Here is a 57,671-nt window from a genome sequence, read left to right as displayed (position 1 = left end):
AAGCAGGATTTCAAAATGTACAATCGATAGATCGTATTTCGAGTATTGATGGCATTAGCTTAACTAGAACAAACGGAAAACATGGCATTGGCGAAATTGGAAAGATGATGGGAGAGGTTTCAGGAGTTGTCTTTAACCATCCGGATGAAAAAACACTATATCTTGCAGGAGATACAATATGGTGCAATGATGTCGAGGATAGCATTAGACTGCATCATCCCGAAGTAATCATTGTAAATGGGGGCGCTGCACAATTTCTTCAAGGTGATCCTATCATTATGACGAAAGAAGACATCTATCAAACCTATTTGGAAGCCCCGCAATCGACGATTATCGTTTCCCATATGGAGGCTCTCAACCACTGCTTATTAACTAGAAGTGAACTAAAAACATTCCTTGATGAAAAAGAACTATCAAAACATATTTTAGTACCCAATGATGGTGAATCTATCACTTTTTAAATAGAAAAACACGTCTTAATTACGTGATAAGGCTGTCGAGAGACTCTCGACAGCCTTCATTATGTCTAATTTGTTTAATAAAATACCATCGAGGACATGTTCCAAAGGTTCACTCTGAAGCTAATTATTTTGTTCCATAACCTTGTAGACACAGTTTCTTCCGCCCGCCAAAATATGTTCCACTCGTTCGATATGAACACTACTCCCAAGAACGGTTTGAAAGAGACTTAACTCATTTTTACATAACCCGGCACAGGCAGCTGCAGCTTCGCAGATCGGACAATGCTTTTCAATAAACAATAAGCCCCCATCCCCTTGATCCTTGATCTCAGCCATATAGCCTTCTTTTGTGCGAATATCAGCTAGTTTCTCCAGTTTGCTGCTTAAGCTAGGTTCCCCGCCGAGTTGCTGAAGATATTGCTCTTGCATATTTTTATTCCGAACAGCCAGCAGCTTGTCCAGCCCCTCAGTTCCGAAAGCCTCTTTCATTGAACGAAGCAGACTAACTGACAATTCCGAATACCCGCTTGGAAAGAACCGATCCGCTTCAGGCGTTAATCTCCACAGCTTTGCTGGCCGGCCCATAGGACGGGCTTCCTCTTCATAAGTCACTAATCCTTCTTCTTTCAGAGCATTTAAATGCTGACGAATAGCCATTCCAGATAGCAAAAACTCAGAGGATAGTGCCATAACATCCATACCTCCCTGCTGCTTTAGCATATCAATGATTCCTCTTCGCGTCTTTGTTGAGGAATCCTTGTTCGTTTGACTTCCGCTCATTTTAGGGCCCTCCTTTTAAAGCAACCGACTCTATATCACTCTCTACATTTTAAACATAAATATTGACAAAGTCAAAACTTAACTGTAGCCTGAACTTTATAAAGAAATATGTTTACTAAGTATCCGGATATGGTGTATACATAAAAAATTTTCTTGGAGGTTCTATGTTATGTCTAATCATCAAAGCATTTTCAGTCCGCGTTATTTTGCACTATCGATAGGAATTATTTTGTCAGTAATGGCAGTAGGATTCGAAGGCTTAGCAGTAACAACGATCGCCCCTTCCATCGCAGGTGATTTGAATGGTATTCAGCTGTTTGGTTGGATATTTAGCACTTATCTGCTTGCCCAAATTGTTGGCACCTTGGTTGTTGGTCGTATTATTGATAAAAAAGGACCTGCAGCACCGTTTACTCTTGCACTTGTTTTGTTTATCGTGGGGCTGATCGCAGCCGCGACTGCCAGCGACATGTACGTCATGATATTGGCACGAGCGATGCAAGGCCTTGGTGCTGGTGCTATGATGACTTGCGTATATACCGCTATATCCTTAAGCTATCCTGATGAATTACGTGCCAAAATACTCGGTGCATTCGGTACAGCCTATGTTCTTCCGTCCATGCTTGGTCCATACATTGCCGGTTTGATTGCAGAACAGTGGTCTTGGCGGTTTGTATTCTGGGGCATATTACCGATTTTAGTTCTGTCTGCACTGCTTAGCCTGCCAGCCTTTAGGAAGTTAAAGGTAAAAGGCACAAAAGAGGGGAATGGAGCCACTGCAACGTGGATGGCCTTATTTTTAACGATAGGTACAGGGATTTTCTTAGTTGGTCTTGGCATGCTGCCAAAAATTATAGGGGCTGTTTTAAGTATTGTCGGATTAGCATTAATGTCATATCCACTGCGCAAGCTGCTGCCTAAGGGAACCCTTATATTCCGAAGAGGGATGCCCTCTATTCTAGCGACACGTGGACTATTCTTCGCTGCATATGTCAGCACACAAAACTTTTTAGTATTAGCTCTAATCGATATAAAAGGCATTAATCCAGCTCATGCCGGATTAATTGTAGCCAGCGCAGCACTAAGTTGGTGTCTCTTTGCTTATCTGCAAGGTCGCTGGGATACGGCAGACCAAGGTCGTGGGCGTAACAGAAGAATTATTCTGGGTGTGCTGCTGCTTACACTAGGATTTGCATTTGTATTTTGGATTCCAACCGTAACCGTTGCTTTAGCCGTTATTGGGCAAATTATTGCGGGGATCGGGATGGGATTATCACATCCAACGAGCGGTGCAGTGGCATTTGCTCATACTGATGAAGAAGGAGCTGGCGAGACCTCCGCTAATCTGCAATTTGCGGATTCTTTTACACCGGGTGTGGTCATCGGTATAGGCGGTGCGATCCTAGTCGTTAGTCAGGCTGCAGGAATGACGATGCAAGCCGGATTAATTGTAACGATGGGATTTAATCTTGTGCTAATATTAATGAGTTTATTCGCGAGTATTCGCATCAAGTCTGAAATGCCAATTAGTAAGCTAAGCGGTATGAAGTGATCTATCACCAAATCTCTGCAGCTCCCTATACCTTCCGGTTCGAATGGAAAGAAAAGAGAGCGGATACCACTCCGCTCTCCCCGTTCGTTATTCCATTATTTCAAAACCGTTTCCGCTCTTTTTTGTGCATCGTCGAGAATTGCTTTAATATCGCCTTTGGTCATAATCGACTTCGTAACAGCATCACCCCAGATTTGCCACGCTTTCGAGTTATCCTTGGCGAATGTCGGTAAGCCTTGTACGTTTCCGCTCATCGCTAGATAATGGGTGTAGAGCTCCGGATGATCTTTTTGATAGGCCTCCGACTCCGCGATCTCCTTCAAGATTGGGGAACGAACATTGGAGTCAGCAACGAGCTGCTGAATATCCCTGCTGAACATGGCACGGATATATTCAAAGGCGGCTTCCTTGTTTTTGGAGTCCTTCGGAACAGAATGGAATGCGGCTCCGATCGTAATATTGCCTGCTTTGCCATTCGGCGAAAGTGGAATTGGAGCCATTCCGACATCAATTTTGTTATTTCTCGCCTGCTGAGACTGCCACGGTCCATCGATAAGATAAGCAAGCTGTCCCTTGGACCAAGCGTCAAAGTAAGATCCTTCGTTCGTATTTACCATAAGTCCCGGAGCATGGCTGGCATTCAACTCCCGAAGCAGAGAAACCGTTTCGATATTTGCATCGCTGTTAAAGGTAGCCTTTCCGTCTGTTGCAAATGCTCCACCGTTGATCATCATCAGAGCGCCGTAGCGCAAGTAACCGCCGAAGTTAGCCCCCGCATAAACACCGCCGCCATAAAATTTTCCTTTGCCGGCTTCCGTAACTTTCTTCGAGTTTTCAACTAGTTCCTCCCAGGTGGTCGGAGCCTTTTCTGGATCAAGTCCAGCCTGCCTTACCAAATCCTTGTTCCAGAACAAACTACTTACGCCCGGTTGAGCGGCGAGGCCATAAATATCGCCGTTATACTCCATCGGTTTCCAAGCAGCATCCGCTACGTTTGCCCGGATCTCATCGGCCAGGCTGTCTGGGAAAGGCTCCAGCAGCCCTTGCTGAGCAAATCCGTTCATTTGTGTTTCTCCGACAATGATATCTGGCATATTTTTGGCGAGAAATCCTGCCGTTTGCTTCTGGATCAGAGCCTCTCCCCAGCCCCAGTCCTCCGTAACGGCTTCGATATTTTTATCCTTCAGCATGTTGTAAATGATCGTCTGATAATGCAAATTGAACGTATCCGCCTCGAACGCCTTGCCAGGCGTATAGCTAGTATCAAGTTCTTTCCCCTTCAGTTCCGCTTCCTTTGGAGCTAACAGCTCCCCAAGTTTACCGCTACCGATACCTGTTGCTCCTTCATTCAGCACCTTAATCGTCGCCGTTTGCGTAGACACTGTTGTGTCCTTAGACTCCGGATTCGCTGTCGGACTCACGGTTACGTTGTTTCCTCCATCAGAACATCCTGCCAGAGCCGTGACGAGAAGAGCGGAAACCGCCCATTTGGTTACCGTTTCTTTTTTCATGTTAACCCCTCCATCGCAATATGTAATGAGTTGATTGTTTTTCGTAAATAAATCATATCATCATTTTAAATATATTCAATATGATTTATATAGATTACTCAAAATTTTTTACCCTTTGATGCCGGTGTTGGCCAAACCTTGAACAATATACTTCTGGAAGAAGAAGAAGATCAGCAAAGCAGGAATCGTCGTACCCAGCCCAAGCGTAATGATCATTGGATAGTTAGGAATACCAACAGGACCTATGGCCGCTGATGATAATCGCGTAATGGCGGAAGGGAGCGTCTGCAGAGTGTCGCTGCTAGTATAAAAGAACGGTGTCGCAAAGTCATTCCAGGTACCGAGTGCCGTCGTGATCGCGATAAAAGCCATAATTGGCAGCTGGAGAGGCAATAGAATTTGAAAAATAATCCGCAGCGCCCCTGCGCCGTCCATCTTCGCCGCTTCATCCAATTCATATGGAACCTTCTCAAGCGACTGCTTGACGAGAAACATTCCCATAATGTTAATCGCCGGTCCACCAAGAAGGTAAACCCACCACGTATCCAAAATCCCTGTCCCTCCGGTAAATATATCGTTTCCTCCTGCGAACGGCCAACGAGCGAGCTGAAGATAAGTTGGAATAAGGGCAATGGTTCCCGGAATCATCTGAGTCGCAAGCAGCGTAAGAAACAACCCTTCTTTTCCTTTAAATTTCAACCGTGCAAAAGCATACCCGGCCAAAAAAGCGGTAAGCATAGCAAAAAATGTGCTGTACAAAGTACGATAAAGGGAGTTCATAAAGTAAAGTCTTGTTGAAGTTTCCGATGAACCTTTAAACAAAATCAAGTAATTTTCAAAAGTAGCCTGCTTGGGAATCGGAAAAAAACCGAGTATGCTGGTCGTAAATTCCTCTTTCGTAAAAAAGCCGGACAAAATCATGAAGATCAGAGGATAAAAAAGAAGAAATCCCACTCCGCCCAGAACAAGATGCGCAAAGACGGAGCTTACTTTCAGCTTGCGTCCCGGTTTCGCGTGTATAGGTGCAGAAGCCACAATTTATTTCCCCCTCTTTAAAGGTATCGTGTTGCCGCGATCTCCCTTGATGGACCATCGATAATAAAAGACGGTGGCCGTGAACACGATAACCGCCATTACCAGGGATGAAGCGCCTGCCATGCCGAGGTTGAAATCCCAGAATGCGTCGCGGTAGATCCGGAAGACGAGCACTTCAGTCTGACCATAAGGACCGCCGCCGGTAATAAACATAACTTGTTCATAAATCTGGATAGCACCGATCAGACTGGTAATAACAATGAAAGTGGCAATCGGCTTCAATCCGGGAATGGTTACATATAGCAGCTTCTGAAAGCGGCTTGCGCCATCAATTTCTGCCGCTTCATACAAAGTTACATCCACGGATTGCAGACCGGCCAGCCAGATCAAAGCCGCTCCTCCAACCCCTTTCCAGACCGAGTAAACAACAATCCAAAAAACACTCCAAGGTACAGAAAATTGCCAGATAACCGGTTCCTTCCCAATTGATCTGAGAAAGTTGTTGATGACCCCATTATTGGGATCAAGAAAGATATTAAAAATCTGTGTTGTGGCTACAGTAGATGTTACAGCCGGAATATACCAAATCGACCTGTATATTCCTTTTCCGAAAAGCGGCATGTTCATCAGGAGGGAGGCGCCGAAGCCAGCTAGAAGCGTTACACCTGAAACAAGAGCCCCCATCCATACGGATCTCAACAATGCATTGTAGTATAGAGGGTCCTGGAAAAAACGAACATAATTATCAAACCAAATAAATTTAGGTTGACCCTGTATACCGATCCATTCAAAAAAACCGAGAGCAAAACCAAATAGCGTCGGAAACCCAGATACGACCAACCACCAGAAAATCATTGGCCCAAGAATAGCAGCAGCCATCAGGCTATCCCGATGCCGAACTAGAAAGCGCTTACGTTTCGTTTCTTTCAACGGAACCGTTCGTTTCAACGGAACAGTTTGTTCCATCCCTTCTCCCCCTATCATTCATAATCATATTTAATATATACAATATTATTTATATAGTCAATATGTTTTAGACAAACAAAAAAGACTCTGATTTTTAGTTCAGAGTCTTTCTCAATGAGTAACTATATTACACTCAAGCTTCTAACTGACCCGTCGAGGATCTCACGACCAGTTCCGGTTTCTTGATCATTTTGTTGTACTTATTGCCTTGCTCCTTGCCCTCCAGCAGCTTGACCAAAATCTCGGCTGCCTCTCTCCCCATCATTAACTCCGATTGGGAGATATGCGTGAAAGAGCCAAATTCGTCAAAGCCTGAAGATGGATCGTCAAACGTGACAATAGAGATGTCTTCCGGCACCCTCAGACCAATCTGCCTGGCTACATAGGAAATATAAATCCCGAGTCTGGCATTGAGAGTGATGTAAGCTGTCGCCATCCGACTGCGAATGAAACGATAGAGGGGATGCTCTTCCCTGATATCCGAGTAATCCACCTGAAAGTCCGTCAGGATCATCGCTGGATTAATCATGACTCCTTTTAGCTTCAAAGCCTCCAAGTAACCAGCAATCCGGTCGTTGACGGTAATTGTCGGAAGCGGCGTATCCGAGCAGATTGCAATATCCCGGTGCCCGAGCTCCCAAAGATGATTTAGCGCGAGCTTTGCCCCTTCCATGCTATCTGTACAAACAAAATTCGTTTCCACGCCAGCAAAACATCGGTCAATGAGCACAAAAGGATAATTCCGAAGTTTTAACGCAAGAATTTCCTCGTTGTATGTCTGCGCATCGCAGGGAAATATGATTAATCCGGAGGTTCCTCCTGAAACATTTTCCAAAATCAGACTCTTCTCGGTTTCTATGCAGTTGTTGCTGAGAGCCACATACAAATAATATCCTTGCTCCATCAACACATCGTTTATACCCGATATCAGGCGGATAGCGAAAAAATCTTGCAACGTCGGGATGATCAGGGTGATCTTCTTCTCCTTCTCCCTCCCAACAGCCTGCTCCGAATTCACCAATTCTTCGCCGACAACCTCCTTAACGAAGCTTCCCCGACCAGGAATCCGGTAGATCCACCCCTCCTTAGCCAACTGAACAAGTGCGGTCGCAATCGTAATTCGACTGACCTCAAATTGTTCCATCAATTCCTTATCCGAAGGAATTTTATCATCGTTCTTCAACTGCCCAGTTCTTATTTGTTCCTGAAAATATTCCTGAATTTGCCTATACAGTGGTTGGCGATCATTTTTCATTTTTATCTCCCCAAAAATCTTTTTATGTATGTTTAGTATATCATTTATAGCTAGATTTCGGCCAAATAAGTAAAATGAAACATCCGTTGGAGGTCGAAGACCCCAGCAAGTACAAGATGAAGGTGACAAAACCGTTACCACCATCATACAGTACCTATAAAACTAGGCCAACCAGACGTTTCTGGCTGACCTAATGATACGAAGAATCTTTCACTTAACACACCTTCACACTATTGCGCCAACGGATCAATCGGCAAATTTTTGCTCTCACGAATCAATTGAAAGTACGTATCAGGCCGAACAAAAACGATGTCCTTGTTTTCCTTGAACATATTATAAGCATTCACAAAGTTTTGATAACGAACTTCCCATGGATTAGCCTGAATGCTTACAAAGAGAGGCGATTTCCGATCCCATTTTTCAATCGCTTTCTGAATGGGGAAAATCAAGTCCCCTTCCGAGGAACCATAGACGACATCCAGCTCTTGACCAGGCATAGAGTTTTGGTAGGTCTCAATAGTGCCGGTGCCACCCTGCGAAGTAAAACCGAGAAGCGATGGAGCCTTCTCCGCTATGCTGTTTCCAACATTCGGATTCGTTACTCCTTTGACCGTATTCCAGACGGTAAGCACACGCAATCCTCCTCGCTTCATATAATCATCCGTGCGGGAGAAAAAGCGGTCTAACCCCTTTTGATCGTGCCAGAAATTCGGGTAGGTATATCCGAGACCCGTCGGACCGGAAATAAGAGCATCGTTTTCTGTTGCCGTTTTGTGAAGATAATTCAAAATCCCCGGCATTGCGTCTAGCATCAGAGGTGATACTGTCCAGCCGATCGGAACTTCCCCCCGGTTCGGCAATGCCCACAGTTTACTGAAATAGTGCTCCATATACTGAAGGTTATCCCCGTCACTCATAACATAAGACACATATACTTTATTTTCCAGTGGCGGTTTATCCGGAATTTTCGCCGGTGTGATCGTTCTGGAAGTACCGCTGAGAACAGAAAGATTGGAAGAGAAATCCGCTGCCACGGTAGCCAAACCGAACTCTGAGGTTTTTGATACCCCTTTCCCTTCATCCGGCCACCACCCAAGATAAAGACCGCTTCCATATGGCATATTCTTCATGAATTTGTTTAGTAGAGCCTCTTCCTCCGGAACATTAGGGTTGAGCCATACGATGGCTGCCTCCATTCCCATCGCATAGTCCCGCAAATGTATCTTGATGTCAGGCGTCAGCCCAACGAGAACCCGATGGGTAGTTTCGGGCCAATACTTATCATAAAGAAATTCATACACCTCAATATTGGTTTTGAATTTACCCCGCAGATCTTCCAGAACCGGTAGTTTATAAGGATCACCGGTAAGCTTCTCCACCAGCGAAGGCGGAACGACGATCGCGCTTTTCAAACCAGCAATGGTCGTCGCTAAGTTATAAGTATCCTTAACTTCTGGATCATAAATGACTATACCGCTTATTTCAGAGCGGTATTTGGTCAGTAACTCCCAATTATTTCTAATTTTATTGTAGCCCAGTCCGAGCGCCGTCAACCATGATGTTCCTTCGTCGCTGCGGCTATCGTCATAAATGCGCGGTTTTGTTTTATTAACCACGCCCTTAAGAGTTTCGAACATCCCAACTTCCTCTTCCCTCATCGGAGAAGTGATCTGAACATCATACAGCTTTATCGTCGACTTCCCCGTCCAGACAACGCTGAATTCAAGCGCCTGACCAAGGCCGGGAGAGGTGAAAGGAACCTCAAAATCTTGTGATGCGTTTTCGTTTCGGAAATCCCAGTTTGTAACTTCCAATGACCCCAGAACTGTACCCGTCGCCTGATCGCGGATTTCAAGCTCGGCCACATTTCCATTCTCATCTGCAAATCGATCCACACTCATATAAAACACCGCTTTGTTGTCGCCTTCGGGTACATCCGTTATCGTTTTGGAGTTAAATAGCACCCCCGATTTATCTGTACCCGCTGTCGCGATCCAACCATCCCCATCCACTTTTCCGATCTCATGACCATATTCCGCGTCCTCTGCCTCATAGATCAACTTGTTGTAGAGGCTGATAAGGTCAAGAGTTGGTGCTGGTTCTGGAAAGGATGGCAGAGCCTGGTCTTCCGGCCAATGAACACCCCCTTTCTTCTCCGGCCATATCGAATAGACCATAAATGCAATTGCTATTGCGAGTACAATTGAAATAATGCCAATGGCTTTCCTAGGCAACTCGTCTCCCCCTTTATAAACCATTTTCATAAATGTAGTCTCCAAAAGAAAAACATCGGTCTAGCTCGAATTCTAGTTATACAGGCGGGCTTCTGACCAAATTCAAAACCTCCTTGCCGATTCTTCGACATTCACCGATTGACACTGTATAAAAAGACACTTTGATCACCATCAGTATAACGATGGAATTAAATATATTCAATATAATTTTATAGATGAAAATTAAATTTGTCACAGCAGTATACTCCTTGTAAATTGTAAATATAGGTTGTTTCAACGATTTTAGTGCTATCAGGTGAGAATTAGCATGATTTCCTTTCCCATTTCAGACCATATCAAAGATACGAAACTATATTTCATTAGAAGCTTTTGTTAAACCCTTAAAATGAACACAAATAAATATATTCAATATAATTTAATGAAAGTATCATTACCCACTTATTGCAATGCATCCAACGAGGAGGTGAATCCCCCTGGACATTCCATCCTATTAAAACAAAAAACCACGTCTGAGGACGTGGTTTAATTGAAGAGCATTGACTTCTTGTTTTGCGATGATTCCCATATTCACTGAGCTCGTACTTTTGTTAAAACTCGAGAAGAACAATGAATGGATTGCCCCTCCTAGCCTATTCATTCAGGGTCATCAAAAAATCGTAGTTTTTTTCTAGACAATGCGAGGAAAGTGAGCTACACTTTGTTAGAATTTGGCAAGATCATGAGCAGATTGGAGCAAAGTGTAGATGCGTATTGCTGCAGATATGAAACGTTTCTTGCAGGTCGATGGTGCAGGAAAAATGCTTTTTACGCTATTTTGCTATGGCATCGGCATGGGAATTCTAGCTCCGATGAACGCCATTTATTTAAGTGAGAGCATCGGACTGTCAAAAAGTGAAGTCGTATCCATCTTCGTTGTATCGCTGCTGCTCAATATGGGAACTACGATCACAGTCGGACTGTTTAGCGATAAGCTGCGCAGCAGAAAAAAACTGGTAATTGCCGCAGCTTCACTATGTCTTATCGGTTTGTTAATTTACATGCGTGCTGAAGGATATGTTCAGGCACTGATCGGAATGTGTGTTGTGAGCGCTCCGTCCGGACTAATTATGGGGCAATTGTTCGCTATGTCTCGGAATCATTTTGCCAGGCTGGCCGGGGATATTGTAGAGATGGCTCAAATTTGGCTGCGCGCGGGCTACAGTGTTGGATTTTTTTGCGGTTTGCTGGCAGGAGCGAATTTGTATTTGATCGCTACGTTTCAAGGTGTGTTATGGGGTAATTTTGCAGGTTACGCAATGCTCGTTATCCTGCTAATGTTCTATCGGGAACGCTCTGAAGAGAAAAAACAAACCAGTCTGGGGGCGAGCGAACCCCTTTCCGTCATCATGCTGATCGCGCTGCTGCTTCTTGCATGTGCGGATGCGATTCGCGGATTGTACCTGCCGCTTGTCGTTAAATCGTTGTTTGGCAAGCCGGAGTACATGTCTTATATTTGGAGCTCCCAAGCCGTATTCGAGCTGTTGTTCATGACCATTGCCGGTTATTGGGCGGCGAGATACGGGAGCAAATTAATTATATTACTTGGTGGCTTTGGGGCGCTTATTACCTATTCAATTTATGCCTTGCACTCGCCATTGATCGTTTTTTTCCTCATCCAGCCGATTTATTCTTTTTTTGTATCCATCCTGTATGGAGTGGCGATGGGGTATGTTCAGCGCATGTTCGCAGGTCGGACCGGATTCGGCGCGAGTTTGTATGTCTTCATTTCACTAACGGCATCATTGATCGGATATTTATTACCACTTTTTATCGAAGGGTATGATTCATCCATATTTGTCATTCCGATTGTGCTCGTATTTATTTCACTAACAATTATTTCTATTGTGCTAATTCGGGAACGCCGTACGTCAAAGCCTCTTCAATCGCTACAATAACGAAACAAGCCTCGAGCCCATTCGGGTTCGAGACTTGTTTTAGGCTCGCGTGCCTCATTTAAAGGACTTCACTTTTGAGTCTCCGTTAAAGCCTGTATACCTAGAGCTACCGCACCGCACAAACCTGCATTATCACCAAGCAATGGCGCAACAATGAAATCTTCGATATGATTCACTATTTCGCTGGCATTCACATATCCATTTAAGTTCTTCTGTACGTTAGAGCGGATCAGTGGAAATAGATGCTGTTGTTTCATTACACCTCCTCCAAGAATGATCCTTTTTGGAGACAACATTAGAATAGCAGCTGTTACACCTTGAGCGATATAGAATGCTTCGATCTGCCACGCTTTATGATCTTGTGCGAGCTGTTCGCTCTTCCTATTCCATCTCATTTCGAGCGCTGGCCCTGATGCCATTCCCTCTAAACAATCGTCATGATAGGGACAAAGACCGTCAAAACTATCTTCCGGATGTCTTCTCGTTAAGATATGTCCACCTTCCGGGTGCACTAGTCCATGTATCAACTTCCCTTCCGTGTAGACGCCCATCCCAATACCTGTTCCCACGGTATAATAGACACAGCTGTTAAGTCCCTTAGCGGCACCCCAAGTCGCCTCTCCGAAAGCAGCCGCATTGACATCCGTATCCCATCCGTAAGGCACCTTAAACTCACTTTCTAGTTTTTTCAAGAAAGGATATCCTGACCAACCCTTCTTCGGAGTCGTGGTGACATAACCATAATAGGGGCTTGTACGATCAATGTTAATGGGGCCAAAACTTCCAATTCCTATGGCATCCACATGACGATCACGAAAGTATTCAATGACGTTGGCTAGCGTTTGTTCCGGTTGCTCAGTGGGAAAGCTTACCCTTTCCTCAATCTGTCCCTCTTTATCTCCGATTCCGCAAACGAATTTAGTACCGCCAGCCTCAATCGCTCCAATGCGCATGCAGCTTCCTCCTAGTGAATGATGTGGGAGTGATCGTCAGACTATTATTCACAATAATCTATTTTTTATCTGGCTATACAAGAAGCAAGCGGTTCGCCACGCGAACCGCTTGCGCATTCTTCACCTGATAGACCTATAAGTAGTTAAGCTGTTTTAATAGAAGCTAACCTAACTTAAATATTTCGAACCGCCGGAGCTGAATACGATCCCCAGAAGCATATAACCCCAATCCGTTTGCTTCTGGCTCAGGAAATATTAAATCGGTTATGACCGCTATCCCATCATTTACAAACACTTCTATCGAGGAGCGATCCACAAAGATATGCAGCTTAATCGACTCATTCTCTGTCACGAGCTTCACCGCATGGGTCCCGGCAAAATCCTCTTGAAAATCAATGATTCCAGACAATGTACGGTCTACAAATATTTCATTTCGAGTGGCCTCATAGCCAATCACCGTTTGCTGAGAATCAGATGTTCGAACCCTTATTTCGAAAGCATCCGTTATGCCAGGCATGAATTCCGCAATCATTTCAAAGCTGTCCAGCTCCAAACCTGATAGGCTTAACTGAGCTTCTTCGAGTGATGACTCTTTGAGCGATAGGATAGGAGTTCTGATTTTCTCCAATTCCTGAATAGGCTTTTGGATCAGCCTGATTTGATCATGTCGGGATTCCAGTGCCAAAATCCTTGGAATGGTCATCGCACTTCTCCATCCCTCCGTCGGTGTTACATTGGCATATTTCCCATTACTCATCCAAGCTAGGTATATACGGCGTCCATCTTCATCAGGGATATCAGACCAACTGACCCCAGCGTAATTGTCTCTGCCGTGATCCAGCCAAAGTATGGTGTCAGATGGGTTATCGTTTACAAATGAATGGCCATCGAAATCCCCGATAAAATATTGTGTCCGGGATCCTTCAATATGCTCAGGTCCAGATCCAACACTGACGAGCATAACCCACTTCGTGCGGGAAGGATCATCATCAACGGAAAGTGGAAATAAATCAGGACATTCCCATACCCCATCGTGCGAACCGTTGCCTTGACCAAATTCACTAGCAAAAGTCCATTCCTTCAGATTGCTAGAGTGGTACAGACATACCGTTTGGCCTGATGCCAGTATCATTACCCATCGCTTCGCGTCAGGATGCCAGAATACTTTGGGATCCCGAAAATCAACGAATCGATCGTTTTCAAGAACAGGATTATCACTATACTTGATCCAGCTTTTCCCGGAATCAACACTGTACGCCAAGCTCTGGCGCTGCCTTACGAGGTCAGTCCCTGGCACTGTGTCATGGTGTGTAAATATCGCTACTAATCCAGGCTCACCCTCAAAGAAACCCGACGTGTCCTCCCAGTCTACAACTGCACTTCCTGAGAAGATCGTCCCATTCTCATCCGGATATAAGGCTATAGGACGATGTTCAAAGTTTACCATATCAGAACTGATTGCATGACCCCAATGCATTGGCCCCCACGTTGTGCCATTCGGATGATGCTGATAGAACAGATGGTATTCTCCATTAAAGAACACCATCCCATTCGGGTCATTCATCCAATTCTGTTCAGGTGTGAAATGATATTTCGGTCTAAATTTATCCATACTGTTACCTCCTATTCGTATACTATTTTTACTTCTGGTTTGCTTGGTAACGATCATAGGCTACTTGCACATAACCGATAAACTCGGAGAGCCCTGCCTTCTCAAGCTCTTTTTTATAGGAATCCCACTCCTTATCAATGCCACCATCAGTAATCCACTTTTTACGATTAGTGTCGATAAGACCATAAATCTGAGGTGACAGAAGTGCCATCTTATCCGCCGTTTCTGCATCATAGAACAGTGTATGAGGAATATACGGATCGTTAAAATGCTTATCTAGATATCCAACCGTTTTCATATCATTCAGAATATCTTGTGCATCCTGTGGATACTCAACCACCGAATCATAGTAATCAGTCAAGATGGCTACTGGAGAGTTACCTTGAATGGTATTTCTCGCACGCATATCGTTATAGGTATCGAGTCCGTCCTTCAATGTATCAAATACCATTACACCTTTCTCGTTCTTTTTGTACTGATAATCAAGTGGTCCCCAGTTCGTCTGAACAGACCACTCTGGATCGTACATTTTATCGACCCAAGCCAGTACCGCCTTAGGATTCTTGTTCTTCGTTGTCAATACAAAGGCGAGAGGATTGTGCATCTCAACCAAGTTCTCCCGACCGCCATACTCCCCTCCAGGTCCCTTCATATATGGGATCGGCACATAGTCCTTAGCTACCTTCTCACCTGCCACATCCAGGACCGAGAAATGTACGACGGACCCCACTGTCACTACCTCGTCCCTGAGCTTAGCCTGAAGTTTAGGTCCGTCAGTGATTGTGAACTCAGGATCAATGAGCCCCTCCTTATACATTTCATGGAGATAATTAATGCCTGTTTTATAGGCTTCTGTTGAAGCTGTGTTGAAAATTTTCCCATTGCTATCAAGGAACATGCTATCTCCACGATCGACTTGACCCCATAATCCGAAAAACTGACCGAAATCGGCATTGTTTCTCCATGATCCAATACCAGAATTCGCTCCTTTGTTAGCTAGAGATAACCCAATCTCATCTTTAATACCATTTCCATTCATATCATTCTCAACAAACTTCTTTAAGGTATCGCGATACTCATCGATTGTAGTTGGAACAGGTAGATTAAGTTTATCCAACCAAGGCTTATAGATGGAAAGAATCCCTTGGTTCGTTATAAGACCAAACATTTCTTCAATATAGGGCAGCCCATAGATATGTCCATCCGGCGCTGTGATAAGAGCCCGATATTCTGGTCGTTGATCTAGTACTTTAGAGAAGTAAGGCATCTCGTCTATATAGTCCTCAATCGGGAGGAATATACCTGAATTGACGTTTTTCATCACTTTTCCGATACTCATTGTACCTAGAAATGCTTCTGGCAAGTTGTTGCCAGCGAGCATCAGATTAATCTTTTCATCGGCTGATTCAGACGGTACTTCTTCCCACTTTATCTTTACATTCGAGGGAGCTACCTCACTATATTTCTTATACCAAATCATTTCATCTACCGGTAAATTACGAGGATCCTTAGCGCGTACAATGGTAATGCTTGTATTCGCATCAGGATCTGCCGGTTCAGAAGTATTATTACTTCCTGTATTGCTTTTCACGTTATCTGTGTTGTTCGAAGCGCATCCTGCGACTAAGCTTACTGATAAACTCGCAATCAATAATCCTTTAATCCATTTTGCTTGGTTCATTGTCTCTTGACCTTCCCTTCGAATAATAGAATTTTTATACTATCCTCATGGCGTTCTGAGCTTAAGTAACAGGATCACCCCCTTAGCAGACCCAACTAATTACCCTGCTGCATCATCCCTTAATTGATCCAATCATTACACCCTGTGTAAAATATTTCTGTACGAACGGGTAAACGATTAGCAACGGCAAGCACGACACAACGATAACTCCATACTTCAATTGCTCCGCGATACGCTGCTTCGCTGCTAATGACATAGGGTCGATGACCATTCGAGATCCTGTTTCATTCATAATCAACAAATTTCGTAGAATAACTTGCAGCGGAAACTTCTCTGTACTGCTCAGATAGAGCAGAGGCTCAAAGAAAGAATTCCAATGGCCAATCCCATAAAATAGCGCCATGACTGCAATGATCACTTTGGATAAAGGCAATGCGATGGAGAAAAAGAATCTGAAGTCCGAACATCCATCCATAACCGATGCTTCTAACAATTCATCCGGAATGTTGCTCTGGAAATAAGTGCGAGTAATGATGATATTCCAGACTGATGCGGCGACTGGCAGCGTTATGGCCCATATGGTATCCAGCATGCCAAGCTTGGAAATAAGCAGATAGGTTGGAATAAGTCCTCCACTAAAAAACATGGTAAAAGCAAATAACATCATAATCGGAGCTTTTCCTGCAAGTCCTTTTCGAGACAGCGCATACGCACAAGGAATTGTCACTGCTAGATTAATAAAGGTTCCGATTAATGTGTACACTATGGAATTGATATAACCATCCCATAACGGCTTATACTCGAAAATTTTCTTAAATCCGTCTAAATAAAAAGATTTGGGGAAAATCAGTAGGCCGCCCCTATTAACCTGATCAGGATCCATAAAGGATGCTAGTAATACAAAATAAAGCGGATACAAAATAGCAATGGCAATCATACCCATGAACACATAATTAAACAGGTTAAATATTCTGTCGCCCATTGATTGGCTTTTCACCGCATTCACTCCTTACCAGAGACTATTTTGCGTCATTTTTTTGGATAATTGATTTGTTAGTATTAGCAGTGAGAAATTGATTACAGAATTAAATAGTCCTATTGCAGTAGCCAAACTATACTGTGCGTTTAGCAGTCCCACCTTGTACACATAAGTCGAGATAATCTCTGAAGCCGGTAAATTCATCCCTTGCTGCATGAGAAAGGCTTTTTCCCATCCGACGGCCATTACGCTTCCAACGCCAAGAATTAGCAGAATCATAATGGTAGGCATGATAGATGGCAGATCGATATGCCAGATCCTTCTAATTGTAGTAGCGCCATCCACGGTGGCCACCTCATGTAATTCAGGGTTAACTCCACTGAGCGCAGCCAGATAGATGATGGCGCTAAAACCCATAGTCTGCCAAATTCCTGAGGCGATATATATCGTTCGGAACCACTCGGCGCGCGCCATGAAATTAACAGCATCACCGCCGATCATCGTAATTAGGTTGTTTACAAAGCCAGTACTTGGAGCTAGAAATACATTAAGCATGGATACAAGAACAACCGTTGAAATAAAATAGGGTGCGTATGTCACGGTTTGAACAAATCGTTTAAAAACTTGTTTGCGCACCTGATTGAGCAACAAAGCGAATATTATTGGGATTGGGAAGCCGATCAATAATGAAAAAACACTAAGCTTCAACGTGTTGATCAAAACATTCGTAAACACATAGGAGTTAAAAAAGGTTTCAAAGTGCTTGAAGCCCTCCCACGGGCTGCCTAGTATTCCATGAACAGGATTGAAATTTTTGAAAGCGATGATTATTCCGTACATTGGAGCATATTGAAACAGTATGAGATAGATCAAGGCTGGCATTAAAAGAACATACAATTGCCAGCTCTTGATTACATTTCTAATCGCAATTTTATCCATCATAGCTGTTGGCCTCCAGTTCCCCTATCATTCCAATTCACGATATGTAATATTGTGAAATTCCGCCGTCCCAAATTGTGAATAGAATCGGAGATAATTATATTGCTTTCCAGATCTGCTTATCATCGTCCTTACGCCATTCACGCAAAGATCTATATACTCTTTAGTCACAACGGCTTCCACAATAACCTCTTGATCCAAATCATTGATATTATAGAGGGATGTGGCTTCATCTTGCGAGAAGCTACTGCTATTTATCTGATGTATTCCCAATTTTCGTCCCGCAGGATCGAACCTGACTTCATTGCCATGATCGAATTTATCTGAATGAGCTAGAGTGAAGCCATAGTACATATTCGGGTATGCTGGAATGACTTTAAATTTAAGATAATAATCGTTCTCTATTCGCAAATGGCCGCCTGCAGCATAACCTTCCAAATTGTCCAGAGTGAACGACTCTATTGTTTGCATCATGTTCTTGGAATCAGTGTAATCATGTAGTTCCTCTACGAAATTTGTACCTAGAGAACCATCCGAGTGCTGTATTAGCTCACGAATGACGAGTTCACCGCCATATCTTCCTGGTTCAGACAAGAAACCAACAACTAATCTTCTCCCGTCTTTGTAGGCAGCTGACTTAGGTACACGTAACTGAACACCATCAATAATATCTACGGCCGGTCTAATCCAAGGACCAAATTTATTACGGGAATAGCGATATCTTGCAGTACCATCATTACTAAATATGAGATAGTACCAACCGTTCCATTCAAAATAGTCAGAGCATTCCGGTTGGTCATGGTAACCGGGAACAATAAACGGCGTGTGTTCCACCCACGTCCTGAGGTCAGTAGAAGTCATATGTGCTAGACAGCCCTGTGCAATGTCACCGTCCATGATGCTCGTCGTGATCAACATGTGATAGGTACCGTTATCTTCTCTAAACACATGTGGATCCCTCACCGAACTGAGATGATATCGGCCCGATAGTGGGATATAAACACCTGACTTCTCGAAATCAACCCCATCAACGCTCGTAGCAAAGGTTAAGCGGGCTGGTGAGCCATCAACAGCACGAACCGCGTAGTATGCATAATAATGAGTATTATCCTGAATAATGGACCCCGTACAGATTGATCCTTCCCATTGTTCGGTTATAGCCACAGAAAGGGGAAAGTGCTGCCAGTCCCTGAGATTATCCGAAGACATGTGTGCCCATTGATGAGCCCCTAACCCCCATTTACTTCCATGACCCCGGCGATCAAATAAGTAGAAAATATGAAATGTACGACCATCGAAATAGGGCATACAGTCACCAACGCCAGTGTTGAAGCCGCGCGGGCGCCAATATTGAACGGAAGTGGATTCCTCGCCCAATAGCTCATTGGCCTTCTGTTCCACCTGCTTCTCGTCACCGAAAAGCTCGAACATCTCTTGCTGGCTGATTTCATAATTAAGCAATCTTCCCTGTTTGATTTTTGCCCAATCGATAGTCACCTCTCGGAGATTAATGGACCCCATTGGCCATTCCTCATCAATCAGTACACCATCCATATGCAGAGCGAGATGAAATCCGTTATACCGGATCATCACCTTAAGCTGCTCAGCCTTTTGAAGAACCTCCATGGGTGCGAACAGCTTTAGCGGTGTTTCCTTTGCATCGGTATAGATCTCCGCCACAAAAGTAAGCGCTTTCGATTCAGGCAGAAATACCAGTTCAAGCCGGATTATATCTTGCATATCCTCTGTATAAACTCGCAATACCTGTCCCTCTGTTATTTCGGAGAGCGATAATAGAATCGTTGTCGCTTCTACTAAACCCCAGTCAATAGTTGCAACAGTTCCACCCTCATTCAAAATAACTTCACTCGGTACAAACTCAGTATTCTTGTTCATGTTTCTTGCCCCTTTCATCATTTAGGAGAATATTAGTAAGCAAATAATTCTCTATTTTTCTGGTAAAGCTCTTTGTATAGACCGTATTGATGATCATAGAGACTCTTATTTATTGCATTAGGGACTACTGGCTCTTCGTTCATCTTAACGATTACCGAGCATGCCTCCTCAAAGCTATCATATAAGCCGACCCCAACGGCAGCTGTGATTGCCGCCCCAACACAAGCATGTTCTGTCATGGAGCTGGTATACACCTCTTGCCCGAACACATCCGCCAGAATTTGTTTCCACAAGGCGCTTCTGGCCCCCCCACCTGAGACGATTACCCGATTTATTTGGACATCCAACGATTTAAATATTTCCAGTCCATCTCTCTGAGAGTAAGCTACTCCCTCCAAAACTGACCTCACCATATGATCACTACGATGATTGAGGTGGAGTCCGAAAAACATCCCTTTAGCGTTAGGATCCATATACGGCGTTCGATCACCAATCAAATAAGGTAGAAAGAGAAGACCCTCGCTGCCTGCGTTAATGTGACTAGCACTTTCATCCAGAAGGCCGTAATCCAGCTTATTAAGGATATTGTGAGCCAACCATTTCAAGGATAAACCAGCACTCATCGTTGCTCCGAGCAGATACCATCTGTCAGGTACCGAGTGTACGTAGGTATGTACCCTTAGCTTTGGATCATAAGTCGGCTGTAATATGGGGGCTAGCAATTGGCCTCCTGTTCCGAGCGTACATGAGACAACTCCCGGATTAATAATGCCGTTGCCAACAGCTTGCATCGGCTGGTCGGCTCCTCCAAACACGACCGGAATATCCGCACAGAGTAAGCTCTGAATAGATGCTTCCCGTGTAACTACACCGCTGACTTCCCAGGAATACCGAACAGAAGGGAACAGATCCGGGTCGATGCCAACTCGCTCCAATAACTCAAATGACCATTCATGTCCAGCCACACTAAAAGCCGCAGTTCCTGAGGCATCCGACATCTCTGAAGCAATCTCACCCGTTAGCCGATAACGGATATAATCCTTTGTCGTTAGAACCTTATGTATTCTCCTATAGTTGTCCGGCTCGTGTTCCTGCATCCAGAGCAGCGAAAGCAACTGAAATCCAGTAGCCACCGGATTCTGGATAAGCTCACCTAACTCTTCTTTTGAAAAAAGCGCCTCTACCTTATCCTTTTGTGAAATCGCCCTTTGATCACACCATATAATGGCAGGTCGTATAATGTCAGCGTTTGCATCTAAAGCGACAAGACCGTGCATTTGACCTGAAAGACCAACAGCTTTAATCTCACTCCCGTTCTTAGACGATTGACTGATTGCATTAGAGCAGGTGCTGCAAACGATCTCCCACCATACCTCCGGATCTTGCTCTGCATACCCTTCGGTCGGAATATCAATGGAATACTCTTTTTGAGCGATACCGAGAATATTACCACTGAGATCCATAACCATCGATTTCACACTTGAGGTACCGATATCAATACCAAGTATCATGGATGCGCCCCCTTACTTTTGTACTTTCAATATTTGGTATTAATTAAGATGATTATAGATCAATCAATTCATTCAATCAATACATTTTTTTAAAAAATATATGCACCTTAAAAACTATGTTTTAAGCTGATTTTCGCGCACAAAAAAAGAGCGCCTTTTTTGAAAAGGGCACTCTCTTGAAGGTGACACTATGCTAAGCCTTAGGCCATAAATGAACGGATGGTTGATTCAACAGATTATCAATAGCTATTGTAGCTGCACCAATTAACATGAAATCCTTATCTGCTGGTGCAAGCTTAATTTCCAAACGATTCCATACATCCGTCAAAACATTTTGTTGTATGACCTGTGATACGGTATTTAGTAATCGATCTCCCACCGCCGCAAACTCGTCTCCCAATACGATCTGGCTAGGGTTATATACATTGACGACATTTACCAGACCAAAACCAAGAAACCATGCCGCTCTCTGTACGGCTTCTTCAACGATTGGATTACCAGCTTCTAGAGCTTGGCAAACGGCTTGGATTGAAGTGTATTCATCTCCAAGCACACGTAGAAGTGAGGAAGTCGAACAGTAAAGCTCGAGGCAACCATTATGACCGCATTCACATTTGGGACCGTTGTAATCGATACTCATATGACCAATCTCGCCAGCCATACCCAGGGAGCCGCGATATACTGTACCATCGACAACGATACCAGCCCCAACCCCTTGTCCAGCGGTTACAAAGATGAGGACACCGTGATCTTGATGATCACCAAACCACCAATGCGCCATCCCGCCTGCTTTGGCGTCATGCTCTAAATAAACAGGGATTTCATATTCACGTGTCAATTCTTCCTGTATATTTATTTTTTCCCAGCCAGGGAAGTTGGACATCAAGGCAATTCGACCTTCATTGCGGAATAATGGACCTGGAGTAGCCATTCCGATTGCATATATTTTACCAACCGTATTCGTTGAAATGGCTTCGGTAATTAAATCCTTCATTTTCTTAAATGCAATGGCGGAACCTTCACCAGGATTGATCGATAACTTCTGGAGTCCATATTCAGTGCCGTTCAAATCATACAAACCAACCGAAATGGATGTGCGTGTAAGTCTAATTCCTATGATTTTATAATATTCACTATTTAATTTAATTCCGATTGAGCGGCGCCCTTTTTTCCCTTCGATCATGCCAGTTTCGACAATTAAACCCCAATTAATCATCTCATTGATAATATTAGTAATGGTCGATTGTTTTAACCCAGAGGCTTGGGCTATTTCAGCTCGGGAGCAAATTTGATTTTTCCTTACCAATCGCATGACTAAAGATCGATTCATTTCCTGTACGTCTTCTAGGTTAGTACCAGATAATGTTCTTAGCGTGGTCGAGCTCAAGAAAATCCCTCACATCCATATAGAAGCCTGATTAATACATCTATTCAACATATTCATTATCATTTCATTCCTTAATACTTAATCCTAAAGAATTAAGGTGAAAAATACAACTTCAATTTTCATTTGCAGGCTAAGGATCAGCCTAACACCCATTATACTACGGAATGAAAATGTAAATACATACAATAATACCTGATGAACGAATTCGGCCCGCCTGCGGCAGACAGAATAGAAGAATAGCCCTTCAGGCTGCCTGAAGGGCTTCTCTCATTTTATAAGTATAAGTCCGATAGCTTCGTAGCGCGTATTAGGAAAGCTCGGCGTTCAACCGCTCTATCAACTCTACCAGTTCAAGCGGTTCGCGCACCGTATAGGTCGGTCGCTCCGACTCATCGGCTGGCGCGTGCGGGTAGCGTGGCGTCCAGCTTTGGAAGATACTCGTAATGCCCAAAGCATTGGCGCCCTTCATATCACGGCTCAAATTGTTGCCAATCATGACGATGCGAGGGAAATCCGCCTCGGACAGATCCAAAGCGCCTACGGCAGCCTTGAACATACGTGGACTCGGTTTGCTTGCTTTCACGGTTTCAGAATAGATCATGGTTGTAAAATAATCGTAAAGCCCGTGCTGCTTGAATACGTTCTTGAACGATTGCGCGTCGCCATCAGCGACCAGCGCAAGCGTATACCCTTTGTCGAACAACGTTTTGACCATGACGTCTGCGCCCGGAATCAGCTCTGCGCGCAGCACGATTCCCTCATCATCCCTTACTTCCGTTGACTCATCGATAATCGTGTCGCCACTATCCAGAAATACGATTAATCTTTTCTCCATATGCCAAACAGCCTTCCCCCCTATTAATTTGCCGGCGAGCTTGTCGATTCCCTGACGATCAGCTCGGGCTGCATGACGATCCTTTGCTTAATCTCGTTCGCGTTCTCCACGCTGCGGATCAGCAAGTCAAATGCCAGCTTGACCATTTGGTCCATCGGCTGTGCGATCGTCGTAAGCGCCGGATTCGTCACGGTAGACAGAATCGTATCGTCAAAGCCGATAATCGACAACTGCTCCGGTACCCGTACTCCTGCTTCCTTGGCGGCTTGCAATGCACCGATCGCAAGCAAATCATTGCAGCAAAATATCGCCGACGGACGGTTTTCCCCGCGGATGAGAGCCTCTGCCGCCCGTTTGCCATCTCTAATACTGGACTCGCACGAGATAATGTTAGCTTCGTCAAGGGTAATTCCCGCCTCAAACAACGCGAATCTAAACCCTCTTACCCGCTCGAGGCTGCTGGTTACTTTGAAATTTTCAGACAACACCGCAATTCGGTGATGGCCTCTGCCAAGCAAATGCTCGGCGGCAAGCCCCCCGCCCTTGAAGTCGTCTGTCAGCACGCTATGAACTGGCATCGCGGCGGCTTCCCTTGCGATCATGACGATAGACAGCGATTTTTCCGCCAGCTGCCTCAAAATATCTGCATTTTCCACACCGGTCCCGATCAAAATGCCGTCTACGCTTTTTTGCTCCAGCAGCCGAATATATTTCTCTACCCGGTCATCTTTGTTGTCCGTACTGCAGACGATGACGCTATACCCTTCGGAATGAGCTAAATCCTCTACAGAACGGGCAATCTCTGAGAAAAAGGGGTTGGATACATCAGGAATCAGAAGCCCGATTGTGTATGTTTTCTTGCCCATCAATGCCGAAGCGATTACGCTTGGCTGGTACTGGAGTCGCTCCATTACCTTGAAAATTTCATCACGTTTTTTGCTGCTTACTTTTCCTTTGCCATTTATCGCATTGGAGACGGTCGCGATGGAGACGCCCGCCTCCTTGGCAACATCATATATCGTGGTCGCTTTCATGCCCAACCTCATTATCGTCGGATGTTAAGGACAGGCAATAAGCCTCCTTACCCGGATATTATCCGATTTATCCGCTCGATTTGCAAACGATTTGCAAACGTTACGGAGATTACGGCTGCTGCCTTGTTGCAATCCATGCGTGATCGGGGTCGTTATGGAACTTCCAGATGCGGGTCGGACCCGCCATAACGTTGAGATAGTAGACCTGGTAGCCCGGAGGCGCCGAAACGGGATGATACCCTTGCGGAACAAGCACAGCTTCGCCGTCTTTGACCGCCAAAGTCTCATCCAACGAGCGGTCATCCGTATAGACGCGTTGGATGGCGAAGCCTTGCTCAGGCTTCACATGATAATAGTAGGTTTCCTCCAGCAGCGACTCCTCGGGAAGCGCGTCGCGATCATGCTTGTGGGGCGGATAGCTGGACCAATGTCCTTCCGGCGTAAACACTTCCACGACAAGTAGGCTGTCGGCAGGCTTTTGCTCGGGCAAAATATTGTGAATGAACCGCTGCGTCGTTCCCGTTCCCCTGACCTCGACGCCAACGTCTTCCGGTGCGATAAGGCGCGCGGGATGATTGCCTTTGCCGGGTGCTTCACAGACGGCCAGCTCCACTTTCGTTAGCGCCACAAGCTCGTACAGGTCATCGTTCGGAACATAGACAGAATAAGGCGGCGTCTGCTCGAATACGCTCATTCTTTGACCGATATTCATCCAAGAGGATTTCGTCGTCGTCACGTTGGCCAATCCGCCGAGCAGTACCAGGCATACTTCGTTCTCCCCGGTTGTCCGGCTTAACTTTTCCCCCGGATTCAATTGGTAAACTTCGAAACCGACATAGCTCCAGTCTGCCGATTCCGGCGTAATCGAAAGTACGGGAGTAAGTCCCGAAGCTTGACGATCCGGGCTTACGATCAGTTTGCTCATGCGTTCACACCCTCTCTTTCCATTCCTTAAGCTCCGAGAGCTTGACACTACGGTTGTCGCGCAGCGAAAGCTTCGCGGCGAGCGCGATTCTCTCAGCCTGGCAGGCATCCGCTCCGCTGACCGAAACGTCGCCGCCTTGCAGCAAAACATTGATAAACTGTTCGGTTTCTTCGATATAAGCCGTATTGTAACGCTCCAGGAAGAAGTGAAGCGGCTTCTCGCTGATGATGCCTTCTTCCGTACTGAGCACGGCCGTGTTAGGATGATCGTTCGTTGCCGCTGCGGAGCCTTTCGACCCGAATACTTCGGCGCGTTGGTCATAACCGTAAACCGCTTTGCGGCTGCAATCGATAACGCCAAGCGCGCCGTTTGCGAAGCGGAGCATTACGATCGCCGTATCGACGTCGCCGTGCTTGCCGAAAACCGGATCGATAAGCACGCTCCCTTGTGCGTATACTTCTTCTACCTCGCTGCCCGAGAGGAAGCGAGCCATATCGAAATCATGGATCATCATATCCATGAAGATGCCGCCCGATACTTTAATGTAGGCTTCCGGCGGAGGTGCAGGATCGCGGGAAGTGATCTTGATCAGTTGTGTTTCGCCGATCGCTCCAGCCTGTACATGCTCGCGGATCCGCTTGAAATTATGATCGAAGCGGCGGTTGAAGCCAACTTGAAGCTGAACCCCTGCCTTGCGAACCTCTTCCAGCGCTTCCTCCGTCTGCCGAATGTCCATGCTAACCGGCTTTTCGCAAAAAATATGCTTGCCCTGCTGCGCTGCACGCTTAATGAGCGGCACATGCGTATCCGTGGAAGAGCAAATGAATACGGCGTCTATGTCCGGATTCGCCAGCAGCTCTTCGCTGTCCTTCGTCACGAAGGGAATGCCTCTTTCTAGTGCCCACTCTGTCAGTTCTGGACCGGCAAACAGATCGCTGATCGCAACGATTTCCGCTTGCGGGTGTCTTCTTAAATTGTCAGCATGGATTTTGCCGATTCTGCCTGCACCGATGATGCCAATCTTAATTTTTTTCATACTCGTCCGCCTTTCTCTTGTCCCGAGCTGCCGAATAGCCGCATGTAGTCGCGGACGGCAGCCCTGATCGCTTCGCGCGCCGGATTCAAATCATGTCTTGGATCATAGGTTTCCGAATGGTTATACAAATAGTCCCGGATCGTCTGCGTGAAGACGGTTTGGTCATCGGTATGCCGCAATTACCAGCGAGCAGTTACCATTTTTTTGCGAGTGTAAAACTCTACGCCGTCCGTGCCGTTGGCATGTAAGTCGCCGTAAAACGATTTTTTCCAGCCTGAGAACGGGAAGAATGCCATCGGAGCCGGTACGCCGAGGTTAACGCCAAGCATGCCTGCATCAATCGTCTCGCGGAACTGCCGTACGCTGCTGCCGTTGCTTGTGAACAAGCAAGCGCCGTTGGCGAAGTCCGAACGGTTGGCGATAGCAATCGCCTCTTCCAGCGTTTCTGCTCTCATGACGGAGAGGACAGGAGCGAAGATCTCATCTTTCCAAATTTTCATCCCGCAGCTTACCTGATCAAAAATTGTCGGTCCTACGAAATAACCGGCGGATTGAACGGCAGCGTCTTTGCGGCCGTCACGCACGAGCAAGCCGCCTTCGGTCTCGCCGGACTCGATATAGCCGATCGTTCTTTCCTTATGTGGCTTGCGAATGACAGGACCCAGGAACGTTCCTTCTTCCAGTCCGTTTCCAATCGTAATATTGTCCGCCGCTTCGGACAATCGGCGTACGAGCTCATCGCCGACTTCGCCGACTGCAATGACAACGGCACAAGCCATGCAGCGCTCGCCCGCTGAGCCAAATGCCGCGCTGACGATTTCTTTAACCGTGAGGTTAAGATCTGCGTCTGGCAATACGATGGAATGGTTTTTGGCGCCGGCAAGCGCTTGAACCCGTTTGCCGTAAGAAGTACCCGTTTTGTATACATATTCGGCAACCGGCTGCGAGCCAACGAAGGAAATAGCCTGCACGTTCGGATGCTTCAAAATGCCGTTTACCACATCATGCGCGCCGTGGACGACATTCAGCACGCCAGCAGGCAATCCCGCTTCGTGAAATAGCTCGGCAAGGCGGTTAGCCAGCAGCGGCGTACGCTCCGATGGCTTCAGGACAAAGGTGTTTCCGCAAGCAATTGCAAGCGGGAACATCCAGCAAGGAACCATCATCGGGAAGTTGAATGGCGAGATGCCTCCAACGACGCCGATCGGGTAGCGGTACATGCCGGATTCCAAATTCGTTGCAATATCAGGCAACTGCTTGCCCATCATGAGCGTCGGAGCGCCAGCTGCAAATTCGACGCATTCGATGCCGCGAAGCACTTCACCGTGCGCTTCGGCATAGCTTTTGCCATTCTCTGTCGTAATGAGGCGTGCAAGCTCTTCCCAATGGTCAACGAGAAGCTGTTGGTATTTAAACAATATGCGGGCACGTTTTGGAACCGGCGTCCTGCTCCAGGTCTCGAATGCTTTTCTCGCCGTTTGAACGGCCGCGTCCACGTCGGCTTCGGAAGAGAGCGGAACTTGCGCCAAAACTTCCTCGGTTGCAGGATTATATACATTATCGTATTTCTCGGCAGAGGCCTCGACCCATTGTCCGCCAATCCAGTTTTTAAGTGTAGTCGTCATGTTATTCCCTCGTTTCTTCAAGTAGTAAGCTTGCAAGGCGATGAACCCGCAAACCTAGCTTGCGGTAATTTCACCGCGATTGCAGCATTCGATGTAGTCCATGACTTGCTCTACCGTTGGCATTGCATCCGAGCAGCTATGGCTGGAGATAACGATGCATGCCGCCGCGCTTCCGAACTCCATGCTCTTCTCAAGCGTCAATCCCGACATAATTCCGTATAGGAAGCCAGCCGCGTAAGAATCGCCTGCCCCGAAGGTTTTGACGACTTTGGCCGGGTACGATTTCGCTCGATGCTCCAAACCATCGGTCGTATAAGCGATCGAGCCTTCTTTGCCATGCTTAATGATGACGATTTTCGCGAAATGATTGAACCATTTGGAAGCGGTGAAGCGGTCGCTGTGTTCCACGTTTTGCTCGAACCGCTCCATGCTGTCGAACTCTTCACACGTGCCCACGATGATGTCGCTTTTTTCCGCTGCTATGTTGTAATATACGGCTGTTTCTTCGGGAGAAGTCCAGGAATAAGGCCGGAAATCGATATCAAAAATAACGGTGGTGCCATGCTTGCGAGCATAATCCAAGGCCAGAAACACGGCCTCGCGTGAAGGACTTGCCGCCAGCGCCGTACCGGAGACGAGTAGTGCTTTGCTGTCCGCGATGAGCGACTCGCTCACTTCCAGCGGATTCAGAAGTAAATCAGCAACGTTGTCCCGGTACATAAGGATGCTGCATTCCGATGGGCTCTTAATTTCGGTAAAAGCCAAGCCCGTAACGGCTCCCGTCTTGTCTGTCACGACATGCCTCGTGTCGATGCCTTCATTATCGAGATAGTTCCGGATAAATCTGCCCATTTGGTCATCCGCGATTTTGCCAATGAACGCCGTTTTGTTGCCCAGCCGGCTCATCCCGATCGTGATATTCGCTGGTGAACCGCCTACATATTTTGTAAACGTCATCGTCTGCTCCATCGGACGGTTGATCTCGTTGGCATTGAGATCGATACATAGACGTCCAATTGCCGTAAAATCAAACTTTCTGCCGGAAGGGAATGAAATGGTAGACAACTTACTCACTCTCCTTCTCATCTGTTAAGGAAACAAGGTACTCGATAGCTCTGGCCGCATACTCTCGTGCCGGATGCTCGCCCGGATCCTGCTCGCCCTCTAACAGTGCCCAGCCGCCGTATTTCCGGTCGATAAGCTCTTTCAAGATCGGACGGAAATCGATATTCCCGTCTCCCGGAACAGTAAACACGCCATTGCGAATGCAAGTGACAAAATCGACACCCGACGCTTTCGCTTCCTCAAGACGATTCACTCGCACATCCTTCAGGTGTATATATGCGACCCGATCATAATGCTTGCGAAGCAGCTCCGCTGGATCCGCCCCACCATATAACGCGTGGCCTGAATCAAACAGCAGGAACACGGCTTTCGGATCGGTTAAAGCCATTAGCTTGTCGATTTCCTCCGGGCTTTCGACCGCCGTTCCGCCATGATGGTGATACGTCAGCTTTAGCCCATATTCCAGCGCGATGTTTCCTGCAGCATTCAAGCCTTCGGCCAAGCTCGCCCAGCCTGCTTCATCTAGAGGGATCACTTTGGTCTCGTTCGGCGTGCGGCGGGGATCGAAATGCAGTGATCCCCCAACCTCGCAGGTACTAATAACCTTGCTTCCCATTTGCTGCAAAAACTCGGCATGCTTGCGGAAAGCTTCCAGCTCTGATTCACGGTAGCCGGGATCAGAGAACAGCACCGATTTCCATTGGGAGACGAGCTGGATATTCCGTTTCGAAAGCTCCTGCTTAAGCAGCTCGATATCGGTCGGAAACTTTCTGCCCATCTCCGTACCATTCAAGCCGAGTGCTTGAATGTCGTCCAAAATTTGCTCGTAAGTCGTATGCTCACCATGCTCCTTTACGTCTTCGCCGACCCAATTGATCGGATGAACGCCTAATTGAAAAGGAAACAACGCCATCTATAATCCCTCCTAGTAGGCTTTTGCCTGTGCCAGCTTTTGGTTCATTTCGTTATGCGCCGCAACGACCTTTGCACTCTCCGATACAGCTGGAATGCCAACATTCCACCACGACTCGTAGCCGCCCGTATTCGTGCCGGCCAAAACGGGAATTTCGATTAGCGTCGAGCGCGTTTCTGCCTTCGCTTCCTTCAGCGCTTGGCGAAGTTCCTCTGCATTAGACGCTTTGTAAGAAGCAAGACCCAAACTGCGGGCATGGGCTGCAAAATCGATTGGCAATGGCTCACCGGTATAACGGCCAGACTCTGGCTCGCGGTAGCGGAATTCATTGCCGAAGCCATCGCTGCCATGCCCGCGCTGTAGGTTATGAATGCATTGGTAGCCGTGATTATCGAACAACAGCACCGTCAGCTTTCTTCCTTCCTGCAAGCTAGTCACCAGCTCGGAGTGAAGCATCAAATAGCTTCCATCTCCTACAAGGGCATAAACTTCCCGTTCGGGCTCAGCCAGTGCAGCGCCAAACGCGCCGCTCACCTCGTATCCCATGCAGGAGAATCCGTACTCCATATGGTAGCCGCCCGGCGAGCCAACCCGCCACAACCGTTGAAGATCGCCCGGCAGGCTGCCTGCTGCGCAGACGATTACAGCATCTTCATCAATCGTTTCATTGATGACGCCGAGTGCGTGCGTTTGCGCAAAGCCATCTTCCCGCTCAAGCGTATACAGCCGGTCAATTTCTGCATTCCACTCTGCGTTGATGTCAGCAATCTCGCCGTCTTTGTAGGCAGATGAATATCCCGCTTCAGCAAGTCCTTCCGTGAGCAGTCGGATCGCTTCCTTCGCATCCCCCGAAAGAGCCGTGCCTTCCAGCTTTGCCGCATCCATACGGTTGATGTTGATATTCAGAAATTCGACGTCCTGATGAGGGAAGGCCGACTTGGAGGATGTCGTAAAGTCGGAGTAACGCGTTCCGACGCCAATGATCAAGTCTGCTTCTTTAGCCAGCTTGTTTGCAGCCAATCCGCCGGTTACGCCAATGCCTCCGACGTTTAGCGGATGATTCCAAGGCAAGGAGCCCTTGCCCGCTTGCGTCTCGGCGACTGGAATGCCGAATTTTTCGGCGAATGCGGCAAGCGCCTCCGTCGCGAAGGAATATTGCACGCCTCCACCTGCTACGATAAGCGGTTTGCGCTTCGAGGCTACGAGCTCGACCGCTCGTTTTACCGCCTCAATCGAAGGCTGCTGACGATCCACAACATGAACCCGCTTCTCAAAGAAGGATGCCGGGTAATCGTAAGCTTCCGCCTGCACATCCTGTGGCAAAGCAAGCGTCACCGTTCCGGTATCCGCCGGATCCGTCAACACCCGCATCGCTTGAAGGGCTGCGCTCATCAATTGCTCAGGACGCACAATGCGATCCCAATATTTACTCACCGGCTTGAAGCAGTCTGTCGCCGCAATCGTATAGTCATGTCCGGCTTCCAATTGCTGCAGCACCGGATCAGGCTGTCTGGATGCAAAGTTATCTCCCGGTAGGAGCAGCAGCGGGATGCGGTTAACCGTCGCCGTTCCGGCTGCGGTTACCATATTCAAAGCGCCGGGACCGATCGAAGTCGTACAAGCGTAAATGCTTGTGCGGTTCAATTGCTTGGCATACGCGGTCGCCGCATTCGCCATTCCTTGTTCGTTTTTGCCCTGTATGAAAACCAAGCTGCCCGGGCTCCGTTCCAATGCTTCGCCGATACCCGTCACGTTGCCGTGGCCGAAAATTCCCATTACTCCAGCTACGAACTTCGTTTCTGCACCGTCAATGGAAATGTATTGTTGATCGAGAAATTTCAATAAGGCCTGTGCCATTGTTAGCCGGATTGTGCTCATAATATCCTCCTCGACTACTGAGTTAAGCGCTTATTATATAAACGCTTTCAAAACAACCACATGTTTGATAATAATTATAGGTAAAGCGCTTAATCTATATATTACATATATGCGCTGTGCAAATCAATCATAATTTAAGGAGGAAATTTCTTGTTTGGCTATTATAGTAATCAGGTGCCAGTTTGGATTTTCTTCAGAGGAATTGCAGAAGGATCGACGAAGGGAGTTTTATTAGAGTATGTACGTATAAATATAGTATGAAAAGAAGTGTTCCATTTGTGGAAAAATCCACTTAGATCCTCATATTCAAGCAGTAAATAAAATGTTTAAATTACATATCTCTCTTCCAAATAACAGTGTGGATTATTGGCAGATCCCCCGCTTCTTCACGCGACATCAGCGCCATCTCCCTCATAACCCCACGTTTGAAGGGATAGGCTTTCATCATTTGCTCAAACCCGCTGAGACCATTCGTGTAAAAATCCTCCATCTTAAGTTCTTCCCGCCACAATGGTTAGTAAATGCTTCCGGAATTGTACTTTTTGGACGTTTTCAACCAGGCGGTGGGCTCCAAGGCGACGCGAAAGCGATGGATGGCAGCATGATGAGCAGCAAGCCGACGACCAGCTTAGAATTCCAGGAAAGCTTGGACAAAACCGGTATCATCGCGAACACCCCCCATTGCTGTCTGGATAGCCTATTTCCCCTGATAAAAAAAGAAAACCCGCGATTTACGCGGGAAGGAATGTGTACATGCTTTCGACATCACGATTTACGCGACAATTTGTAAAGAAAAGAAAAACCCGGAACGATAACTGTGCAGGTTTTGCCGCAGTCGTCTTGGGCGTCTACCCTTTGATTCCTGCTAGATCGGCCACCCATACTTATCATCGAGTTGGTCGATATTCCGGGCAGATATTTCTCCGGCACCGCCGTAGCAGCCTCCTTGGACAACAGATCGCCCAATTTCGTGTTTTCGTTAAAGGCTATTTCCTTCGCCTCATTCATTGCAGGTTGTTCGTCGTTACTCACGACGCTGCGGAGTTGCTCAAGCATCCCGGATAGCGTCTCCTCGTTCATCGCTCCTCCGGAGAAGGGAAGGAGCGCGCGGAGCGGACATCAATGCTCCCATCGTCGCACCTCAAAGAAAAATTAAAAAAACTGACGCCGATTGAATACCGGCGCCAATTCGTATCCTTGATTATTCGTGCACTTTCGGAAGAAGAAGTCCATGCGATACCAGAAAATGATCGGCATGCCTCAGTGTGTCAAAGAAATCGTCGTTTCCATCTTCCCGATAATTGAAAAAACCATGCTCTCGATGTTCGTAGGGAATAATCGTACATAAGTTGCCGTGACCTTCCATTTGGCGCTGGAAATCAAACACGCTTTGAATCGGAACGAGTTCATCGGATGTACCGTGAAAGATCATGGTCGGCGGAAGCCCCACGCGAATGCGATGAATCGGCGATATCTCGAGCGAACGTCCCCCTAATCCGATCGTAGAAGTATCCAGTGCCGGATTGAACAGAAGCATGGCGGCCGCCGGACATGTCCAATTAGTTTCGGCTTGTGCCGCGATAACGGAACAGGCCGCTAAATGTCCTCCCGCCGAACCCCCTCCGACCACGATTTTGTCAGGACTGAAACCGAACGTCTCCGAAAGTTCGATAATCCTTCGAAGAGCAGCTCTAGCATCCTCTACGCACTCGAATGGAGTAACCCCGTGCCTTGACTTCACGCGGTATTCCGGCGCGACGGCGATCATCCCTCTGGAAGCAAAGTACTCGCACTGCATATGAAATTGATCAGGAGATCCGAAAGTCCAGCCGCCTCCAAAAAACAGGACAATGACACTCCTCTCTTTGGTAGCAGAAACATCTTCATGGGGAAGATAGAATCGCAATAGCAAACTCGTGCCGTCGGCGGCCTGAAAGCGCTCTTCGATTCTTCTATTAGATTTATTCCGATTATGGTTCACTTGCATATACTTCCCTCCGAAGTGTGATATTCGATCCGACAAATATATGGATTTTCGTTTGGTCTCGTTTACCCTTCGATTCCTGCAAGTTCGGCCACGACGGCCATGAAGATTTCATTGCTCATGTTCGCTTGCGGGATGGCGGCCAATTGCTTGAGTGAGAAGTCTTTACCCATACTTATCATCGGGTTGGTCGATATTCCGGACAGATGTTTCTCCAGCACCGCCGTAGCCGCCTCGTTGGACAGCAGATCGCCCAATTTCGAGTTCTCGTTAAAGGCTATTTCCTTCGCCTCATTCATTGCAGGTTGTTCGTCGTTACTCACGGCGCTGCGGAGTTGCTCAAGCATCCCGGACAGCGTCTCCTCGTTCATCGCTCCTCCGGAGAAGGGAAGGAGCGCACGGAGAGGAAGGTAGCGCATCATCGCCATCATCATCTCGCCCGATACGGCCTCCGACGATACCGTTTGTGGCATCTTGCTTTGCAATTCCAGAAGAACCGGAATCGTACGCGGATCGGACATCAACGCTCCCATCGTCGTGTTGCGATTGAACGTCGGAACGATTTCCGTCGTCGATTGCACATTCACGGTCACTTGCAGCTCGATGTTCCGCGAGGAACGACCGATCAACACGTCGTACGCGCCTGTTTCGGCATGCCAGTCTTTGAACTCGACGTCGTAGAACGCGAAGCTCCGCTTATCGAGCGTGAAGATCACCGTCTTCTCTTCATCGGGCTCCAGCGCCACTTTGGCGAAGCCCTTCAATTCCTTCTCCGGACGAATAACGGCGGAATCCTTCGCACTTACATAAAGCTGCACCGTCTCTTTGCCGAAACGGGAGCCTGTATTTTTCACCTTGACGCTCGCCTGAACAGTTTCTTGGTCGGTGATCTCGGTCCGGTCCAGCTTCAGCTCCGAATAGGCGAAGGTCGTATAGCTTAGGCCGTGACCGAACGGGAACAACGGCTCGATTTCCTTGGCGTCGTAGTAACGATAGCCGACGAACAGCCCTTCGCGATATTCCACCCGATCGCCTTCGCCCGGGAAGAACGGGTGCGACGGATTGTGCTTCAATGTCTTAGGGAACGTTTCCGCCAGCTTGCCGTTCGGATTCACGTCGCCGAACAGAAGGTCAGCGATCGCGCCACCTAGCGCCTGTCCGCCCAAATACGCTTCGAGTACGGCTTTGACGCTGCCGATCCAAGGCATGACGATCGGCGCTCCGTTGCTGAGTACAACGATGACGTTCGGCTGAACGGCCGCGAGTCGTTCGATCAACCTAATTTGATTGGCAGGCAAATCCAGATGCGTCCGATCGTAGCCCTCCGATTCGTACCGATCGGGCAGACCAAGGAACACGACGGCCGTATCGGCTTCCTTCGCCCGTGCCATCGCTTCCTCGACCAGCGATTCGACGGTCTCGTCACTGTCCAGTTCATAACCTCGCGCGAATAAGATATCCGCAGCGCCTCCGGTCGATTTCGCGAACTCTTCGCGGATATCATCCAGCTTCGTCGGATTGACGTGCGAGCTGCCGCCGCCTTGATATCGCACCTTTTCGGCCAACGCGCCGATGATCGCGATTCTGCCTTTCTTCGGAAGCGGCAAAATGTTACCCTCGTTCTTGAGCAGCACCATCGTGTCCCGCGCGGTTTCCCTGGCTAACCGGTGATGCGCTTCTTTGTCGTAGGTAGAGTCGGTTTTCTTGTTGTCGACCGCTTTGAGAACGACCGATAACAGCCGTCCGACTGATCGATTCAGCGCGTCCTCCGACAGCTTTCCACTACGAACGGCTTCCACGATCTTGGCTAGGCCGATGCCATGGCTCGCCGGCATCTCAAGCTCCATGCCAGCGGCGACGCTGTCGACCGCCTCGTTGACTGCGCCCCAATCCGAGACGACGATCCCCTCGTGTCCCCATTCCTTCTTCAAAATGTCGTTGAGCAAATATTCGTTCTCAGAGCAATACGTACCGTTCAACTTGTTGTAGGCCGACATGACGGTCCAAGGCTGCGACTTCTTGACAGCCGTCTCGAAGCCCGTTAAGTAAATTTCCCGCAAGGAGCGCTCGTCTACGACGGCATCGGTCGTCATCCTGCGGTGCTCTTGGTTGTTGACAGCGAAATGCTTTAACGATGACCCTACGCCTTGGCTCTGCACGCCACCGATATGCGAAGCGGCCATCTCCCCGGTCAAATACGGATCCTCCGAGAAATATTCGAAATTGCGGCCGCAAAGCGGAGATCGTTTAATGTTCGCGCCCGGACCGAGCAGAATGGAGACGCCTTCCGCTTGGCTTTCTTTCCCTAACGCTTCGCCTACCCTGCGAATCAATTCACGATCCCATGTGCTGGCCAACCCGGCCGCCGATGGGAAGCAGGTTGCAGGAGCGCTCTCATTAAGACCCAAATGATCTGCTTGCCCTGCTTGTTTACGCACGCCATGCGGGCCGTCGGTCATCATGATCGAAGGAATGCCGAGCCGTTCGATCTCTTTCGTCGTCCAGAAGCTATCGCCCGAGCAAAGACCGGCTTTCTCTTCCAACGTCATTTGTGCAATCCATTCGCTAATTTTTTGTTCCATTGTTATTCCTCCCAAATAGGATATTCGATCGTGTGGGGGACCAGTTCTCCGTTCGTCTCGAAATCACCGAACCGATTGCGGAGCCAAGCGGTCGAAAGCTTAAACCAATGAGCAAAATCCGCGTTGACCAAGTATCCCATTCCTCCCGAACTCGATGGCGTAGCAAGTGACAAACCATGGACGCCGTTCTGGAAAATATGCAATTCGAACGGAACCTCTGCACGGCTCATCGCTGTCGCGAAAGCGAGCGCATTGTTCACGGGAACGACGGCGTCCTCGAACGTATGGAAAATAAAGGCTGGAGGCGTCGAAGCGTCCACATGCTCGTCGACCGCTGGCATTGGCGAACGCAAGAGATGATTCATTGTCGACAATATGCAAGGATAGCCCAATATCAAGGCATTCGGCCTGCTACTGCCCATCGTTCCTAGCGAGGCGGCCAAATGTCCTCCGGCGGAAAAGCCGCAAACTGCGATTTTATCCGGATCTACACCCCATTCCTCGCTATGCTTCCGGATGAGTTCCAGCGCCTCTTCCGCATCGTTCAGCGGCCTTGGAAACGCGGCATTCTCAAAAAGCGAATATCTTAATACGAAAGCATGATAGCCTTCGGCCAAATAAGACATCGCGATCGGTTCGGCCTCTCTGTCCGAGCAAAAGTAATACGCGCCTCCAGGACAAATCAGCACGGCGGGGCGAACGTCGGCGTTCCGCATTTCCAGTGAAGGATCCAATAGATATGCCGTTAACGTAACGTTCTCATTGGTTAAGGGGATGACCGAAATTTTCATCGAAAGTCTCCTTTTAGAGATTAATCGTAATCGCTACCAAGCCGTGCGCCGGAATCGTTAGTCGCAGCGTATATTCTTCCTCCGAGCTAATCGGATCGATCGTATCCGTAACGGGGATCGACGCTTCGAACAGTTCGGACAGCTGACCCTTGTTCGGATATTCCGGACTCCCGATCTCTACCTATTTCTTTCTCGGATTCGCGCTGTCTCCATCGACCCTCTCGATCTGCGCGGTTTTCCGGGAAGTCACTCCGCGCAGTCGAATGTATACTTCTTCATCGCTAATGGGCCGATGAGGAACTTGATGATTATAAACGATCGCCGCTCATCGTCGCCGCCATCTCGACCGTCGACTCAGCATCGCATTCGACCGGGAGGCGGGTCGTTCCCATCCGATTTAGCATTTCGAACATCCGATAGGTCGGCTTCGGAATGCCGTGTATCGTCTGAAGCCCCATCCCGTGATGGAAAGGCATCGAGGATTGCTGCGACTCCTCGAACAAGTCGGAGAAGGTCCAATAAGCATAAATGTCCGCGATACCGTCAAGATCGAAGATCGTTTTGGCAGTCAACACGGCTACGCGAGGTTCATCGAAATCGTTCTCGTAGGCGGAATTCCATTCCGTGTAATACAACGGCAGACCCCCCGCTTCTTCACGCGACTTCATCGCCATATCCTTCATAACCCCGCGTTTGAAGGGATAGGTTTTCATTGTTTGCTCAAACCCGCTGAGACCGTTCGTGTAGAAATCCTCGATCTTGAGTTCTTCCCGCCACAGCGGCTCGTCCGTCGGATACTGGTGCGTCGATACGAAGTCGATCCCGGTCTCCTTGCAGAAGGCAAGAAATTCGGGAATCCATGAATTTTTGGAAGTCGCGGGACCGCCTACCGGAATTTGCGCGTCGATTTCTTTAATCGCTTTAACGGAATGTTGGTAAAGCTTAAAATAGTCCTCCATTGTTCCGGTCCAGAAGAAGGGAATCAGATTGGGCTCGTTCCACACTTCGAAATACCAGGTGCGCACCTCTTCCAGCCCATACCTTTCGACCAGATGCTGCACGAGCCTGCGAATCAGCTCTTCCCATGCTTCATAGTCGGATGGCGGCGTGGTGTTGGCTTTATAATGGAAAATCGTGTTCTGCCCGGAAGCTAACTCTTCCGGCATGAAGCCCAACTCAACGAAAGGCTTCATCCCGTTTTCCAGCAAAAAATCGAATATGGAGTCGATTGTATAGAAAGAATAAGCCAAATTTCCATTCCACGGGTTTCTGACAAATACGCTCATGCGGTCGTCCAATAGACCATGGAACCGAACGTACCGAAAACCCATATCCATATGAGCTTTCTTTAATTGACGTCTCCAGTCTTCGCGAAGCCCCATATACGCATGGCAGCTCCCAACACAAGTTTCCCAGTAATGCGGAAAAGAAGTACCTTCGTTTGTCATGTCCAACGTAAGGTTAATTGCCATTGCAGTAGCCTCCACTAAAAAGTATCGATTTCAATTTCTACATACAGGATATAACCGTTCGCAACCGCCCACTATTCTGTTCTCGACTTTCTAATGTCACGAAGTCGAACAACCGATTTTATCATCATTTTTTAAACACGATGGTGTTGAACGATTCGGGCTCAAGTTCGAACGCTCGAGTGACGGCTCCATTTGACAAACGTACGACTCGCGAATCCTTGAAGGGATTGGACATCACGACAACAAACGTGCCGTCCGGAGTTTCGAAGGCGACGGAATTCCCCGTCCAATGCCCTTTCGTTCCAACCCGCTTGGAGCCCTTGGGGACGAAATGGGCGAAATGCTTCATCACATAGTACTCCGGATTGAAGAGAAGATGACCTGCCGCGTTGTGGGATCAACCGTAATCATCGAATTCTGCTCCCACCCCCAAGTGCTGCAACCCTTCGGCTCGAGAGCCATGTTCCAATACACGTAAGCGTTGACGCTCAATCAAGGGCGTAATCACTTGCGCCGATCGGCAGTCGGCAAATGGTGAATCTGTGATCTCCTTCGGGATGAAACAAGGAATGGAGCAATTCTGCCCGCTGTTCTTCCCTCAGATGGCCCAAAGCCGTGAATCCCTGCTCATTGAAACATCCGCCAAAGCCCTCCACGGTTTGGAAGGTGTCCAAGGTAATCGTCAGGCTTGCCGCTTCGGCATCCGAAGTTTTCGGAGCTTCAGGGGCCGGAATTGCTTTGCCTCTCCATCGGGACGTCTCTGTGCTTGATATCCAACGAATGGTTTGTTGTGTCATTGTAATACCTTCTTGATTGAATATCAGTCCGTCAGGCAGTTCGTCGCCGCTTTCTGCTGATTCTGATCCCAATCCACAGCAAGAGAGAAAGCGCGATCAAAGCTCCCGCCGAATAAGAAATCGTTTTGATGTTAGGGATCGTGAAATTTAATTTAAATTCGTTAGATTTGAATAATTTCATACTCCATACTAAGGTTCGCCCACGGTCTCTAATTTCTTCCGCATTGTTTTTGCCCGGCTTGAGCGGCGCCGTAAGAAGAAATTCAAAGTGGATCTGCTTTTGTATGAGACTTTTCACAAATGGATTCATAACTGGATTCTCTGGTGACCCAGCCCCGAATTCCTTATTCGTCATTAGTTGTTCCATATCGACGGTTACGAAGATTTTCACTTTTGTATAAAAAAACTTCTTCTTTTCCTCGCGCTCTATCGTAACCCCCTCTGGTAAGGAGATATGATCCAGGTCGCGAAGGTTGATCGTTCGGGAAACCGCGAATCCGACTCGCCCACCCTGCTCGTAAGGCTTCACTTCCATGTTTTTCTCTCGAAATTGCTCCGTTATCCGTTTCATCAAATCGGGCATGCCGATTAAGGCAATCATTTCCCTGTTAATCGACAAATCCATATTCAGATCGGCCGTTCCATTCCGATGCACAGTGATATGTGCAGTGCCTGATGCGCAGGATGACAGCAAACATAAGCATAGGAGCAAGAATCCGGCTCGGATCCAAAGAACGCAAGAACGCATCAAAGTCATTCCTTTCCCGATGCTTTCTGGGGGTTCTGACAAAAGAAAGGGAGTCACCGCTAGGAGACACCCTTTCGAATTGAATTGAATTGAATTGAATTGAATTGATTTAATTCCTCTGGAATACATCATGTTCTCGTCGACAAAAACGAAAACTATTGGACCCCTTCAAGATCGGCTACGACTTCAGCGAGTTTTGCCGGAGACATTCCAGCTTGCGGAAATCCGGACAATTGCTTGAGTGTAAAGCCCTTCGCCATGCCGATCATTGCATTCTTAGAAATTCCTGGCAAGTGTTTTTCCAATACAACCGTTGCGGCCTCGTTGGCGAGCAAATCGCCCACCTTCGAATTCTCCGTAAATAACATTTTCTAACCTCCACATTCCATATTTTCTAACCTATACCCATCTTATCGAAATCCGAGAAGCCAAACTATCGCTTATCCGACTTCTTCTTTTGTGTTTTAACGACTTCTTAAGGTGTCGAGTGATCGTTTTTAGACTGGATAGACTCGCCCTCCACGTCAATGTTGGGCGTGATTCGATCCAGCCATTTCGGATAGAACCATGCGGCTTTGTTCATTAACATCATGGCGGCCGGAACGATGGTCATCCTGACGATGAACGCATCGACAAGAATGCCGAATGCCAATGATAGGCCCATCGATTTAATCATCGTGTCCTCGGCGAACACGAAACTGGCGAATACGGCGATCATGATGAGTCCTGCCGCGGACACGACCGTTCCGCTGGTTTTCAATCCCCCGAGCACCGCGCGCTTCGGATTCCCGCTATGCGAATATTCTTCTCTCATCCGGCTGACAAGGAACACCTCGTAATCCATGGCCAAACCGAACAGGATGCCCGCTACCAGGATCGGCAGGAAACTAAGAACCGGCCCCGGCTGAGGAATGCCGAAAAATTTGGAGAAATGGCCGTCCTGAACGACAAAGACGATAAACCCGAGGGTGGCAGACAACGTTAGCAAATAGCCTAACACCGCTTTGATCGGAATAAGGATGGAGCGGAACACCATGCCGAGCAAAATGATCGCAAGGCTTACGATCAATATCGCAAATCGCGGCAGCACTTGATTGAGCTTGTCCGAAATGTCGATGTTCATCGCCGCAGTTCCCGTCACCATGATCTCCACATGGGATGCCTCGAGAATGTCGGTCGCTTTATCCCGGATATTCGTGACCAATTCCTTCGTTTTTGCATCCAGAGGACCCGTAACGGGAATCACGTTTAACATAGCCAACCGTCCCGACGCGTCCGGAATCGGCTCGCTCATTATCGCAATATCGGGCAAGGAACGCAGCTCGTTCGTTGCTTGACGGATTTTCCCCTGCGGATCGGTCTCGCTCTCCGACCTGGCTATAATGACAAGCGGACCATTAAAGCCTGGTCCAAACGCTTCTGCAAGTAAATCGTATGCGCGGCGTTCCGTATGCTCTTCGGATTTCATTCCGTTGTCGGGAATGCCGGTTTTCAGATGCAGCGCCGGGTAGCTAATGAACAACAATAACAGGATGGCAACGATTCCGACGGGAAGCGGATATTTACTAACAAATCTTCCCCATGCATTCGAAGCTGGATCGGATTTGGGCTTCGTAGTCTTCGCGGCTTTCGCGCGCGGACGGAGCCTTTCGCCGGCGATTCCCAATATGGCGGGAACGAAAATGACGGCAACCAAAATGGCGATAAAGACGGTGACGGCAGCTGCGACCCCCATTGCGGTCAGGAACGGGATATTCGCCACGGCCAGCCCGAGAAGCGCGATAATAACCGTCATTCCCGCGAACACGACGGCGCTGCCAGCCGTGCCGTTGGCAAGAGCCGCCGATTGCTCGATGCTTTTTCCTTCCGATAGATTTTGTCTGTACCGTGAGATTAAAAACAATGCATAATCAATGCCGACGGCGAGGCCGAGCATTACGGCAAGGGACAACGACACAGAAGACATGGATATAAAATTCGAACTGATCATGATGATCATGATGCCGATGCCAAGCCCGAGAAGCGCCGTCAGTATCGGCAGGCCAGCAGCTAGAAATGAAGCGAAGGTCAGCGTCAGAATTACGTATGCGATCCCGATACCGACGGCTTCGGCGATGCCTCCGACTTCCACCTCTTGCGGTCCGGCATTGTCGCTATACTCGATTTGAATACCAGCACCGCGCGACTCTTCGACCGTTCGAGCCAATAGGTCCAGCGAAGATTCGGGAACCTCCCCCGGTTTGTTCTTGTAAATAAGGGTCGCATATCCGATCTTCTTGCTTGCGTTTAGGGAACCGTATTGGAAAGGATCCCTAATCTCCAGAACTTCCGGATCGCGTTTAAACTTATCCAACAGGCCCATCAGTTTTTGTTGGTTGGACTGCGAATCCAATGTCTCCTCTTGCAGTGCCTTGAAGACGATCTGCATCGTTGCGTTGCTGGTGGCGTTGGCTTGCGGGAACGATTGATTCAAGACTGCTAGCGTTTTTTCGGATTTCGTTCCGGGAATCGATAAGTCCCCGTTGAACGACGAGCCTAATCCTTTCCCCAACACTAACATCAAGGCAAGCACCGCTATCCCGACAATCAGCAAGAGGTACTTTTTGCGAACGGCCCAGCCTCCTAATCGATAGAGTAAAATAGACATCTGCTGACCCTCAACCCTTCTGATAGTTATGTTCGTTCGATGCGGAGCGCTTGTCGAGGTCAAAGCGTACGGTCTTTTCCTCACTCGGCTGAAGCTGCATCTTATTGAATGTGATCATTCTCGATTCGTACTCCCCTTAGACCAGCTCGAAATCCGCTGCTTGCAACTCTCTCGAATTAGGGCCTACGAACAACCGGAAGTCTCCCGCTTCCGCTTGGAATTTCCCGTTCGGGGTGTAGTATTTCAATTCCTCTTCCGTGACGGAGAACGTTACGTCTTCGCTTTCCCCCGGCTGCAGCTTGATTTTCCGGAATCCTTTCAGCTCTTTCACCGGGCGGACGACGGTGCCGTATAGATCCTGAATATACAACTGAACCGTTTCTTCCCCAGCCATTTTCCCCGTGTTGGTCACCGTGACCGTCGCGGCGATCGTATCCGCCGAAGTCATCCGATTGCGATCGAGTCGAATGTCAGAGTAAGTAAACGTCGAATAGCTAAGTCCGTAACCGAACGGATATAGCGGTTCGTTCGGACCGTCGATATATTTGGAAATGAACTTTTGATTGCTGTTGCTTTCCGTCACCGGCCGTCCGGTGTTAAAGCTATTGTAATAGATCGGCACTTGCCCCGCCTTGGCCGGGAAGCTCATCGAAAGCCGACCGGACGGGTTCGTGTCTCCGAAAAGCATATCTGCGATGGCATGTCCGGCTTGCGATCCGAGGAACCACGTTTCGACGATGGCGTCCACATGTCTCTCGAACCACTCGAGCACGAGCGGCCGACCGTTCGTAAGCACGAGTACGACTGGCTTGCCAAGGCCGGCGATTTTCTCCGCCAATCGAAGCTGCACTTCCGGCATGACAAGGTCCAACCGGGAAGCGGCTTCGCCCGACATGTCGCTGCTCTCGCCGAGCGCAAGAATGATGATGTCCGCGTTCTCAGCGATCGCTACCGCTTGCTCCAAACCGCCCTCGATTTCTCTTTCTACGCCGCAGCCTTCCGCGAACAGCAGGCGATCGGCCGCGATTCCTTTCGCTTCGAGCCCTTGACGAAGGGTAACCGTCTCGTCGCCGTAACGGGAAAATTGCCATGGGCCAAGCAGGTCCTTGCTGCTGCCGAACGGTCCGATGACGGCGATCGTTCCGTCCTCCTTCGCAAGCGGCAGCACTCCGTCGTTCTTAAGCAGCACGATGGACTTGCTGGCCAATTCGCGGCTCGCCTGCAAATGAGTCTCGTGGAAATGATATTCTGCTTCTTTCTCCGGCCGCACGTAACGGAACGGATCGTCCATTAACCCGCATTTGTACTTGTACGTCAGAATGCGTCTTACCGCCGCGTCCAACTGCTCTTCCAGAACGAGCCCTTCTTCGACCAATTGCGGCAGCTGATCGTACGCCCGGGTCACCATTTCGATGTCCATCGTCGCGTCGAGCGCTTTCTTGGCCGCTTCTTTCGAATCTTTAGCTTTACCGTGAACGACGATTTCCTCGATCGCGCCATAGTCGGAAATCAGGATGCCGTCGAACCCAAGCTCCTTCCGAAGCAGATCATTCATGACAGCCTTGTTGGCGGCTACCGGAATCCCTTGATAAATATTAAACGAATTCATGACCGAACCGGCTCCCGCTTCGATCCCCGCGCGGAACGGCGGCAAATAGACATTGCGCAACGTTCCTTCGGAAATATCGACGGTGTTGTAGTCGCGCCCCGCCTCGGCCGCACCGTAAGCGATGAAGTGTTTCAAGCAGGCGATAATGGTCTCCTGACTAAACAATCCATCGCCCTGAAACCCTTTGACTTGCGCTTCGGCAACGAGCGATCCCAAGTAGGGATCCTCTCCCGCTCCTTCCACGACCCGACCCCACCTGGGATCGCGCGTAATGTCGACCATCGGTCCGTGATTGTACGTAATTCCGGAGGCGCTCGCTTCTTTCGCAGCGATGGCGCAAGCTTGCTCGATCGCTACCATGTCCCAGCTGCACGACCAAGCGAGCGGCACGGGAAAAATCGTCTGATGGCCATGAATGACGTCCGCGTTAAACAACAGCGGAATGCGGTGCGGTGATTGTTCCACGGCGATTTTCTGCAACTCGAATACGCGGCTAATATCGAAAGCCCCCAGGATAGATCCGGCTTTGCCTTCGGCAACGAGCTTCTCCGGAGCTTCAGATTCGACGTCTCCGCCGAACGAGAAACTCGACGCCATGCATTGACTCATTTGACCTACTTTATCGTAGACGGACATCTTGGCGAGGAGCTTCTCCACTTCCTCCGCTATATCCTCGTCAGATCTCTCCATGACGCCGCTTACGCGATAGTTCTTAACTTGTTCCAACAGCCCTTCCGCAAGGGACTGCCCTTCGCCAGGATGGAACTCGAACGCCAGCTGGGCAAGTGTCGGCAGATCCAGGGTGCCCGTGAACGTTTCGCCAGAAAAATCCAGATTCATCGAAATTACCAAGTCGCCTAACACTCCCGACTTGCCGGTCGCGCAGATGCAGCCACCTTCCACGGTAACCTTGTCGAAATCTACCGATATGGGATAGGGATCCATGGCAAGGTAAAGCGTAACCTTACCGTTCAGTTCACCAATCTTTATTTTTAGCATGACTTGCGACGCAACGTTCGCGTGATATTTTCCTATCATAATTGAAATACCTCCGTTTTTTAAAAACTCCGAACCACTTCGGGAGCGGCTCGGAAGTTTGATTGCCCTTACGAATTACGGTTGTTGTGTCTTGGCCCAAGCATCAAGCTGCTTCTGCTTCTCGACGATAATTTTGTCGATACCCGCATCTCTTAACTTGTCGATAAAGATAGGCAAGTTCTTCTCCGGATCGATTGTACCCGTCTCCAACACTCGCTTGTATTGATTGATGACGTTTGAAACTGCCGTCATTTCGTTCTTTACCGGTTCCACGTTGAAGGTGAAGCCAAGCGCTTTGGATTTAATCGCCCCCTTGTTAAAGGCGTCCATTTTCCCCCAAATTTCCGGATCTTCTCCCTTAAACACGTAGGAAAGGAATTGATTTCCCATCAGCCAGTTCAAGTTCAATCTGTACGGATGATTCGTTACGTCGAGTCCCGCCGGGAATTCGATCGTATTATCCGATCCGGCCACTTTAACGTAGTGTTTGCCTTCGATCCCGTAGTCGAGCAAATTCACGATCTGAGGATCCGAGAACATCAAGTTAAGGAACATTACGGAGCGTTCAGGGTCATTCGCGTTTTTCGGGACGACCCACATGGTTTTGGTGACCTCTAAGGTCGTTGCGACCGGGGAAGCCAACTCAACCGTCACGTACTCCCGGCCGGACGTTCTAGCTTCTTGAGCCGCGAACCCTGGCTTCATCCCCGCCGTGTTCGAGAAAAGCTTGCCTGCCTTCATAAGATCGCTCGTTTGCGTTTGGTTCGTCGCGGCATCCTTCAGCACGTAGCCGGCTTCGTACCATTTCCGGAACCGTTTCAGCAATGCGGCGTATTCTGGCATCTCGTATTGATTGACGACCTTAAGGCCGTTGTCGTTTGCGGGAAGAATCCCTATTCCGTCTCCTAGGAGATCTCCGAGCCGCAGGATGTCAATGAAAGTCGATCCCAACCCGCCCGGGGCAATCGGTGTGACGCCCGGCTCTTTATCCTTGATCAATTGTAGAACCGGCTCGAGATCGTCCAACGATTTGATTTTGCTTACGTCGATGTTGTATTTATCCACCAAATCTTTACGGAAGAGAATGCCTTGATTGGCTGCTAAATCCCTTACGCTCGTTACTCCGTAGGTTTTTCCGTTGATTATCCCGGCTTGAAGATACGAATTGCCGAGAGCTTCCGCAATGCCGCTTCCGCGGGATGCGAGCAGTTCATCGATCGGAAGGAGCTGCCCTTTGGCTACGGCTCCCGAATAACCGCCAACTGTAACCGTAAGATCGAGCTTTTCGTTGCCGCTCAGCATCAGGTTCATTTGCTGATTCCAGTTTCCGAAGCTGATCGGCATTAGTTTGACAGTGGCATTGATTTTAGCCTTTACGATTTTGTTGATTTCGTCTTGAACGAGTCCCAAGTCTTTCGGTTCGGCGCCGAAAATCGGGAAAGCAACCGTCAGTTCGACCGGCTTCAAGCCGTTGTCGCCGCCTGCATTCGCGCCGGAGCTTGCAGGACTTGCATCAGGAGACGAATTGTTGTCGTTGTTGCCCGAAGAACATGCGGCAAGCAGAAGCACGAACGCCATTACGCTCGCGAGCATGAGACGGGAAATCGAAGTATTTTTTCTCATTTGAAGATTACCCCCATCTAGAAGTTTGTGTAACTGATTATCATGTTATCGTTTGCGAGTAAGGGGCTCTAGCAGTTAGACGACTTTCTGCATAGTGTTATGCCGACTTTATGTCATACGGCCCCTACCTACTCTTCGAGAAGAAACCGTCCAATCTGCCGATACATTTCCTTCACGGAATCGATTTCCGTCATGAATAGAAACGCATGCAGCACGCCTTCCGCGCGTTCGATCTGAACGGGGATTCCGAAACTTCTTAACTTCTTGCCGTAAGCTTCCCCTTCATCGCTGAGCAAGTCGTATTCCGCCGTCAAGATAAGAGCAGGAGGCAAACCCGCTAAATTGTCTGAACGAATCGGAAATGCATATGGATCGTTCAGATCCGGCTTCCCCGTAAAATACAACTTGAGGTAGTAATCCAAATCTCGTTTCGTAAGCATATTGTCCGTGCCATGAAGATCGATGGAAGGATATGGTGATTCCATCCCCAGCTCGTAGTAGTCGACAGCTGGAACGATCAAAAGCTGCTTCGACAAACGGGGGCCGTTGAGGTCTCTGCACATCAGCGCGACGGCGGCCGCCAAGTTCCCTCCGGCACTCTCCCCGCCAACCGAAATGCGCGAGCGATCTACGTTTAACACGTCGCTATGCTCCGAAGCCCACCGAATGACCGCGTAACAATCTTCAAGACCCGCCGGGTATGGATTCTCCGGGGCAAGCCGATAATCGACCGAAATGAGCAGATGTTCGCTTTGATTGGCAATCAATCTGCATTGCGTATCGCAGGTATTGATGTTGCCCGATACCCATCCGCCGCCATGAAAGTAAACAAGCAGTGGGTATGGGCGTCTCCCCGCGCTCAGCGGCGTATAAATCCGAATCTGGATGTCTCCTTCTGATCCGGGGATATGCCGATCTTCTACGCTTCCGACAGCCGGTTGCAGCTCCGGCGATATCGGCACATTCGAGATCGTCCTTAATTGTTCAACGCTCAAATCGGATAACTGAAAATCTTTAGTCAATTCCCGAATTTTCTCTACTTCGGGGTGCATGGGCATGAACGTTCCCTCTCCTTTTCGCTCCGTCGATTCGGTTGGTGGATATTCCAGATGTATGATTATCAAGTTTAATAATAACAGCTACCTAACAGTCCTTCTAACGTTTAGGCGACCATTTCGATTATGTTTTTACGACTTTCGCGCCGAAGCAACGTCGGGGAAAATCATAACGCCAGCAAAGACGGCAAGGTAACTTCTATCCGATTACCCATTCCGTCCGAAGGCCCGGGATTAATGGGATGTTCATAAAGCTTACGGAAAGCTCCCGAACTGCCATTGCCGGCGAGTCGGGAGCTTCGTTTGATTCTATGTTTTTTCGTTACTTACTAGTTGCCCATGCGTCTAGTTGCTTCTGCTTTTCGGCGACAATCTTGTCGACGCCTGCATCTTTCAATTTGGCGATAAAGGCAGGCAAGTTTTTCTCTGGGTCGATCGTGCCTGTTTCCAGCCCCATCCGGTACTGGTTGAGGACATTCATAACGGCCGTCATCTCGTTCTTCACCGACGCCGGATCAAAGATAAAACCGAGCGCCTTTGATTTTATCGCGTTATTATTAAATGCGCCCATTTGATTCCAAATATCCGGATCATCGCCCTTGAACACGTAGGACAGGAATTGATTGCCCATCATCCAGTTCAATCCCATGTTGTACGGATGATTGGAAGCATCTAGACCCGGCGGAAATTCGATCATGTTCTCCGAGCCTACCCTTTTTACGTAGTGTTTGCCTTCGATTCCGTAATCGAGCAAATTCACGAGTTGCGGGTCCGAAAACATCATGTTCAAGAACATCATGGACCGTTCGGGATCGCTAGCGTTTTTCGGAATAGTCCACATGATCTTGGTGACATCGGTCGTCGTTGCCACCGGAGGAGCCAATTCCACCATCACGTAATCGATGCCAGACATTCTCTTTTGTTGACTCAAGAACCCCGGCTTTCCAGCCACAATATCCGCAAACAGCTTGCCGCTCTTAAACAGTTCGTTCGCTTGCGTTTGGGAGGTAGCGGCGTCTTTCAGCAGATATCCGGCTTCATACCACTTGTGCAGCCGTTTCAACATATTGGCGTACTCCGGCATCTCGTATTGATTGACGACCTTCAGGCCATTATCGTATCCGGGAAGGATAGCGATCCTATCGCCAAGCGGGTCGCCTAGCGGCAGTCCATCGACAAATGTCGTTCCGGCGACTCCTGGAGCGAGCGGAACGACGCCCGGCTCTTTCTCTTTGATCAATTGAAGGACTGGCTCAAGATCGTCCAACGATTTGATCTTGCTCGCGTTGATATTATACTTATCCACCAAATCTTTGCGCATGAGAACGCCATGGTTGGCGGCCAAATCTCTAACACTCGTTACGCCGTATATGTTACTGTTCAATTTTCCTGCCTGGAGATACGATTCCCCGAGCGCTTCCCCGATGCCTTTTCCATAGGTAACAAGAAGATCGTCCAATGCCAGAAGCTGCCCTTTATTCGCGGCACCCAAAGAACCGATCGAAACAGTCAGATCGAGCTTCTCGTTGCCGCTCAGTATCAAATTCATTTGCTGGGTCCAATTGCCGAAGCTGATCGGCATCAGTTCGACGGTTGCGTTGATCTTGGCTTTCGTCAATTTGTTGATTTCCTCTTGCACGAGTCCCAAGTCTTTCGGTTCGGCTCCGAAAATCGGGAAAGCGACCTTCAGCTCAACTGGTTTCATCACTTTCTCCGCGCTTGAAGAAGATGGGGATGATTTTTCGGAAGCGGTTTCATTGTTGTCCGAGGACGAAGAACACGCTGCAAGAAAAAGTACGACTGACATGGAACACGCGAGCAAGAAGCGGTACATCACTGGCTTTTTTCTCATACCAAATGCCCCCATAAAATGATTTGACTACACTTCATAATGATAACGCTTTCTTTTTTTGTTCACTAACACTTTCACGACTTTCTGGATAGCTCTTTGCCGACTTTATGACGTCTTAAAAGTCGGAGCAATAAAAATGATAGCCGATCCTCAGCAATAACGGATCGGGAATCATGTCTGCCATATGTTTATATTTTTTCTTGTCTTTAACCTATGGGTCCAATTGTTTCTGCTTCTCGGCAACTACTTTGTCTATGCCGGCGTCTTTAAGTTTGGAAATAATAATTAGGCAAGTTTTTTCTCCGGGTCGGTCTTGCCGGTTTCCAGCCCATTCGGATACTGATTGAGGACGTTAGTAACTGTCGTCACCTCGTTCTTGACGGACTCCGGATCGAAATCGCCTATGCTGGGCGAACATTAAAATAGCCCAACGACTTAGTCTTATTTTTCCAAGCAGAAGGATCGATCAGGATTTTTGGACAATCCTTGTAAACATCCGCATCATGATCGTCTGCTCGATCGATTGGCGAGTAGCTGCGTATTCTTCCGGGAATTCGCGCGGATGCTTCCGTTTAAGCTCTGCAACATGTTGACCCCGTCCGGTCTCCTCCAGCCGGTGAACATACGATTTCAGATAACCTTTGGCATGCGCGGGCCCGCCTTCCTTGATGACTGTCCACAATGGATCGACATCGTCATTGCTTTGCAGCATCATTTCGTCATGCCATTCCGTGAGATAGTAGACGGCTTCCCTGCAGACGTCTATGTTTTGCTCAGCTACGTTATGCTGCTCGTAAGGATCTTCTCGTAAGTTATAAAGCATTTCTTTATCGAACAAATGATAACCGTCATGGTAAGAACGGATGTACATCCAGTCCCCGAAACGGACACCCCGCTGCGCCACATGCGCGCACTGGGACACAACGAGATAATCGCGCCCGCAGTCTGCGCCCTCTTTCAGCGCTTTCGCATAACTTGTGCCGCTCCATTGGGGCATTGCTGGCATATTCAACATTTCTGCAATCGTAGGAGCCAAATCCAGGTGATAGTGAAGCCCTTCATCCACCCATCCACGCTTCATCCCCGGCCAGCGAATGATCATTGGCAAGTGACAAGTACCGTGATTAGCGGTCGAATGCTCTCCATATATCCCGAGGTGGCCCATGTTCTCGCCGTGGTCTGCCGAGATAATAATGATCAACTCTTCCATGACGTCTAATTGTTCCAATCGATCGAACAGTATGCCAATATGTTCGTCCATATATCGAATGCCCGTGTCGAAACCGTCCATCATTTTCCTCAAGTCCGCCATATCCTTTATTTCGCCAGGATCGCGAGGAAATAAGGGATTGGACTGATTCGTGTATGATTTAGTTCGAGGATCCATGGCAAGCTCATTTACGCTATGCGGCCCTACTTTCAGTCTGTGCCTCTCCAGCACTTCTTCGGTCAGCCATTCCGCGATTGGTTCATTCTCGAAAGGGTTGCCGAAGCTTTCAGGCGCCCTGTACGGGGTATGTGGATCCCAAAAATTGATGTAGAGAAACCAATCGTCCTCCGAAGCGGCATTGCGGTTAATCCAATCGAGTGCAACGGGCGTGACCTGATCTGCTGATTCCATTCCGAAGCCGCCCGTATCGTAAACCTCATTAAATCCTGCATAAAACGAGAACGTGGAGTGACGATAAGCAAACGGGCTGATCAAGGCTGTTTTCAATCCGCCAAACATTTGAAGATACGCAGGCAAAGAGCCTGCCCGAGAGAGCTCCCCCATCAGCTGGCGATCCGCTCCTTCGAGCTTCAAATCTCCTGCAGTGCCGCCATGCCCGACCAAGCCGTTGACGATACCGAATTTCCCGGTCATCAGCGCTGTTCGCGATGGCGCGCATGGGGCGTCAGAAGTGTAATAGTTGGTAAAGCGCACGCCTTCCGCCGCAATTCTGTCAATTTCGGGCGAAGTATTGCGGTGATAGCCGTAACATCCCAAGTGGTCCGGGTTCAACGAATCCAAATCTAAAAAGAGAATTTTCATAAAATACCTCCTTAATTCTTATCTTATCGTTTACATAACGACGACACTAACAGTTAGACGACTTTAAGTTTAACGTTTTGACGACTTTAGGTAGCTCTTAGGTAAAGCGGGGGGTGTCTTCCTAAAGGCGGATGGCTTCACCTTTTAATTGCTCTGTATATTCGATAAAAACTTGCCCCTACTTTGCCATGAAAAAATCCCCTCCGGTATAACAGTTTTCAAGTCCATTGTACCAATGGACTTTTCTTCACTGTCAACCACATGGGGATAATATCAGCTAAGCGGCTTTTCTGTCATCACGATTTGCGACACCTGACGTGGATCTGAACCGCATCCTTTATAAGAAAGACTTTTTCAAAAACCCGATGAGCAGTGGCCCATGATTTCCCAGCAACTCCATTGCCGTTTGCTCAAGGTCCTCTTCTGTCACTTCCGGCAACGGTTTGCTTTGCACCAGTTGGGCGACATTATCCTTCAGGAACGAGCGAACCGGTTCCGATATCATGCAGCACATGAGGAACATCATTTGTTGCGATGATCCGAGCCAGCGTTCGTTCATTCCCAGGTCAATTTGCCCTTGGGCTCTCTTCTCGGCTTTCTCCCTTGCAAGCTCCTCGATGGTCATCTTGCCGTCCCGCGGAATGCCGATACGTTCATACTGCTCGGGCGGCGTGTCATGCTCCCGCATTAGCCGGGCGATATGCCCGATCATGATCGCCTCAGCCTGGGCGTCGTCAATCGCGGTTTCCTGCGACGGATCGGTTTCAAGATCGAACAGCATATCCCCGTATATATACGGATTCAAAATGGTGGAGCAGGGAAGCTTCATCACAGAGCAGCCTTTTGTGAACTCGAAGGGATCGGCCAGCTCCATCTTGGCGAATTCCTTCGGCTCGAACATGGTGTTCATGTGCGTCGGTATAAGTGTATACTCGAACAGCGGGCCATTCGACATGTCTTTTGGTCCCCGCATATAGACGTATCTTCCGTCAGTGCAGTTGATATGGCCGCCGTGGATGCCGAATAATGCGGCTTCCCGAATAGGCGTATCCGATTCGATGACGGGACGCAAGGATCTGCCCTGCATGTCTCTGGGTATGTGGACGCCAAAAAATTCGAGCAGCGTCGGCGGAAGATCGATCGTTTGCACCAAAGCGTCCGTACTTCTTTTTCCGGCGCCGGATCTCGGATCCCAAACAAACAGCGGGAGATTAACGATCTCGTTATAGAACGGCTGAACGTTCTTCCCCCACCAGTTGTGTTCCCCAAGTAAAAATCCGTGATCCGTGTTCACGATCAGCATCGTATCTTCCCATAGGTCGTATCTATCAAAAACGTCAAGCACTTTGCCCAAATACGTATCGCACATGCTTACGATCGCCGCGTATTCGTATTTCATATGCTGGACTTCCTCCGGCTGCTGCTTGACTTTTGCATAATCCGGCCAGTCGTAATGCTTACCTTTATACTCATGAGGATACAAGTCTTTATACTTTTGCTGCGTGAAAAAGGGCTCGTGCGGATCGAACGCTTCGATCTGCAAAAACCAGCGGTCTTGATCGCGGTTCTTCTCGATGAATTCGATTCCACGACTGACCGTTACAGCCAGCGGCATTTTGTCTTCCGTGTCCAAATATTGCCGGTTGATCCAATCCTGTCTCCAGTGGCTTCCAACCTTGAGAGCGGTCAAACTTTCCGGAATAGACGGGTCTTCGACGTTGCCTTTCCATGGGTCCCCTTCTTGACCACGGGCTAACTCCCACGAATTGTACCGCGTATGGTAAGTGGCTCCGCCGTCCTCGAAGTAATGATAATGATCAGTCGTCAAGTGCGTATACACGCCACTTTTGCGAAGCAAATCGATCATTGAATCGTCGAAGGGCTCCAGCGGCCCCCAGCTGCGGTGCAAGAAGTTATAGCGCCCCGTATGTAGCTCACGCCGCGCCGGCATGCAGGGCAAGCTGCCGGCATAGCACTTGTTGAACGTAATCGTCCGCTCCGCGAGACGTTCAAACTGTGGAGCATGGATCCAATCGCCTCCGTAATTAGGAAGCATATGTTTATTCAAAGAATCGAACATGAGCATGACTGCTCGCATAGTGGGAATCCTCCTCATTCTCGATAAACTTCTCATTTCAAGCAAACGCAGCCTCCGCCACTTCGCTGTCCTTATATCCGATACGTACCGCGATCGCCCGTATCCGCATAAGTCCCATGGGAACGGGAATCGGACCGGTATATAGCTCCCAGCGAGGATTGTCCGCTTCGTCGAGCGTGTACGCAATGGAAGCGCCTTGAGTCGACGAATGCAGCATGATCACCGTCGGTTCGCTGAACGTGCCTTCATGACTCGCCGTCGTTCCCGGAAGTTCATTGTTGATCGGGATAAACAACGGCTTCGCGGTTTGCGGTTGAACGCGGTTCGGCCACATGGCTTCCACCATTCGATCCTCCGGCACATCTCCCCAAACATCAAATCGACCGCACCACAAGTCAAGCTCTCTGCGCAGACGAAGCAGTTGTTCCCGGAATGCGGGTTCCTCCGCCAAATTACTCAACTCGTGTGGATCATTCGCACAGTCGTACAATTCTTCCGGGGGACGCCGGTTTTGCAGCAAAACATGCTGATCCTCCTCCAGTTCGCTTGCAAGTTGCAGCCTTCTTAGCTCTCGGAAGGCAGGGTGCATATGGCTGAACGGAATCCATTGAAGGTATGGCTGATCCGGATAGTCATTGCGAATGTACTTGAACCGGTTGTCCCGGACGGCCCGAACCTTGTCGTATGCCTCGTCATATCGATCGCGCGTCGCAAAAATATAGTCCCTCGGCTCAGTACGTTCCCCCATGAACGGCTGTCCCTGCAAATGCCGGGGAACGGGAATTCCGGCCATCGCGAGCACTGTCGGCCCCAAATCGATCAAGCTGACCAGTTGATCGCTTATGCGGTCAGGTTCCGCCTTGCCGGGCCATCTGACGATCAGCGGTACGTGAATGCCCGCATCGTATGTCCACCGCTTGGCGCGCGGCAGTCCTTCTCCGTGGTCACTCCACAACATGACGATCGTATCACCGGCCAAGCCGTCTTCCTCTAGCTGCTTAAGAATTCGGCCGACGAAGGCGTCTGCGTCGGCCAGATTGTCATACTGCCTTGCAAGCGCTTTACGCGTTTCCAGGGTGTCCGGTAAATAAGGAGGAAGAACAACCTGATCTGGATCGGTCTTATGCGGTATTTCTTCCTGTGCGCTCATGGAAAAATTGCTCAACTCTGTCGGCCACATCCGGCTTTCATGCGTAAAGTCATAATTGAACACGGCAAAGAAAGGCTGATCTGGCTTGCGATTGCGCCAATGCGCTTCTGTGCCGTTCTCGTCCCATGCCGTTAGTGGTGTCTGAAATTGATAGTCCGTCTTCCAGTTGTTCGTGCAATAGTAGCCGTTCGCGCGCAGCATTTCGGGAATTAGTTTGACTTGTGCAGGAGGAACGACATCGTATGGCGTCGGTAGCTCCGGCGTCTCATAGTTCATATGCGAGGTGCGCATATGGTGCGCGCCAATCGCCGTTGGATACATCCCCGTGATCACCGAGGAACGGCTAGGAGCGCAAACTCCCGCCGTTGCGAATGCGTTGCGAAAAAGAGTGCCTTCACTGGCCAGCATGTCGATATGGGGTGTTCGTGCAAGAGAATCTCCGTAACACCCCATTCTAGGACTCGTATCTTCCAAGCTAATCCATAAGATATTTGGCTGTTGACCTGTATTCGTCATTCGCGATGCTTCCTCCCCATCTTGCGTATACTTCCTTTTATTGAAAGCACCTTCAATATTCTTACCTGAATTCATCATATCGAAATCAGCAAGGCCAAACTAACATTTTATAGACTACTTCGCTTGTGTTTTAACGACTTCTTAAGGCGTTGATAGGTCGTTTCTTACCAGGATAGACTCGCCTTCCACGTCAATGTTGGACGTAAAGGCAAATTATCGATTACCTGAGGCGGATTTCACGCAGCGAAATCCCATATTGCCGGTTGAACTGTCGGGCGTATTTTTGCTTCGCGCCGCCACCCGATAACGATTGCAATAGGATCTGTGGCATAAGTAGGAGCCTCCGCGCATGACGCGCTCTTGCCCCTTTGACGGCCCGATCGGGTTATCTCTCTTCCCGTGTACATGATCGTCGCGGCTGAACCAATCGGCGCACCATTCCCACACGTTGCCGGACATTTGGTAAAGTCCGAATCCGTTCGGTTTGTAGGCATTCACCGGCGCAGTTCCCGAGTATCCGTCACTGGCATGGTTTTTAAAAGGAAATTTTCCTTGCCAGATGTTGCAGCGGTGCTCTCCGTCCGGCTTTAATTCATCGCCCCAGGCGTACTTTTTTTGCACGAGGCCGCCGCGTGCGGCAAATTCCCATTCGGCTTCAGTAGGAAGCCGCTTCCCGGCCCACTTGCAGTACGCGACTGCATCGTTCCACGAAACGTGAACGACCGGATGATCCATCCGATCCGCGATCCCCGAATCCGGCCCCTCCGGATGCGCCCAATCCGCTCCTTCTACAGCACGCCACCAAGGCGTTCGCGCAGGTGCCTGCGTAGCTTTGGCAGCCGTTTGCTCCGACAGGAACAAGTGAAACACATATGACCAGCCGAATTTCACAGCCTCCGTCACATAACCGGTTGCTAGGACAAACGCCTGAAACTCGGCATTTGTCACGGCATCCGGGTCGATATAGAAAGCATCGACCTGTACGTTTCTCACGGGGCCTTCTCCGTCATACGGATTCGCATCGGAGTCTTCGTTGCCCATTAAGAACGATCCGCCAGGCAACAAGATCATCTTCGAGACGGCTTCATCCGTAGAGCGAGCATCGGATGTTGCAACGGCATCGCCATAAGCGGGAATCGTCGAAGCTTGTCCCGTCCCACTACGGCTTGCTGAACAGCAAGATTGTTTCATCTCATCACCTCCATATTTCAATAACAATATTCCGATACCCGACGAAAGCCGCCGCATTGACTCCTACTCCGCCTGGCGCCGAACCGACTAAGGACACGAGATTTATAGCGATGGTTAACTCTCCGGAGCACTCGCGCCCATCGCCTGCATCAAGTGACGGTACTCCATCGGATTGCTTTCTGTGTACTTCTTGAATATTTTCGTGAAATGAGAGAAGTTGGAGTACCCGACCGTGATTGCGACCCCGCTTACGGGCATGTCCGTTTTGCTCAGAAGCTCCTTGGCGACTCTAATGCGTTCCTGAAGCACGTAATCCGAAATGGAAAAACCGGTTTCCTTCTTGAATATGCGCGACAAATAGTCGGGATTCAAAAAAACCTGCGCCGCGATAACGTCCCGGGACATTTCATCCAGACCCAAATTCAGAGCGATATACTTCTTGACGTCCTCCACGACCCCGTTCGTCTTCGCGGCGGCTTCCGTCTGGGC

Annotated in this window: 48 protein-coding genes (2 of these 48 cut by a window edge); 3 read left to right on the top strand and 45 right to left on the bottom strand. The window is 48.6% G+C overall.

The annotated features are described in order from the left end of the window. Positions 1-461: the 3' portion of an MBL fold metallo-hydrolase gene (locus AC787_RS05560; protein ID WP_054023868.1), read on the top strand. It extends 298 nt beyond the left edge of the window; the window shows 461 of its 759 coding nt (coding positions 299-759); its start codon lies off the left edge, out of view; its stop codon occupies positions 459-461. A gap of 120 nt (positions 462-581) precedes the next feature. Here AC787_RS05560 and AC787_RS05555 read toward each other — a convergent pair whose 3' ends face one another. Continuing rightward, positions 582-1,241, bottom strand: coding sequence for a helix-turn-helix transcriptional regulator (locus AC787_RS05555; RefSeq protein ID WP_054023867.1), 660 nt, complete (start codon positions 1,239-1,241; stop codon positions 582-584). A gap of 169 nt (positions 1,242-1,410) precedes the next feature. On the opposite strand from AC787_RS05555, the gene AC787_RS05550 reads away from it, so the two are divergent. Further along, entirely contained in the window at positions 1,411-2,793 is a 1,383-nt protein-coding gene (locus AC787_RS05550; RefSeq protein WP_054023866.1) for an MFS transporter, read from the top strand. Positions 2,794-2,888: 95 nt separating this feature from the next. On the opposite strand, the gene AC787_RS05545 is transcribed toward AC787_RS05550, so the two are convergent. The 5 genes from AC787_RS05545 to AC787_RS05525 all read right to left on the bottom strand — a co-directional run bounded on the left by AC787_RS05545 (position 2,889) and on the right by AC787_RS05525 (position 9,824). Then, positions 2,889-4,304: an extracellular solute-binding protein gene (locus AC787_RS05545; protein ID WP_054023865.1), complete on the bottom strand. Its 1,416-nt coding sequence runs from the start codon at positions 4,302-4,304 to the stop codon at positions 2,889-2,891. 108 nt (positions 4,305-4,412) lie between these two features. After that, on the bottom strand, positions 4,413-5,339 hold the full coding sequence (locus AC787_RS05540) for a carbohydrate ABC transporter permease (RefSeq protein ID WP_054023864.1): 927 nt from the start codon (positions 5,337-5,339) through the stop codon (positions 4,413-4,415). Positions 5,340-5,342: 3 nt separating this feature from the next. Continuing rightward, positions 5,343-6,305, bottom strand: a complete 963-nt coding sequence (locus AC787_RS05535) for a carbohydrate ABC transporter permease (protein WP_054023863.1) — start codon at positions 6,303-6,305, stop codon at positions 5,343-5,345. 133 nt (positions 6,306-6,438) lie between these two features. Further along, the gene (locus AC787_RS05530) at positions 6,439-7,560 is read right to left on the bottom strand and encodes a GntR family transcriptional regulator (RefSeq protein ID WP_054023862.1); all 1,122 of its coding nucleotides are present in this window, start codon (positions 7,558-7,560) and stop codon (positions 6,439-6,441) included. A 230-nt stretch (positions 7,561-7,790) separates the two neighbouring features. After that, positions 7,791-9,824, bottom strand: coding sequence for a GxGYxYP domain-containing protein (locus AC787_RS05525; RefSeq protein ID WP_054023861.1), 2,034 nt, complete (start codon positions 9,822-9,824; stop codon positions 7,791-7,793). A gap of 713 nt (positions 9,825-10,537) precedes the next feature. Here AC787_RS05525 and AC787_RS05520 point away from each other — a divergent pair. Further along, entirely contained in the window at positions 10,538-11,728 is a 1,191-nt protein-coding gene (locus tag AC787_RS05520; RefSeq protein ID WP_054023860.1) for an MFS transporter, read from the top strand. 68 nt (positions 11,729-11,796) lie between these two features. Here AC787_RS05520 and AC787_RS05515 read toward each other — a convergent pair whose 3' ends face one another. The 39 genes from AC787_RS05515 to AC787_RS05345 form a co-directional block, all read right to left on the bottom strand. Continuing rightward, on the bottom strand, positions 11,797-12,681 hold the full coding sequence (locus AC787_RS05515; RefSeq protein ID WP_054023859.1) for an ROK family protein: 885 nt from the start codon (positions 12,679-12,681) through the stop codon (positions 11,797-11,799). Between the two features lie 163 nt (positions 12,682-12,844). Then, the gene (locus AC787_RS05510; RefSeq protein WP_054023858.1) at positions 12,845-14,293 is read right to left on the bottom strand and encodes a glycoside hydrolase family 32 protein; all 1,449 of its coding nucleotides are present in this window, start codon (positions 14,291-14,293) and stop codon (positions 12,845-12,847) included. Between the two features lie 28 nt (positions 14,294-14,321). Next, positions 14,322-15,974, bottom strand: coding sequence for an extracellular solute-binding protein (locus AC787_RS05505; protein WP_054023857.1), 1,653 nt, complete (start codon positions 15,972-15,974; stop codon positions 14,322-14,324). A gap of 112 nt (positions 15,975-16,086) precedes the next feature. Further along, positions 16,087-16,971 (bottom strand): carbohydrate ABC transporter permease, encoded by an 885-nt coding sequence (locus AC787_RS05500; RefSeq protein WP_414730933.1) that lies wholly within the window; start codon positions 16,969-16,971, stop codon positions 16,087-16,089. A 12-nt stretch (positions 16,972-16,983) separates the two neighbouring features. After that, positions 16,984-17,895, bottom strand: coding sequence for an ABC transporter permease (locus AC787_RS05495; protein WP_054023855.1), 912 nt, complete (start codon positions 17,893-17,895; stop codon positions 16,984-16,986). Positions 17,896-17,919: 24 nt separating this feature from the next. Beyond that, complete coding sequence (locus AC787_RS05490; RefSeq protein WP_054023854.1) at positions 17,920-19,788, bottom strand: hypothetical protein; 1,869 nt, start codon at positions 19,786-19,788, stop codon at positions 17,920-17,922. A 32-nt stretch (positions 19,789-19,820) separates the two neighbouring features. Next, on the bottom strand, positions 19,821-21,299 hold the full coding sequence (gene xylB / locus AC787_RS05485; RefSeq protein WP_054023853.1) for a xylulokinase: 1,479 nt from the start codon (positions 21,297-21,299) through the stop codon (positions 19,821-19,823). A 193-nt stretch (positions 21,300-21,492) separates the two neighbouring features. Then, the gene (locus AC787_RS05480; protein WP_235560909.1) at positions 21,493-22,686 is read right to left on the bottom strand and encodes an ROK family transcriptional regulator; all 1,194 of its coding nucleotides are present in this window, start codon (positions 22,684-22,686) and stop codon (positions 21,493-21,495) included. A gap of 307 nt (positions 22,687-22,993) precedes the next feature. Continuing rightward, positions 22,994-23,521: an HAD family hydrolase gene (locus AC787_RS05475; RefSeq protein WP_054023851.1), complete on the bottom strand. Its 528-nt coding sequence runs from the start codon at positions 23,519-23,521 to the stop codon at positions 22,994-22,996. A 23-nt stretch (positions 23,522-23,544) separates the two neighbouring features. Continuing rightward, positions 23,545-24,555: a LacI family DNA-binding transcriptional regulator gene (locus AC787_RS05470; protein ID WP_054026915.1), complete on the bottom strand. Its 1,011-nt coding sequence runs from the start codon at positions 24,553-24,555 to the stop codon at positions 23,545-23,547. A 109-nt stretch (positions 24,556-24,664) separates the two neighbouring features. Further along, positions 24,665-25,480 carry a 5-deoxy-glucuronate isomerase gene (iolB, locus tag AC787_RS05465; protein WP_054023850.1) on the bottom strand — a complete coding sequence of 272 codons (816 nt, stop codon included), beginning with the start codon at positions 25,478-25,480 and terminating at the stop codon, positions 24,665-24,667. Between the two features lie 4 nt (positions 25,481-25,484). Beyond that, a complete protein-coding gene (gene iolG / locus AC787_RS05460) occupies positions 25,485-26,516 on the bottom strand; it encodes an inositol 2-dehydrogenase (RefSeq protein ID WP_054023849.1) in 1,032 nt (343 codons plus the stop codon). Beyond that, positions 26,513-26,695, bottom strand: coding sequence for a hypothetical protein (locus AC787_RS33670; protein ID WP_152970589.1), 183 nt, complete (start codon positions 26,693-26,695; stop codon positions 26,513-26,515). Before AC787_RS33670 ends, iolG begins: the two co-directional genes overlap by 4 nt. Continuing rightward, positions 26,696-28,141 carry a CoA-acylating methylmalonate-semialdehyde dehydrogenase gene (locus tag AC787_RS05455; RefSeq protein ID WP_054023848.1) on the bottom strand — a complete coding sequence of 482 codons (1,446 nt, stop codon included), beginning with the start codon at positions 28,139-28,141 and terminating at the stop codon, positions 26,696-26,698. Positions 28,142-28,195: 54 nt separating this feature from the next. After that, positions 28,196-29,206: a 5-dehydro-2-deoxygluconokinase gene (gene iolC / locus AC787_RS05450; RefSeq protein ID WP_054023847.1), complete on the bottom strand. Its 1,011-nt coding sequence runs from the start codon at positions 29,204-29,206 to the stop codon at positions 28,196-28,198. A 1-nt stretch (position 29,207) separates the two neighbouring features. After that, positions 29,208-30,119, bottom strand: coding sequence for a myo-inosose-2 dehydratase (gene iolE / locus AC787_RS05445; RefSeq protein WP_054023846.1), 912 nt, complete (start codon positions 30,117-30,119; stop codon positions 29,208-29,210). Between the two features lie 12 nt (positions 30,120-30,131). Next, a complete protein-coding gene (iolD, locus tag AC787_RS05440) occupies positions 30,132-31,997 on the bottom strand; it encodes a 3D-(3,5/4)-trihydroxycyclohexane-1,2-dione acylhydrolase (decyclizing) (RefSeq protein ID WP_054023845.1) in 1,866 nt (621 codons plus the stop codon). Positions 31,998-32,328: 331 nt separating this feature from the next. Continuing rightward, entirely contained in the window at positions 32,329-32,487 is a 159-nt protein-coding gene (locus AC787_RS34050) for a hypothetical protein (RefSeq protein ID WP_161807518.1), read from the bottom strand. Between the two features lie 275 nt (positions 32,488-32,762). After that, entirely contained in the window at positions 32,763-33,077 is a 315-nt protein-coding gene (locus AC787_RS05435) for a hypothetical protein (RefSeq protein WP_054023844.1), read from the bottom strand. A gap of 121 nt (positions 33,078-33,198) precedes the next feature. Then, entirely contained in the window at positions 33,199-33,978 is a 780-nt protein-coding gene (locus AC787_RS05430) for an alpha/beta hydrolase (RefSeq protein WP_161807517.1), read from the bottom strand. 68 nt (positions 33,979-34,046) lie between these two features. Next, positions 34,047-36,563: a beta-glucosidase family protein gene (locus AC787_RS05425; protein WP_082360639.1), complete on the bottom strand. Its 2,517-nt coding sequence runs from the start codon at positions 36,561-36,563 to the stop codon at positions 34,047-34,049. A 2-nt stretch (positions 36,564-36,565) separates the two neighbouring features. Next, entirely contained in the window at positions 36,566-37,354 is a 789-nt protein-coding gene (locus AC787_RS05420) for an alpha/beta hydrolase (RefSeq protein ID WP_054023842.1), read from the bottom strand. A 308-nt stretch (positions 37,355-37,662) separates the two neighbouring features. Continuing rightward, complete coding sequence (locus tag AC787_RS05415) at positions 37,663-38,826, bottom strand: GH39 family glycosyl hydrolase (RefSeq protein WP_054023841.1); 1,164 nt, start codon at positions 38,824-38,826, stop codon at positions 37,663-37,665. A 124-nt stretch (positions 38,827-38,950) separates the two neighbouring features. Next, positions 38,951-39,175, bottom strand: a complete 225-nt coding sequence (locus AC787_RS35170; RefSeq protein WP_054023840.1) for a glycoside hydrolase family 30 beta sandwich domain-containing protein — start codon at positions 39,173-39,175, stop codon at positions 38,951-38,953. Positions 39,176-39,314: 139 nt separating this feature from the next. Next, positions 39,315-39,623, bottom strand: a complete 309-nt coding sequence (locus tag AC787_RS35165) for a hypothetical protein (protein ID WP_054023839.1) — start codon at positions 39,621-39,623, stop codon at positions 39,315-39,317. A 31-nt stretch (positions 39,624-39,654) separates the two neighbouring features. Continuing rightward, positions 39,655-40,371 carry a hypothetical protein gene (locus AC787_RS05400; protein WP_054023838.1) on the bottom strand — a complete coding sequence of 239 codons (717 nt, stop codon included), beginning with the start codon at positions 40,369-40,371 and terminating at the stop codon, positions 39,655-39,657. Between the two features lie 155 nt (positions 40,372-40,526). Beyond that, positions 40,527-40,739, bottom strand: a complete 213-nt coding sequence (locus AC787_RS05395; protein ID WP_054023837.1) for a hypothetical protein — start codon at positions 40,737-40,739, stop codon at positions 40,527-40,529. Between the two features lie 107 nt (positions 40,740-40,846). After that, a complete protein-coding gene (locus AC787_RS05390) occupies positions 40,847-43,018 on the bottom strand; it encodes an MMPL family transporter (protein WP_054023836.1) in 2,172 nt (723 codons plus the stop codon). Positions 43,019-43,154: 136 nt separating this feature from the next. Further along, positions 43,155-45,665, bottom strand: coding sequence for a glycoside hydrolase family 3 N-terminal domain-containing protein (locus AC787_RS05385; RefSeq protein ID WP_054023835.1), 2,511 nt, complete (start codon positions 45,663-45,665; stop codon positions 43,155-43,157). A gap of 75 nt (positions 45,666-45,740) precedes the next feature. Continuing rightward, entirely contained in the window at positions 45,741-47,288 is a 1,548-nt protein-coding gene (locus AC787_RS05380; protein WP_054023834.1) for an ABC transporter substrate-binding protein, read from the bottom strand. A 128-nt stretch (positions 47,289-47,416) separates the two neighbouring features. Continuing rightward, complete coding sequence (locus AC787_RS05375; protein ID WP_054023833.1) at positions 47,417-48,346, bottom strand: alpha/beta hydrolase; 930 nt, start codon at positions 48,344-48,346, stop codon at positions 47,417-47,419. Between the two features lie 319 nt (positions 48,347-48,665). Next, the gene (locus tag AC787_RS05370; RefSeq protein ID WP_235560908.1) at positions 48,666-50,150 is read right to left on the bottom strand and encodes an ABC transporter substrate-binding protein; all 1,485 of its coding nucleotides are present in this window, start codon (positions 50,148-50,150) and stop codon (positions 48,666-48,668) included. Between the two features lie 256 nt (positions 50,151-50,406). After that, positions 50,407-50,451 carry a hypothetical protein gene (locus AC787_RS35315; RefSeq protein WP_414730968.1) on the bottom strand — a complete coding sequence of 15 codons (45 nt, stop codon included), beginning with the start codon at positions 50,449-50,451 and terminating at the stop codon, positions 50,407-50,409. A gap of 29 nt (positions 50,452-50,480) precedes the next feature. Next, positions 50,481-50,564 (bottom strand): hypothetical protein, encoded by an 84-nt coding sequence (locus tag AC787_RS35310; protein WP_414730967.1) that lies wholly within the window; start codon positions 50,562-50,564, stop codon positions 50,481-50,483. A gap of 97 nt (positions 50,565-50,661) precedes the next feature. Next, entirely contained in the window at positions 50,662-52,227 is a 1,566-nt protein-coding gene (locus tag AC787_RS05365) for a sulfatase (RefSeq protein ID WP_054023831.1), read from the bottom strand. A gap of 337 nt (positions 52,228-52,564) precedes the next feature. Next, a complete protein-coding gene (locus tag AC787_RS05360; RefSeq protein ID WP_063847489.1) occupies positions 52,565-54,325 on the bottom strand; it encodes a sulfatase in 1,761 nt (586 codons plus the stop codon). A gap of 37 nt (positions 54,326-54,362) precedes the next feature. Beyond that, complete coding sequence (locus AC787_RS05355) at positions 54,363-55,991, bottom strand: sulfatase-like hydrolase/transferase (protein ID WP_082360638.1); 1,629 nt, start codon at positions 55,989-55,991, stop codon at positions 54,363-54,365. A gap of 213 nt (positions 55,992-56,204) precedes the next feature. After that, complete coding sequence (locus AC787_RS05350) at positions 56,205-57,182, bottom strand: formylglycine-generating enzyme family protein (protein WP_054026913.1); 978 nt, start codon at positions 57,180-57,182, stop codon at positions 56,205-56,207. A 114-nt stretch (positions 57,183-57,296) separates the two neighbouring features. Then, positions 57,297-57,671, bottom strand: the 3' end of a protein-coding gene (locus AC787_RS05345; RefSeq protein ID WP_054023830.1) for a response regulator. It continues 1,239 nt past the right edge of the window; the window shows 375 of its 1,614 coding nt (coding positions 1,240-1,614); its start codon lies beyond the right edge, outside the window — the gene reads right to left on this strand; the stop codon is at positions 57,297-57,299.

The organism is Bacillus sp. FJAT-28004, from assembly GCF_001280845.1.
In the GTDB taxonomy this organism is placed as follows: domain Bacteria; phylum Bacillota; class Bacilli; order Paenibacillales; family Paenibacillaceae; genus Pristimantibacillus.
This window is presented reverse-complemented; position numbering and strand designations above follow the sequence as displayed.

Excerpts from the sequence above, each read along its gene's own strand:
- AC787_RS05555 (WP_054023867.1), bottom strand. The coding sequence starts at position 1,241 with ATGAGCGGAAGTCAAACGAACAAGGATTCCTCAACAAAGACGCGAAGA.
- AC787_RS05550 (WP_054023866.1), top strand. The coding sequence starts at position 1,411 with ATGTCTAATCATCAAAGCATTTTCAGTCCGCGTTATTTTGCACTATCG.
- AC787_RS05545 (WP_054023865.1), bottom strand. The coding sequence starts at position 4,304 with ATGAAAAAAGAAACGGTAACCAAATGGGCGGTTTCCGCTCTTCTCGTC.
- AC787_RS05535 (WP_054023863.1), bottom strand. The coding sequence starts at position 6,305 with ATGGAACAAACTGTTCCGTTGAAACGAACGGTTCCGTTGAAAGAAACG.
- AC787_RS05530 (WP_054023862.1), bottom strand. The coding sequence starts at position 7,560 with ATGAAAAATGATCGCCAACCACTGTATAGGCAAATTCAGGAATATTTT.
- AC787_RS05525 (WP_054023861.1), bottom strand. The coding sequence starts at position 9,824 with ATGAAAATGGTTTATAAAGGGGGAGACGAGTTGCCTAGGAAAGCCATT.
- AC787_RS05520 (WP_054023860.1), top strand. The coding sequence starts at position 10,538 with ATGCGTATTGCTGCAGATATGAAACGTTTCTTGCAGGTCGATGGTGCA.
- AC787_RS05515 (WP_054023859.1), bottom strand. The coding sequence starts at position 12,681 with ATGCGCATTGGAGCGATTGAGGCTGGCGGTACTAAATTCGTTTGCGGA.
- AC787_RS05510 (WP_054023858.1), bottom strand. The coding sequence starts at position 14,293 with ATGGATAAATTTAGACCGAAATATCATTTCACACCTGAACAGAATTGG.
- AC787_RS05505 (WP_054023857.1), bottom strand. The coding sequence starts at position 15,974 with ATGAACCAAGCAAAATGGATTAAAGGATTATTGATTGCGAGTTTATCA.
- AC787_RS05495 (WP_054023855.1), bottom strand. The coding sequence starts at position 17,895 with ATGATGGATAAAATTGCGATTAGAAATGTAATCAAGAGCTGGCAATTG.
- AC787_RS05490 (WP_054023854.1), bottom strand. The coding sequence starts at position 19,788 with ATGAACAAGAATACTGAGTTTGTACCGAGTGAAGTTATTTTGAATGAG.
- xylB (WP_054023853.1), bottom strand. The coding sequence starts at position 21,299 with ATGATACTTGGTATTGATATCGGTACCTCAAGTGTGAAATCGATGGTT.
- AC787_RS05475 (WP_054023851.1), bottom strand. The coding sequence starts at position 23,521 with ATGGAGAAAAGATTAATCGTATTTCTGGATAGTGGCGACACGATTATC.
- AC787_RS05470 (WP_054026915.1), bottom strand. The coding sequence starts at position 24,555 with ATGAAAGCGACCACGATATATGATGTTGCCAAGGAGGCGGGCGTCTCC.
- iolB (WP_054023850.1), bottom strand. The coding sequence starts at position 25,480 with ATGAGCAAACTGATCGTAAGCCCGGATCGTCAAGCTTCGGGACTTACT.
- iolG (WP_054023849.1), bottom strand. The coding sequence starts at position 26,516 with ATGAAAAAAATTAAGATTGGCATCATCGGTGCAGGCAGAATCGGCAAA.
- AC787_RS05455 (WP_054023848.1), bottom strand. The coding sequence starts at position 28,141 with ATGACGACTACACTTAAAAACTGGATTGGCGGACAATGGGTCGAGGCC.
- iolE (WP_054023846.1), bottom strand. The coding sequence starts at position 30,119 with ATGGCGTTGTTTCCTTTTCAATTAGGCGTTCATCCGATCAATTGGGTC.
- iolD (WP_054023845.1), bottom strand. The coding sequence starts at position 31,997 with ATGAGCACAATCCGGCTAACAATGGCACAGGCCTTATTGAAATTTCTC.
- AC787_RS34050 (WP_161807518.1), bottom strand. The coding sequence starts at position 32,487 with ATGGAGGATTTTTACACGAATGGTCTCAGCGGGTTTGAGCAAATGATG.
- AC787_RS05435 (WP_054023844.1), bottom strand. The coding sequence starts at position 33,077 with ATGAACGAGGAGACGCTATCCGGGATGCTTGAGCAACTCCGCAGCGTC.
- AC787_RS05425 (WP_082360639.1), bottom strand. The coding sequence starts at position 36,563 with ATGGAACAAAAAATTAGCGAATGGATTGCACAAATGACGTTGGAAGAG.
- AC787_RS05420 (WP_054023842.1), bottom strand. The coding sequence starts at position 37,354 with ATGAAAATTTCGGTCATCCCCTTAACCAATGAGAACGTTACGTTAACG.
- AC787_RS05415 (WP_054023841.1), bottom strand. The coding sequence starts at position 38,826 with ATGGCAATTAACCTTACGTTGGACATGACAAACGAAGGTACTTCTTTT.
- AC787_RS35170 (WP_054023840.1), bottom strand. The coding sequence starts at position 39,175 with ATGAAGCATTTCGCCCATTTCGTCCCCAAGGGCTCCAAGCGGGTTGGA.
- AC787_RS35165 (WP_054023839.1), bottom strand. The coding sequence starts at position 39,623 with ATGACACAACAAACCATTCGTTGGATATCAAGCACAGAGACGTCCCGA.
- AC787_RS05400 (WP_054023838.1), bottom strand. The coding sequence starts at position 40,371 with ATGCGTTCTTGCGTTCTTTGGATCCGAGCCGGATTCTTGCTCCTATGC.
- AC787_RS05395 (WP_054023837.1), bottom strand. The coding sequence starts at position 40,739 with ATGTTATTTACGGAGAATTCGAAGGTGGGCGATTTGCTCGCCAACGAG.
- AC787_RS05390 (WP_054023836.1), bottom strand. The coding sequence starts at position 43,018 with ATGTCTATTTTACTCTATCGATTAGGAGGCTGGGCCGTTCGCAAAAAG.
- AC787_RS05385 (WP_054023835.1), bottom strand. The coding sequence starts at position 45,665 with ATGATAGGAAAATATCACGCGAACGTTGCGTCGCAAGTCATGCTAAAA.
- AC787_RS05380 (WP_054023834.1), bottom strand. The coding sequence starts at position 47,288 with ATGAGAAAAAATACTTCGATTTCCCGTCTCATGCTCGCGAGCGTAATG.
- AC787_RS05375 (WP_054023833.1), bottom strand. The coding sequence starts at position 48,346 with ATGCCCATGCACCCCGAAGTAGAGAAAATTCGGGAATTGACTAAAGAT.
- AC787_RS05370 (WP_235560908.1), bottom strand. The coding sequence starts at position 50,150 with ATGTCAGTCGTACTTTTTCTTGCAGCGTGTTCTTCGTCCTCGGACAAC.
- AC787_RS05365 (WP_054023831.1), bottom strand. The coding sequence starts at position 52,227 with ATGAAAATTCTCTTTTTAGATTTGGATTCGTTGAACCCGGACCACTTG.
- AC787_RS05360 (WP_063847489.1), bottom strand. The coding sequence starts at position 54,325 with ATGCGAGCAGTCATGCTCATGTTCGATTCTTTGAATAAACATATGCTT.
- AC787_RS05355 (WP_082360638.1), bottom strand. The coding sequence starts at position 55,991 with ATGACGAATACAGGTCAACAGCCAAATATCTTATGGATTAGCTTGGAA.
- AC787_RS05350 (WP_054026913.1), bottom strand. The coding sequence starts at position 57,182 with ATGAAACAATCTTGCTGTTCAGCAAGCCGTAGTGGGACGGGACAAGCT.